Below are 56688 nucleotides of genomic sequence, written 5' to 3'. Positions count from 1 at the left end.
CTGAGCCCGGATCCACCGTTGATCTTGTGTAGTGGGGGCGCCTGAGGCTCGGGACGCGCCGCCGACCTGCGACAACGCTCGCGAGAGGCGCACACCGGACCTGCATCCCGCAGATGCAACCCCGAAAGGGCGCCGGAAAGAGCATCCGCGCAGGTCACCGGCGCGCCAAAGGCCGCTCCCGGAATGCGCTCCTATCGTCAGCGGTGGATCCAGGCTGAGACGTCGCGGGTGGTGAGCACGGTGGTGCCCGCGCCCGGATCGCGCACGGCCACCGGGAAGCGCTGCTCGCGGGCGCCGGGGTCCATGTGCCACGTCGGCACCTCGTGCCACCAGCGCCACGCCTACGTGACCGCGACGACGAGAGCGAACAGCAGCAGGGCGGCGGGCCGCCGGGACGCGCGTCCGGCGTCGTCCCCGCGGGGGTCGGTGTCGAGCAGCTCGGGCGCGGAACCGGTGGAGGTGGAGACCATCCTCAGATCCGGCGGTGGTCGGTCGGGGCGTTGCGGGGGCCGCGCCTGGGCGGGCGGCTCCCGCCGATGCCCAGCAGCCGGACGACGCGCTGGCGCTGCCCCCGCCAGGGTTCGAGCAACTCCATCATCCCGTCGTCGTCGGTCCTCCGGCCGGCCAGCGACCAGCCGACCAGGTTCTTCAGGTGGTAGTCGCCGTAGCTCACCGTGTCCGGGCAGCCGAAGGCCCGCTGCACCACCTCGGCCGCCGTCCAGACGCCGATGCCCGGCACCATCTGCATCCGGCGCTGCAGGTCCAGGCAGTCCACGGCCTCCTCCGGCTCCAGCCGGGCGGCGACGCTGGCCACGGCCCGCAGCGCCCGGCGGCGGGCGCCGTCCAGACCGCAGCGGTGCCACTCCCAGTCGGTCACCGCCAGCACCCGCTGGGGGGTCGGCACCACGCGCATGCCCTCGGGGGCGGGGCCCGGCGCCGGCTCGCCGGCCAGCCGCAGCAGCGCCCGCCACACGCGGTGCGCCTCGACGACGGTCACCTTCTGCTCGAGCACGGCGGGCACCAGCGCGTCCCAGGTCCGCCCTGTGCGCCCCAGCCGCAACCACGGCGAGGCGCGGTGCACGCGGGTGAGCAGCGGGTGCCCGTGGGGCTCGAACTCCTCCGGCCGGTCCTCCGCGCCCAGCCACGCCGGCACCGCCGACCCGGCACGCTCGGCGCCGGGCCCCCATGCCGCGACCCGGACCTCGCCGCCCCAGACGGTCAGGTGCACCGTCGCCGGCCCGTCGGGCGTGCTCACCGTCCGCCAGCAGCCCGCGTCGTCGTGGCGCAGGGCCGGGTCGCCGGTGCTGCGCTGGTGCGGGTAGAGGGTCCGCCGGACGTCGAGCGGCCAGTCCGGCCGCCAGACGTCCTCGAACGGCGGGGCCTCGAGGGTGGTGCTGGTCAGGTCGTGCTCCCTGGGGAAGAGGGCCGCGCGGGCACCACCCGCGCTGGGGGCAGCGTAGGACCGGGGTCTGCCCCTGCCCATGCCGTGGGAGCGCCGGGCGCGGGCACCGGCTGCCCGACCGGGCGGAGGTCCATCGGCGCGGTCAGGTCGTCGGCCGGCAGCCCCGAGGGATCCGCCGGCCCGGAGCCCGCGCTCGCCTCCCTCGTCCGCCGGTCCAGCAGCAGGAGCACGACTGCCACGCTCACGGCGATGGTCGGCCAGTAGACGTACCGGTAGTCGTAGCCGATCACCATCGGCAGGTAGGTCACGACGTAGAGGACCGAGGACGCCGCCAGGGCCAGCACGACGCCGGCGTGCTCCGCCGACGCCCGCCGCCGCCAGCCCAGCGCGAGCACGACGAGCGCCGCCAGCAGCCAGGCCCAGGGCATGTAGACGAAGCCGAAGTTCCGTGCCGTGACACCCACGTAGGTCTCCAGCGCCCGCGACGCCGGGTTGGGCTCGAACACCAGCCCGTACGGGTTGTCGCCGATCGTGAGCCAGGAGACGAAGACCTCCTCGGGCGGCGTGTGGAGGAACTTCCCGAACACGCGGAGCCGGAACCCGGCGTAGTCCTGCGGCTGCTCGGCGATTCCGCGCAGGTAGAGGTCCCGTAGCTCGTCGGCGTGCGTGAGGAAGGCCGACGGGATGGTCCCCGTCGTGTTGGCGCACCGCCACGTGTAGTTCACGTCGCGGGTCTCCGGCGGACAGGTGGTGGCGAGCGTGACCAGGTAGTCGCGCAGCGGCGGGCTGACATCGGCCGACCGCAGCTGGTCCACGGTGTAGAGGTGCAGGACGTCGTCGAGCATGATGCTCGCCGCCGGGTGCGTCTCCTCCACCGGGCGGACGGCGTCGATGACCGGCGTCGCCACCAGCGCGCCGGCGAGGACGGCGGCGGCGAGTGCAACCCGGTACCGCCGGGCCCGCCGCATCCCGGGCCAGGTCAGGAGGAACAGCAGCGGGATGATCGCCGGGAGGGCGTTGTAGCGCACCGCCCCGGCGTAGGCCAGCAGCAGGACGGCGACGGCCACCGCGCACCAGCGCACCCAGGCGCGGTCGACCCCGCGGCGGACGAAGATCAGCAGGACGACCGCGCCGAGCAGCGCGAACGCGAGCTGGCCGTCCTTCCAGATCACCGCCGACATGCTGGCGACGTGGGGCAGCACGCCGAGCAGCAGCGGCAGCAGCGAGAGCAGCCTGCGACCGCTGCGCCGGAAGACGTGGACCGCCAGCAGGGTCAGGCCCGCCCAGAGAAGGCCCAGCTGCGCGACGAGCATGCTGCCGACGCTGCCGCCGGTCAGCGCCATGAGCAGCCACCACAGCGCCGTCATGACCGGTGGGTGCCAGTCGGCCACGGTCGAGAGGTCGAGCGCCTGCCCCAGCTGCATGACCGAGTCGAAGGACATGAAGCCCGGGTAGAAGGCCAGCCCGTTGCCCATCCAGAGCACCGTGCCGAGGACCAGGAGGGTCGCCGTCCAGTGCCGAGAGGGCCAGGAGCGCTCGACCGCACCCCGCAGCCCCGACAGGACCGCGCGGCGCCGGCCGGATGCGTGCCCCGGCGCGGGGTCGGTGGCCGTGGTGGTCGTGTTCGCCATGCGTCTAGAACCGCTCCCTGTGGTGGACGGCTCCGCCGGCCATCACCTCCGGGCGCCGCCCGTCAGCGGCACCGGGCAGCGACTGTAGGTGGATCCGGCGGCGCCGCGCCGGACCCACCTCCGTGTCCGCACCACCCGCCTCACCGGGCTCGTGCGTGCACGGGCGGGCGCTGGGTCAGCGCGGCGCCATCCGCAGTGCGCCGTCCATCCGGATGACCTCGCCGTTGAGGTAGCCGTGCTCCACGATGGCGAGCGCCAGCTGCGCGAAGTCCGCCGGCCGGCCGAGACGCTTGGGGAACGGGATGCCGGCCGCCAGGGCCTGCCGCGCCTCCTGCGGCAGGCTGCCCAGCAGTGGGGTGTCCACCAGGCCGGGGGCGATGGTGCAGACCCGGACGCCGACGCTCGACAGGTCGCGGGCCGCCGGCAGGGTCAGGCCGACGATGCCGCCCTTGGACGCCGCGTAGGCGACCTGCCCGATCTGCCCGTCGTAGGCGGCGATCGAAGCGGTGTTCACCACGACGCCGCGCTCGCCGTCCTCGTCCGGCTCGGTGGCCGCCATCGCGGCGGCGGCCAGCCGGAGCACGTTGAAGGTGCCGACCAGGTTGACCATCACGGTGCGGACGAACGGGTCGAGGTCGTGCGGCACGTTGCCCTTGCCCACCGTGCGCTGGGCCCAGCCGATGCCGGCGCAGTTGACCGCGACGCGCAGCGGCCGCTCCCCGCCCGCCGCCCGCTCGACCGCCGCCTGCACCGAGTCGGCATCGGTCACGTCGGTGCGCACGAAGGCGGTCTGCCCGCCGAGCTCGGCGGCGAGCTGCTGCCCCTTCTCCTCCTGCAGGTCGAGGACGGTCACGGCCGCACCTCGCGCGGCCAGCGCCCGGACGGTGGCCTCCCCGAGGCCGGAGGCCCCACCGGACACGACAGCGGCGACGTCGAAACGCTTCATGGAGGCGGACGGTAGCGATCACCCCGGCGTGACGCGCACCGGGCGGGTGACCGACGCGCGGATCGCGACAACCCGCGCGGTCAGGAGCGCGCGGACGCGGTGCAGGACGGAGCAGCCGCCTCACCGCGGACGCCGGCCAGGCGCAGCAGGCGGTCGACCACCGGAGGCCAGGTGTAGGTCGACTCGACCGTGCGCCGCAGGACCTCCCCGGCCTCCGTGGCCAGCTGGGGCCGAGCGGCGAGTTCACCGAGCCGGGCCGCCGCTGCCTGCACGTCGGCGACGCGCCAGCCACCTCCGTCCCGGAGCACCTCGGCGGTGCCCCCGACGGGGTGCGTGATCACCGCGCAACCCGCAGCACCGGCTTCGAGCAGGACCGTGGGGAACCCCTCGGAGTCGGAGAGCAGCAGGAGCACGTCGGCGTCGACGAGGCGAGCCTGGACCTCCTCGTGTGGTACCGGGCCGGTCGTCACGATGCGCCTCCGCGACGCCCGGGCCTCCCGCGCCACCCGGGCCGCGATCGAGCCACCGCCGCAGACGGTGAGCTCGACCTCCGCGGACGCGGGGAGGCCGTCGACGACCCGCACGGCCTCGAGAGCCCCCTTCGCCGGCTCGAGCCGACCGACGGAGACGACGCGCAACGGCCCCTCGCGCCGGCCTCGGCGCGGCGGGGACACCCGGGCCACCGCGTTGCCCACGCTCGAGCCCGCGTCGACGCGCATGTGCGAGACCCAGGCGGCGGCCTCCGTCGAGACGCCGGCCACGGTGGGGACGACCCGCCTGAGCCTGCCGGCCAGGACGTGCTCGTAAGCGGCGACACACCTGTCCACCACCGGATGGCCGGTGGCCACGTGGGCGGACCCGTGGTTGAGCCAGATCCTGGGAGCGGACCCCACCGCGCGCGCCACCACCAGGTTGGACACGAAGAGATGCGACTGGATCAGCACGAAGTCGTAGGAGGTCTCCCGGATCTCGTCGATGACCGCCGCGTTGCGCTCCGTGCGCCGGGGGAACGGCAACCGGCCGCCGACCAGCCGCGACTCCAGGGCGAGCAACCTCTCCCCGTTCGGGCCCAGCGCCCGGCCGGCGGCCTCCCCCTCCGTCACGCAGTGGACGACGTCGACCTCCCACCCACGGCGGCGCAGCTCGGCCGCGACGCCGGCGCTGTGACGTTCGATGCCCCCGGGATGTGGGGGATAGAACGGAGCGGCGATGAGTGCTCTCATCACAGTCCTTCCCGTAGGCCAGTCGGGCTCTTCCTCCCGGACCCCGCCGCCGAGGAGCCCCGCCGGTCGGATGCGGCCGCGACCGCCGGTCAGGACGCCCCGGACCCGAACCGGGTCGAGGACCCGGGCCGAGCGCTCCCGGCACCCATCGGAGAAACTGTAACCAACGAAGCACCGAACGTTACGAATCCGCAGACGCACTGACCTCACCAGCCCCAGGGGCGAGTCCGCGCGCCAGCCCGCATCCGGGAGGGCAGGTAGCGTCACCACGGCACAGCACCCGCGGTCACGGCTCACATCTCACTTCACGAGATCCCGTCGGCACGCGCCATCCGAAATGAGCTCATGTCCTCTCTCAACTCGTCGCGCGTGCCGCGGCAGCGCGACCGAGAAGCGACTGCTTCGTGCTGAACCCATCCACCAGACCGCCCGAGTGCACGGAGGACGGGTCGGTCCCAGGCGCCAAGAGCCAGCGCGCCGCTACCAGGACAGCGCTCGCAGCCTCATCGATCCTCGGTGGCCTGAGCGCGGCTGTGGTCCCCGTACTCGCCGTGTTCCTGCTCGAGGTGCACGACTACAGCGTGTTCTCGCTCGTCTACCTGGTCTTCGCTCAGGGCTGGTCCATCGCACTGTCCGGGGTGTGCGACACGTGGGCGCGGTTGCGCACGGCAGGGATGACGGCCGGTAGCTGGGCGAACTACACCGGGGCCCTGGCAGCCATCAGCGGCACGTCCGCCGTCGTGACGCTGCTGGTCGGCCTGCTCATGTTCCACTCGGTCGTGGAGGCATCGGCCATGGCCGTCGGGGTCGGGGCCTCGCTGTACCGTCAGGCGGCGCGCTACTACCAGGCCGGCGTCAGAGGGCCGCACGCGGTCCTGCTGTCCGACGGCATCGCGGTGGTCGGGTTCCTCGGGGCCCTGGTCGTGCTGCACGTGGCCGATCAAGCAATGCTGACGGCTCTGCTGCTGGCCTGGGCGCTCTCCGGCCTGGCCTCCGCGGCCTTCTACCTACCTGGCGCATTCCGCGACGGTGGCCCGACTGCCTGGTACCGGAGGAACCGGACGACGGTGCGGTCACTGCTCGGCGAGTCGCTGCTCATGGACGCCGGAGCCGTGGCGACCCCGATGCTCGTGGCCCCCACTCTCGGCCTCCACAATTTCGGCATCTACCGCAGCGTGTCGAGTCTCTCGGTCCCGATCCAGCTGCTCATCGATCCGATCCGACCGAACCTCTCGCAACTGCCGCTGCGACGTGCCGTCAGTACACAGGCGGTCGCGACAGCGGTCACCCTCTCTGCCTCGGTGGGGGCCGCCGCGCATGCCGCGCTGACCTACCTCGTCCCCATCGCGTTGCCGTTCAGCCCCGTGTTGACCGAACTCCGCCACTTCGCGCTGCCCTGCGGCGTGTTCGTGACCTTCCAGGTCATGACGTACATCCTCAACATCCTCGCTCGCATCCACGTGAGTCACCGGCGCCTGATCATCGGGCGCGCCACCCACACGGTCTTCGCCATCCTGCTCCCAGTGGTGGGCGCCCTCCTCGCCGGACTGCCAGGGGCGGTGTGGTGCTTCGTCGCCACGAGCGCGTCCACGGTCGTGATCTGGCTCCTGCTGTTGATCCTCAGCGCCCGACGTGGTGTCCGGCCCGCCCACAGCGGCCCGTCGCTCCCATGAGGACCCCTCCGTGATCCGCCGCGTCCGGACCGCGTCCGACGCGGCCGTGCGCTGCGTCTCGGTCCCGCCCTCGGCATCGCCGGTGCTTGGCTCCTGACGGCGGTTCTCAGGCGGCTTGGCGGGTGGGGTAGCCGGCGTGGGAGAACCAGCCGGCGGCGGCGACGGCGGTAACTGCGGCCAGTGCGACGGCGATGGCGGCGTCCCAGCGCCGCCCGGGTGCGCGCGGCGGCCGGCTTGACCAGCGCCTTGATCAAGCTGTTGGCCTCCTCGACCGGGGACAGGTCCGGCGAGCAGGCCGGCAGGAACACCAGCCGGCAGCCGGCGGCGGCGACCAGCGCGCGGATCCGCTCGGGCTGGTGCGCCCCGACGTTGTCCACCACGATCACCGTTCCCGCAGACAGCGCCGGCAGCAGCACCTTCTCCAGGTAGGTGGCGAACACCGCGGTGTCGGTGCCGCCTCCACCGTCATCGCCGGACGCATGCCGCCCAGGCTCACCCCGGCCAGCAGCGTGGTCACCGGCCCGCGGTTGCGCGGCACCGCTCCCCGCGCACGCACGCCGCGAGGTGCGCGGGCCCGCCGGCGGGTCATCGCGATGTGCATGCCGCACTCGTCGACGGACACCGGCCGCGCCGGATCGATGGTGTCCACCTGCTCCCGCCACTCCGCGCGCGCGTCCTCGTCGCGCTCGGTGGCGTTCGGGCTTCTTGCTTCAACGGCCGCCCCGCCGGCCCGGGGTCAGTTCCATGCCGGGCCCGGGCGGCAGGCCGGCGATCGCCAGCGACATGCTCGCCAGCGACACCGGCTCACGGCCGGCAGCCACGAACCAGGCCACGTGCTCGGCCAGCGTGGCATCCGCTGGAGCGTCCGACCGAGCCGTCAGCCACGCGTGCAGCCGCCGGCGCACCGTCGGCTCCGGCCCGTGCCGCTGCTCGCTCGCCGCCAGGCTGCCGGTCGCCCGCCGACGGGCCAGGTAGCGCTCCACGGTCCGGCGCGACACCTCGAAGCGTGCCGCCACCTGCGACTGGGTCATCCCGCATCGACCGCGCCACCACCCGCGCCCGGAGATCCTTCGAAAACGCCCGCACACCGGGCGGACTACTCCGCCACCCGTCAGCCGTCAGCCGTCAGCCGTCAACCAACCGACACACCGCTGTCAGGTCCCGGCCGGCCCGGTCGTCGCGGCCACGCGCCGGTGTCCGTCCGCGGAGGGCTGGTCGGCGACGTGGTCGACGAGGAGCACGCGGCGCTGGCAGGGAGCGGCGACAGCGGACCAGTAGCCGGCTCCTCGCCCAGACGAGGACCCAGGAGGCGTCGTCTCTCCCGTCGCTCAGTCAGAGCAGTCGAGCGCAGGGCATGTCGCGCAGGAGGCCGGGCAGGGATCCGCGACATCCCTCCGAACGAGGCCGAGGACGGAGGTCAGGGCCGGCCGGGCTGCCGGCCCTGCGCCACCAGCCGCGCCTCCGCCTCGGCCAGAGCCACTTGTCGCGACAACCGCGTCAGCCGCGACTCCTGCTCACGGAAACGAACGCTCGTGCTGCCCACGAGATAGATGATCACGATGGCCAGGACGTAGACCAGGAAGTCCGTCCCGCGGTCCACGCCGACGACGTCGGCGATCGCCTGCAGGATGTCGGGGAAGATCACCGCGAAGACCCCGACCACGACGGTCAGCCCCGCGACCAGCTTGCGACGCGCCTGGCCGCGGAGCGACGCCCGCGAGCGCAGCGAGAGGACGACGGCCAGCGCGACCGCCGGTACGAGCAGGAACTTGATCACGCCCGGCTCCACGTGCCCACTCGGTGGGCCAGGATGTCCCCCAGGATGTTGACGCTGTTCAACAGCGGCTGCCCCTTGGAGCGGGAGTACTCCGTGTACAGGACGTGGACCGGGTACTCGGCCACCCGGTAGATCGACTGTGTGAGCTCTTGTTCGAGCTCGCTGGCGTGGGCCATCCCGGCGAAGACCAGGTTGATCCGTGCAGCGACGTCCCGGGTGACCAGCCTCAACCCGTTGTGTGCATCGGTGAGCTTGTGTGCGCTCCCCCGGTTGAACACCTTCGTCGCGGTCTTGAGGATGAGCCTGCGCAGCCCGCTCATCTCGGTCTTGCCGTCGAGGAACCGCGAGCCCAGGACGACGTCGTAGCCCCCCTCCTCCGCCTTCGAGATCATCCCCACCAGGTCCGCCGACTGGTGCTGTCCGTCGGCATCGAAGGTGGCGACGTACTTGGCGCCGGTGAACCGCAGAGCAGCCTCCACGCCGGTCTGCAGCGCACCCCCCTGCCCCAGGTTGATCGGGTGGGACACCCGGATGGCGCCGGCCGCGTCGATCTCGGCGGCAGAACTGTCGGAACTGCCGTCGTCGACGGCGATGACCGTCAGGCCCAGCCCGACCAGGTCCTCGATGACGCCTCGGACGACGGTCGCCTCGTTGTAGACCGGCATCACCACTGCCGTCTCAGGAAGGTCGCCGCCCAGCGGCTGCGCGCTCACCCCGTGTGTACTCATCGCTGCTGATGGTAGGGGGATGCGGCGTCCCGCCCACGCGCTCGGCCCTGAGTCGCACCTCTCACTCCCCTGCCGTCACATGCGGCCCAGCCGGCGCGTCCGCGGACCGGCGTCCACCCGCACATCACGCCCCGCAGCCGCGCGCTCACGGAGCCTTCCACAGTCCCCCAGGTGGACACACCGAACGACGTCTCGCACCCTCCTGCTCCTGGAGGCCTGCCGCGTCACGGGGTACAGCAGGTCGTCAGGTCGTCGGCGCCTCCTCGAGCGCCGTCTACGGGTCCAACCCGGCCCCGCTCGAGGATGAACGCGAGTGCGTCCGGCCGCTGAGCCCGTACGCCGTCAGCAAGCTGGCGACCGAGCAGTACCTGTTGACCTACCAGACCTGCTACGACGTCCAGACGGTCGCCTTCCGCTTCTTCGACGTCTACGGGCCGGCCAGCCGGCGGACCACGTCTACGCGGCAGTCGTCCCCCTGTTCGTCGACGCCGTGCTCGCGGAACGCCGCCTGCAGGTGTTCGGCGACAGCCAGCAGACGAGGGACTTCGTCTTCGTCGGGACGGTGTGCGAGATCCTCCTGGACGCGACGCTCCGGCGGCTGAGCCACCCCGAGCCGGTGAACGTCGCACTCAACACCGAGACCAGCTTGCTGCAGCTGATCGAGCTCCTGCAGTCGGCCAGCGGCCAGCGGGCGGAGGTCGAGTTCCACGCGCCACGCGCTGGAGACGTCCGTCACTCGCGCGCCGATGACAGCCGGCTGCGCGCGCTCTTCCCCGACCTCGTGCCGGTCCCGCTGACCGACGGCTTGCGAGCGACGGTCGACCGGGCCCGCAGCCGGCGCCGAGCGGACCTCAGGTGAAGCGGCTGCCCGCCTGAGCGACGACCGCGTCCAGCAGTTGCTTGACCCGCTCGGCCTCGCGCACCGGGCACACCATCGTCACGTCGGCGGTGTGCACCACCACGCTGTCGCGCACCCCCACCAGGGCGATCAGGTGCTCCGAGTCGTCGCTGAAGACGATGTTCCCGCTGCTGTCCAGGGTCACCGCGAGCCCCCGCACGGCGTTCTCACCGACCGTCCCCAGTGTGGCGGCCAGCGCGGGCCAGGACCCGACGTCGAGCCAGTCCACGTCGAGGTCGGCGACCAGCACGCGCCCCGGCTCGGTCGCCGCGGGCTCCAGGACGGCGTAGTCGACGCTGATCTTCGGCAGTGCCGGGAAGACCTCGGCCAGGACGGCGTCGCGCCGCGGCCCGACCGGGACGGCGACGACCCGCGCCAGACCCTGCGCGGTGGCGGGCAGGTGATCGGCGAGGGCGTCGAGCACGGTGGACGCCCGCCAGACGAACATGCCCGAGTTCCACAGGTACTGCCCCGAGGCGAGGTAGGCCTCGGCGGTGGCGCGGTCGGGCTTCTCGCGGAAGGACGCCGCCTCGGCGACGCCGGGCACCTCGGTCGGCGCGCCGCGCTGCACGTAGCCGAAGCCGGTGGCCGGCGCGGTGGGCCGGATGCCCAGGGTCACCAGCGAGCGGGGCCGTGCGGCGAGGGCGTCGTAGGCGGTGGTCAGCGCCGCGGCGAACCGCTCGACCGGTCGGATGACGTGGTCGGCGCTGACCACGGCCAGCTCGGCGTCGGGGTCGACGTCGGCGACCAGGGCCGCGGCCAGGCCGACGGCGTTGGCGGTGTCCCGGGCGACCGGCTCGAGCACCAGCCGGTCGGGGTGCAGCCGCGGCAGGGCGGCGCGCACCTGCTCGCCGTAGCGGGCGGCGGTGCAGACCCAGATGCGGTCGGCGGGCAGCACCGCCTCCAGCCGGGCGAAGGCCTCGGCGAGCAGGCTGTGCGCGCCGCCGTCCCCGCCGGCGACGACGTCGAGCAGCTGCTTGGGCCGCCCGCTGCGCGACAGCGGCCACAGCCGTGTCCCCGAGCCGCCGGCCATGATCACCGCGTGTCGCACGTCAGGTCCTCCTCCGGCGGGCCGCCCGGCCCACCCCTTCGGCTCGGCGTTGGAACGGCGCCCCGGCAGCGACCCGGCCGCTGACGTAGGAGATCAGCATCCGGCCGCCCAGCCCGGCGCGCAGGGCCAGCCGGAGCGGGGCGTGGCGGCGCAGCGGGTACTGCCCGGAGAGGTAGCGCAGCGCGCTGGTGTGGTGCACCCGCTGCATGCGGTGCGGTTGGCGCCGGGTGGCGTGCCCACCCTCGTGCTCCACCACCGCCGACGGCGCGTAGACGTGCAGCCAGCCGCGGCGGGTGAGCCGCTCGGCGAGGTCGACGTCCTCGAAGTACATGAAGTAGCCGGGGTCGAAGCCGCCGACCGACCAGAAGGCCGCCACGTCCACCAGCAGGCAGGAGCCCGACAGCCACCCGGCCGGGCGCTCGCGGGGTGCCTCGCGCTCGCGCCGGTAGCGCGCCGTCCACGGGTTGCCCGGCCAGGCCCAGCCGAGCAGCGCGTGCCCGGCGCCGGTGGACAGCCGCGGCAGGTCGCGGGCCGAGGGGTAGAGCTCGCCCTCCGGCGTGCGGATCGCCGGGCCGACGGTGGCCGCGCGCGGCCACCGGGTGGCCACGGCCAGCAGCTCGTCGACCGAGCCCGGGTCGAAGCGGACGTCGGGATTGGCGACGACGGCGTACCCGTCGGTCAGCCCGGCCAGCCCGGCGTTGACCGCGGCGCCGTAGCCGATGTTGCCGCCGGTGCGCAGCAGCCGGACGTGCGGGTGGCGGGCCGCGGCGCGCTCGGGGACGCCGTCGGTCGAGCCGTTGTCGGCGAGGACCACCTCGACCGGCCGCGTGGTGGCCTCGGCCAGCGACTCCACGAAGCCCTCCAGGGCCTCGCCGGGCGAGTACGTCACCGCGACCACGCGGAGGGGGACGGTCGGTGGTGGTCCGCTCACCTGGGGAACCCTACGAGCAGCCCGAGCTGCCGTCGCCGCACGCACCCCGAGGTCCGCACGGGCGCGCCGCGTGGGGCTCCAGGAGACCGGTGTGACGAGGGGGACGGGCCCGTCACAACCATGCCCGTTGCACCCGGGAAGGGCCGTTCTGCGCCGGTACAGTCGCCAAGCGTGACTCAAGCCAGTCCTGATCTCGTCGTCGTCGGCTCCGGGTTCTTCGGCCTCACGGTCGCCGAGCGGGTCGCCACCCAGTTGGACAAGCGCGTGCTGGTCATCGACCGCCGCAGCCACATCGGGGGCAACGCCTACTCCGAGCCCGAGCCCGAGACCGGCATCGAGGTGCACGTCTACGGCGCCCACCTGTTCCACACGTCCAACGAGCGGGTCTGGCAGTACGTCAACCAGTTCACCGAGTTCACGAACTACCAGCACCGCGTCTTCAGCATCTACCAGGACAAGACGTACTCGCTGCCGATCAACCTGGCCACGATCTGCCAGTACTTCGGCAAGAGCTTCTCGCCCGAGCAGGCCCGCGCCCTCGTCGTCGAGCAGTCCGGCGAGATCGACACCGCCGAGGCCGCCAACCTCGAGGAGAAGGCGATCTCGCTGATCGGCCGCCCGCTGTACGAGGCCTTCATCCGCGGCTACACGAAGAAGCAGTGGCAGACCGACCCGACCGACCTGCCCGCCGCGGTCATCGCCCGCCTTCCGGTGCGCTACACGTTCGACAACCGGTACTTCAACGACACCTACGAAGGTCTGCCGAAGGACGGCTACACCGCCTGGCTCCAGCGGATGGCCGACCACCCGAACATCGAGGTGCGGCTGGACACCGACTACTTCGACGTCCGCGACGAACTGCCCTCGGACGTGCCGACGGTCTTCACCGGCCCGATCGACAAGTACTTCGGCTACGAGGCCGGCGAGCTCGGCTGGCGCACGCTGGACTTCGAGACCGAGGTCCTGCCGGTGGGCGACTTCCAGGGCACCTCGGTCATGAACTACGCCGACGAGGACGTGCCCTTCACCCGGATCCACGAGTTCCGGCACTTCCACCCCGAGCGCGACTACCCGACGGACAAGACCGTCGTCGTCCGCGAGTACTCCCGCTTCGCCCAGACCGGCGACGAGCCGTACTACCCGATCAACACCGCCGAGGACCGGGCCAAGCTCGAGCGCTACCGCGAGCTGGCCGCCAAGGAGGCCGCCGAGAAGCGGGTCCTCTTCGGTGGGCGCCTGGGCACCTACAAGTACCTCGACATGCACATGGCGATCGGCTCGGCGCTGACCATGTTCGACAACCGCATCCGCCCGTTCTTCGCCGAGGGTGGCCCCCTCGACGGCCGCCTGGAGGACTGAACCCGATGACGACCACTGCGGTGTCCCCCGACGTGGTGGCCGACCTGGCCGCTGACGACCTGGCCCCCGGCCGGGCCGTGACCCTCCTCCAGCGGGTCCTCATGCCGCGGGGCGCCGACCCGCGCAAGGTCCGCGCCCTCTACCTCGACGAGGTCCGGTCCGAGAAGGTGCACGTCGCCTCCCGGTCGACCGGGCACCTCTCGGCCGGTGACGAGGTCTCCTTCGCCACGTACTTCAACGCCTTCCCGGCGGGCTACTGGCGGCGGTGGACCTCCCTGACCAGCGTCACGCTGCAGCTGCGCATCTCCGGCACCTGCCGCATCGACGTGTACCGCTCCAAGGGCAACGGCGACGTGCTGCACGCCCTGGGCACCACCGTCGAGGGGCAGGGCCGGACGGTCGAGCTCGACCTGGACCTCACCCCCTTCGTCGAGGGCGGCTGGTACTGGTTCGACGTCACCGCCGACGACGGCACGATCATCGAGGACGCCGGCTGGTACGCCGACCGGGAGCCGCTGCGCCCGGGCCGGCTGGCCGTCGGCATCTGCACCTTCAACCGCCCGGTCGACTGCGTCGCCGCGCTGCAGACGGTCGCCGCGGACCCGGTGCTCGACGCCGAGCTGGCCGCGGTGGTCGTCGCCGACCAGGGCAACCTCAAGGTGCGCGACGAGGCCTCGTTCCCCGAGGTGGCCGACCAGCTGGGGGACCGCCTGCACCTGGTGGAGCAGGGCAACCTCGGCGGCAGCGGCGGCTTCGCCCGCGCCATGCACGAGACGCTGACGACCACCGACGCCACGCACCTGGTCTTCCTCGACGACGACGTCCAGCTCGAGGCAGACAGCCTGCACCGGGCGCTGACCTTCGCCCGGTTCACCGACGAGCCCACCCTCGTCGGCGGTCAGATGCTGAGCCTGCAGGACCGCTCGGTGCTGCACACCATGGGCGAGAGCGTCGACCGCCGGCTCATGAAGTACCGCTCGGCGCCCTACGCCGCGGTGGGCCACGACTTCGCGCACCACTCGCTGCGCGACGCCCGGCACCTGCACCGCCGGGTCGACGTGGACTACAACGCCTGGTGGATGTGCCTGATCCCCCGCGAGGTGGCCGAGCACATCGGGCTGCCGCTCCCGCTGTTCATCAAGTGGGACGACGCGGAGTACGGCATGCGGGCCGGCGCCGCCGGGTACCGCACGGTCACCCTCCCCGGCGCGGCGATCTGGCACCTGTCCTGGACCGACAAGGACGACGCGACCGACTGGCAGGCGTACTTCCACGCGCGCAACCAGCTCATCGTGGCCGCCCTGCACAGCCCGCTGAAGCGGGCCGAGGACATCGTCCGCGGGAACGTCCGGGCCGACATCCGGCACCTGTTCCGGCTGGAGTACTCCGCGGTCGCGCTGCACCTGAAGGCCTACCGCGACTTCCTCGCCGGCCCGCAGGACCTCTTCCGGCAGCTGCCCGGCGTGCTGGCCGAGGTGCGTGCCGAGCGGGCGCGGTACTCCGACGGTCAGGTCATCACCGAGCGGGCCCGCATCCCGCTGCCGCAGATGGGCCAGGACGCGACCGAGGGGATGGTGCACCCGCCGGTGGCCAAACGCGCCATCGTCCGCGCCGCGCTGCAGGCGCTGCGCAACAACGTGCGGCCGGTCCAGGACGCCGAGGGCCGGCCCCAGGTGGAGCTGCCGGCCCGTGACGCCCAGTGGTTCGTGCTGGCGCAGCTGGACAGCGCCTCGGTCGCCACGGCCGACGGCCGGGGCGTCACGGTGCGCCGCCGCGACCCGGCGACGTTCTGGCGGCTGGCCCGGGAGTCGGTGCGGCTCAACCTGGAGATCGCCCGGCGCTTCCCCCGCGCCAGGCAGCAGTACCGCGACTCCTACGCCGACCTGACCTCGGCGAAGAACTGGGAGAGCGTCTTCGAGGCGTGACCCACCGGCTCCGCCCGGACGGCCCGGCCCCCTCTCGCGAGGGGTGCCGGGCCGTTCGGCGTCCGGGAGGACCCTCGACCGCGCACGACACGACGACGGCGGGGCACCTCCCCGGGGGGAGGCGCCCCGCCGTCGTCGGTGCGGTGCGGGTGCGCGGGCCGTCAGGCCGCGGGGGTGAACCGCTCGCGGCGGCCGGCCCGCAGCAGGCGGAGCCACTCGCGGTACCCGGCGACGTCGCGCCGGGTCACCAGGAAGAACCAGGAGAAGCGGACCAGCTCCAGCGGGAAGAGCCAGCGCATCCCGGGCTGGCGCATGAGGTACCCGCGGTTGCGGTAGGTGTAGTAGCGCTTCCAGTCGGCATCGGGGTACTGCGCGGACAGCCGCCCCCCGAGGATCGGCTTGAACTCGTCCCGGCCGTTGGGGTGCAGGTAGGTCGCGTGCAGCGCCGTCCCGAAGGGCAGCCCGGCGCGCACCAGCCGGCGGTGGATCTCGGTCTCGTCGCCCCGGGCGAACAGCCGCAGGTCCGGCACGCCGGTCTGGGCGAGGGTCGCGGCGGCGAACAGGGCGCCGTTGAACAGCGAGGCGTAGCCGGGCAGGAAGTCGGCGCCGCCGAGGCGATCGCGCTCACCCTTCCAGCGCAGCCCCGAGCGCATCGGGAAGGCGAAGCTGCCGGGTGCGTCGATGTCGGCGACGGCGGGTGAGACCTCGGCCAGCCCGCGCTCCCGGGCCACCGACAGCAGGGTGGCGAGCACGTGCTCGTCGGCGGGCCGGCCGTCGTCGTCGGCGCACCACACCCAGTCCGCGCCCTCGGCCAGGGCGGTCAGCATCCCCAGGGCGAAGCCCCCGGCACCGCCGAGGTTGGCCTGCGACAGCAGGTAGGTGTGCGGCAGCCCGCTGGCCCGCACGACCTCCTCGGCCGGCTGGTCGGGTCCGTTGTCGACCACGACGACCGAGTCGACCGGCCGGGTCTGCACCGCCAGCGCCTTGAGCGCCTGCGCGAGGGACTCCGGCCGGTGCCGGGTGACGATGACCGCGACGACGCGCTCGTCGTCAGGACGGGTGGGCGTCCGCGGTGCCGCCTCGGACACTCAGCCCCCCGAGGCCGCGTGCTCGCGGCCCTGGTACGCGTCGAGGACCTCCTCGAGCGGCCCCTGCTGCCGGATGGTGCCGTGCTCCATCCAGAGGGCAGAGGTGCACAGCTGCCTGAGCAGGTCGTTGGAGTGCGAGGCGAAGACCAGCAGGCCGGCGCGGTCCACGAGGTCCTTGAGCCGCCCCTTGGCCCGCTCGAGGAACGCGGCGTCGACCGCGCCGATGCCCTCGTCGAGCAGCAGGATCTCCGGGTCGATGCTGGTGACGACGCCCAGCGCCAGCCGCACCCGCATACCGGTCGAGTAGGTGCGCAGCGGCATGTGCAGGAAGTTGCCGAGCTCGGTGAACTCGGCGATGTCGTCGACCCGGGCCTCCATCTGCTTGCGGCTCATCCCGAGGAACAGGCCGCGCACGAGGATGTTCTCCAGGCCGGAGATCTCCGGGTCCATGCCGACGCCGAGGTCGAAGACCGGCGCCACGCGCCCGTGGACCAGGGCCTGGCCGCTGGTGGGCTCGTAGATGCCCGACAGCAGCCGCAGCAGGGTGGACTTGCCGGCGCCGTTGTGGCCGACCAGCGCCAGCCGGTCGCCCTCGGACACGTGCAGGTTGATGTTGTGCAGCGCCTCGATGACGACGACCTTGCGCTCGTTGGCCGCGACGTTGCCGCCGACCACACCGAGCACGGTGTGCTTCAGGGACCGCGACTTGGCATCGAAGATGGGGAAGTCCACGCTCGCGTCGCGGACGTCGATGCTCACCATGGTGCTGCTCTCCTCAGACCCAGTACGCGACGCGGCTGCGGTAGCGCCGCATGACCAGCAGGGTCATCGCCCAGCCGACCACGGCGATCCCGATGACGATGAACCAGGTGCGCCACTCCTGGTCCTGACCCAGCATGGGCCGGCGGATGAGCTCCACGAAGTGGAACAGCGGGTTGAGCTCGACCAACCGTGCCCGCTCGGCGACGGCCGGGTTGTCCAGCAGGACGTCGTACATCCAGACGATCGGGGTCAGGAAGAACAGCAGCTGGACGACGCTCTGGGTCACCGGCGGCAGGTCGCGGAACCGGGTGCTGATGATGCCGATGAGCAGGGCCACCCACATGCCGTTGACGACGAGCAGGCCGAACGCCGGGAAGGCCGACAGGTCGGTCCACCGCAACGGCTGCGGGAAGAAGACGAGCATGACGGCGTAGACGATCAGGTTGTGGGCGAAGAACAGCGTCTGGCGCCACACCAGCCGGTACACGTGGATGCTGATCGGCGCCGGCAGGTGGGTGATCAGCCCGGAGTTGGCGACGAAGACCTCCGAGCCCTCGCTGATGCACCCGGAGATGAACGTCCACACGATCATCCCGACGAGGACGTGCGGCAGCAGCACCGCCAGCTCGAGGCCGAACAGCGCGGAGTAGAGGATCCCGAGCGCGATGGCGGTGACCGCCATGCTGATGGTGATCCACATCGGGCCGAGGACCGAGCGCCGGTAGCGCTGGCGGATGTCCTGCCAGCCCAGCTGCAGCCACAGCTCCCGCTGTCCCCAGCCGCGGCTCAGGTCGCGGAAGGCGGAGCGGAAGTCCCGCCCCGGCGGCCGCACGTGCGGCGGGATGTCCGGCGTGGGGGTCGTGGTGGTGCCGCTCGTCGACATGCCGGCCTACTCGGCGTCGGCGCCGAAGAGGCGCCGCCAGTTCTCGCGGCTGGTCAGCTGGGGCAGCGCGTCGCGGTACTGCTGCGCCGCGGCCGGGCCCTGCCGGGCGAGCCGGTAGCAGGCCGCGGCGCTCTGGCGCAGCAGCGCGACGGCCCGGTCGCGGTCCAGGTCGCGCACCCGCACGCCCTCCTGCGAGGCGTCGGTGACGATCGCCCGGCGGTACCGGGAGACGTGCCACCACTGGGCGTCGTCCGCGGTGACGGCCGCCGAGCCGGCGGTGCGCCCGGTCAGCTGCCACAGCAGGCGCTTGGCCAGCACTGCGCGGAACGCCGACGGGTCGGGCAGGCCCCGCGCGATGGACTCTCCGCGCAGCGGGACGCCGGGGACCTCCGCGGCGTCGTGCTTCACCGTCTCGGGGTGCGCCTTGCGCAGCTCGCGGACCTCACCGAGGACCCGCTGCCCGCCGTCGGCCAGGATCTCGGGGCCGGCGAGGAAATCGTCGATCCCCTTGAGAACGGTGGCGGCCAGGCCGTACTGCAGCCCGGCGACGTAGGCCACCAGGCGACCGAACAGCGTGACGGCGATCGACCGGCTGTCGAACCCGGTGTGCAGCGCCGAGGTGATCAGGCTGTTGCGGATGCTGAAGTACCGCGACCAGTCGTCCTGGTCCTTCCAGGTGAAGTCGGCGTGCCAGACGCCGGCCCCCGGGAGGGTGACGGTGGTGAAGCCGTTCTCGCGGGCGCGGTAGCCGTACTCGATGTCGTCCCACTGGAAGAACACCGGCAGCGGATAGCCGGTCGCCGAGACGATCTCCGAGGGCAGCAGCGCGCTCCACCAGGCGTTGTAGTCGGCGTCGACCCGCACCTCCTGGTTCTTCTCGGTGAGGTCGGCGTTCCACAACGCGCCGGGGACGACCTTGCCCGCCTGCAGCGCGACCAGGTCGGCGAACTCCGCACCGGTGTGCAGCCGCTTGGGGTGCAACGCGTACAGCATCTGCGCGCCCACGATCACCGGCTCGCGCGCCGAGTTGGCGAACGCGGTCATCCGGATGATCGACTCGGGCTCGAGGACGATGTCGTCGTCCATGAACAGGATGTTGGCGTGGTGCTCGGACTCCACCCCGGTGATCTCGTACATGCCGCGGGTGAAGCCGCCGGCGCCGCCGAGGTTGGCCTGGGTGATGTAGCGGAGCCGGCCGGCGAGGGCGGCGGAGACCTGCTCGAAGTCCGGGTGCGCGGAGACCCGCTTGTCCCCCTGATCGACGACGTAGACGGTGTCGAGCGCGTCGAGCGCCGGGAGGTCGGCGGCCATCGTCTGCAGGGTCTTCACGCAGTCCGCGGGGCGGTTGTGCGTGCAGATCACCACGGCGGTCTCCCGCGGTCGCGGCGGGTGCGGGATCGTCCACCGGCCGGAGGACACGCGGAGCTCCGCGTCGCCGGTGGAGAAGTCGGCCCACACGGCACCGCCGTCGACGAACCGGTCGAGCGCGACGGTCAGCGAGACCCGGTCCTCCCCCGACACCGAGGCGCCGGTGAGGAACCGCTCCTCCCCGGTGGGGTCGCTGGCGTACAGCTCGACGCGGCCCTCCCCCGAGGTCTCCGCCTCGAAGGTCATCTCCCGGACGGCGGTCCAGCGCTGCCAGTAGGAGGCGGGTACGCGACCGGAGTAGGTGTTGGTCGACAGCACCGTGTGCGGGGCGAGCCGGAACGAGGTGCGCCCCAGATCCACGTGGCCGCGGAGGCGCTTGGCGTACAGCTCGACCGGCAGACCCGGTGCGGGCGGCAGCGTCAGCAGGCGCTGCGCCAGCCCGGCGACGCCTGGCGTCGACTCGGTCTCGGCGACGGGCGGCTCTGCGGAGGTGGTGGTCATAGGCTTGTGCAGTCCTCAGGACGACGGCATGACGGGTCCGGGTCGCGCGGCGGTCGACCGGGCGTGGACCACCCACCGGTCACGGCGGCGACACGCGTCCCTCGACCGGCTTCGATGACCGCAGCATAGCCGCGCCGCCCCCTGACGGCCGGAGGGCCGGCAGAACGGGACCCCATCCGTCACAAACCTCCCAGGAGGGCCGCTCCACCCCGGCGGAACCAGTCCGTCCCACCCCCGGTTGCTACCGTCGCTGCGATGGCAGTCGCAGACCCCGAGGTCGGAGCGCCGACCCCCGTGACGAACGGGCTGGAGGTCGTCGCCGGACTGGTCGACGCCTACGCCGGCCGCACCCCCGTCGAGACCGTCGCGGTCGTCGGCAACGCCCCGGTGCCCCCCGACCCCGAGCGGGCCGCGGCCATCGACGCGGCCGACCTGGTGTTCCGCGTGAACGGCTTCGCCCTGGACGGGCCGCAGCAGCCCCGGGGGCTGGGCACCCGCGCCGACGTCGTGGTCACGCAGTGGGCCCTGGAGGCCACGCCGTGGGTCTTCGCCGACTACCGCTCCCGGCTGTACCTCTACAACGAGCCCGGGATGATGTACGCCGACGTCGAGCGGTTGCCCGCCTGGTGGCCGCCGGACCTCGGCCTGGTGCCGATCCCCAACCGCGAGGTCCACCAGCCGCTGTCCCGCGCGCTCGGCTTCGACCCGGCCCAGCCGCGGTGGGCGACGACGGGCACCGTCGCGGCCTGGCTGGCGCGCCTGCTCTACCCCGACGCGCGGCTGCTGCTCGCCGGGTTCTCCTTCATCTGGACCCCGGTGCAGTCGACCTGGGACCACGCCTACGGCGGGGCCTCGGTCCTGACCGGGGACCACGAGCTCATCGCGGAGGCCACCATGCTGCGCAGCTGGATCGAGGACGGCACCGCGGAGTACCTCCGGTGAGCGGCCCCCTGCGCCGGCTGGCGGTCGCGGTCCGGGTGAACCCGGTGTGGGCGCGCGTGCAGCGCAAGCTCGACACCGTCGTCGCCGTCCGCACCGATCCGGCCCTGCAGGACGTGCGCGACCACGTCGAGCACGTCGGCACCGACGTCCGGGCGGAGCTGCGGGCGGAGCTGCAGGCCGGCCTCGACGCGCTCCGCCGCACCGTCGACGAGCGCTGCGACGCCCTCGCCGGCGAGGTGCACCGGCTCGAGGACGAGCTGCGCCGCGTGTCCGGCGGGCTGGCCGAGCTGTGGGAGCACCACGGCCGGGTCTCCTTCGACGTCGACCGGCTGGGGCCGCACGTGGCCGCCCTCGAGGTGCGGATCGCCGACCGGGAGCGTGCGGAGACGCCGGTCGAGGTCGGCGGCCCCGAGGACACGACCGAAGCCCGCCGCCTGCTCGACGACGTGGTGCGCGAGCACGAGCGGATCCGGGTCCGCTTCAGCGGCATCGCGCTGTACGAGGAGCGGCTGCGCAAGCTGGAGGCCGCCCGCTGGCCCGGCCCCGCGACGGGCTCCGACGGCGCCGGCACCGCCTGACCCCGGCCCACACGACGGCGGCCGCCGGCCCCCTCCTGGGGACCGGCGGCCGCCGCCGTCGTACCGGTCAGTGCACGCGGGCGCTGGCCACCCGGTTCTCCACGACGATCTCGCCGTGCTCGAACTCGGTGAGCGTGCCCGTGGACGTCTCGACGGTGTCCGCGGTCGGGTAACCGAGCGGGGACGTCGTCTCGCCCACCTCGACGTAGTGGACGGCGGCCTCGCCCGTCACCACGTGGGCGCCGGTCGCCGGGGACCAGTAGATCGCCCCGTCCTGCAGCTCGACCTTGGCACCGCCGCCGGCCGCGCCGACGTCATCCGTGGTCGGGTAGCCCAGCTCCTGCGGGCCGCCCGCGGTCACGTACCGCTCGAGCAGGGCGCCGCGCACCACCTTCGCTCCGGTGGCCGGCGACCAGAACACGGTGCCGCCGCGGAACGTCGTCAGGTACCCGCCGTCGGGCGCGGCCGCGTCGTCCCCGGTCGGGTAGCCCAGCACCCCGGACTCCGCGCCCCACTGCCGCCACTTCGCCAGGATCTCCCCGCGCACGACTCGCGCCCCGGTCGCCGGTGACCAGTAGATCGCCCCGCCCTGCAGCTCGGCCTTGGCGCCGCCGCCGGCCGCGCCGACGTCATCCGTGGTCGGGTAGCCCAGCGCCTGCGGCCCCCCGCCGTCGAGGTAGCGCTGCAGGATGGCCCCGCGCATCACCTTCGCGCCGGCGGCCGGGGACCACCAGACGGTGCCGCCGCGGAAGGTGGTCAGGTACCCGCCGTTCGGGCCGACCGCGTCGTCCCCGGTCGGGTAGCCCAGCACCCCCGACTCCGCGCCCCAGGCCCGCCACCGGGCCAGGATCGCCCCGCGCACGACGTGCGCCCCGGTCGCCGGTGACCAGTAGATCGCGCCGCCCTGCAGCTCGGCCTTGGCGCCGCCGCCGGCCGCGCCGACGTCATCCGTGGTCGGGTAGCCCAGCACGCGCGGGCCACCGTGGGCCACGTAGCGGTCCAGGATCGCGCCGCGCAGCACCTTGGCCCCGGCTCCCGGCGACCACCAGACGGTGCCGCCCCGGAAGGTGGTCAGGTACCCGCCGTTCGGACCGGCCGCGTCGTCCCCGGTCGGGTAGCCCAGCGCCCCCGCCTCGGCACCCCATTCCCGCCACCTCGCGAGGATCGCCCCGCGCACGACGTGCGCCCCGGTCGCCGGCGACCAGTAGATCGCGCCACCCTGCAGCTCGGCCTTGGCGCCGCCGCCGGCCGCGCCGACGTCATCGGTCGTCGGGAAGCCGAGCACGGGTGCGCCGCCATGGGCGAGGTAGCGGTCGAGGAGGGCACCGCGCATGACGTGCGCCCCGGTCGACCCCGACCAGTACACGTGCCCGCCCCGGAAGGTGGTCCGGAAGCCGGAGGCGTACGCCTGGTCGTCGCCGGTCGGGTAGCCCAGCGCCCCGGACTCCGCGCCCCAGGCCCGCCACCGGGCCAGGATCGCGCCGCGCACGACTCGCGCCCCGGTCGCCGACGACCAGTAGATCGCCCCGCCCTGCAGCTCGGCCTTGGCACCGCCGCCGGCCGCGCCGACGTCGTCCGTCGTCGGGAAGCCGATCGCCCGGGGACCGCCCGCGGCCTCGTACCGGGCGAGGATCGCGCCGCGCAGCATGCGCGCCCCGGTGGGTGCCGACCAGTAGAGCGTCCCGCCCTGGAAGCGGGAGCGGAATCCACCGGGGACCGCCTCGTCCCCGCCGACCGGGTAACCGAGCACGCCGGCCTGGGCGCCCTTGGCGCGCCACGTGTCGAGCAGGTTGCCGCGCACCTCGCGCGCCCCGGTGGCCTGCGACCAGTAGATCGCGCCGCCCTGGAAGTCGGTGAACCAGCCGGGGTTCACCGGCGCCGCGGTGTCATCGCCCGTGGGGTAGCCGAGGAAGGGCACCCCGCCGAGGGCGAGGAAGTGCTGGAGGATCGCGCCGCGGACCACGTGAGCGCCGGTGTACTGCGACCAGAAGATCGTGCCGTGCTGCCAGCTGCCCCGGCAGCCGCCGTTGGGCAGGTCGCAGATGACCCCCGTGGTGGGCGCGCCCAGGTCCACGCCGGATGCCTTGAGCAGGGCATGCTTCTCGGTGACCGACGACGGGCCCGACTGGGTGTTGCCGAACCAGTCGACGTAGTAGTGGAAGAAGTTCCGGTTGCCGTAGGTGGAGCAGCGGTCGCCGGTGCCGTAACCGGCGCTCAGCGCGGCTTGGTTCGGCACGTAGGGCGTGTAGTTGTACAGCCCTGCGGTGGCCTGGTTGCGGATGTAGACCGGGACCTTGCCGCAGTCCCGGCTCTGATAGTTGAACTTCTCCGGCGTGGTCCCCTCCGGGAAGTACCGGATCTGGACGGTCATCCCCGGGCGGTGCGCATAGCTCGTCGGGTTCTTCGCGTAGACCTGGTACCGGCGGGCGGCGCTGTAGACCTGATTGGCGAAGCCGTTGTAAGCCGGATCGCAGCCGCCGTTGTCCGGGCAGGCGTACCCCATCGCCTCGCGGTAGCGCTTGACGGACCCGCTCCCGGTGACCAGGGATTGCTCCTTCTGCAGCATCACCAGCAGCACCCGCTGGCTGATCCCGCAGGCCGCGCCGGCCTTGGTGATGATGTCGGCCGCGCTCTCGTCAGGCCGGCCGGCGTACCCACGGCAGTACTGGTCCGCCGGCCGGTCGCCCGTGGTCTGGCGGTAGTGCTTCAGACAAGGGGACCCGTCGGCCGCCGGTTGGCACTTCACACCCTTGGCGTCGAGGAACGCCTGGACCTCGCTCCCGTTCATCGCCGCGCCGTTGAAGAACAGGTCGTCGCTGATGATGCTGCCCGGGTCGAACAGCCTCAGGTCGGCTGACTCGTGCAGGTCCGCGGGCTGCGGCGAGGAGCCGGCGACGAAGGCGAACGCCAGCCCGAGGCCGACCAGAGCGGTGGTGATCAGCCGGAGGCGGGACCTCACGGGACCACCACCTCGCCGGCCGCGGACTCCCCGACCGACGTGTCCGACGTGTAGCTGAGCACCGCCTCCCACGTGCCGGAGGTCAGCGTGGCGCCACCGACCCGCACCTCGCCGCAGTCGGTCGTGGTCACGTTCACCGTGCCGAGCGACTCACCCCGCAGCTCGACGCCGTCCCGGCGGAGGACCAGTGTGCAGGTGGCGTCCTCCTCCAGGACGCCGGCGGCGTACCCGCCGGCGACCACGGCCGCAGCGGCGGCGTCGTAGCCGGTGTAGGACAGCGAGACGGCCACGGTCGCGAGCCCGTCGGCCGCCTCGTCCTCCGGCGCGGCGGTGGGCGTCGGCGACACGTCGGCCGCGTCCTCGCCGGGCTCCTCCTCGACCGCGCCGTCGTCCTCCGTCGGCCTCGTCGCCGCGGGCGGAGTCGCCGTGGACGCGGTCGGCGGCAGCGCACTCGACGACGTCGGGACCGCCGCGGGTGTGCCGGTGGCGGCCGGTGCGGGGTCCTCCGACTGGGTCCAGAACCAGAACGCGCCGGCGGCCAGCAGGGTCACGAGGACCAGGACGGGACCACGACGGCTGCGACGGGTCTTGCGAGACAAGGGCACCCCCAGGTCGACCCACGGCCGGGTCGCTCATCGGCGTCCGGGCGGGGACAGCGGTGCCCCTCGCCCGGTGATCGCGGACGCATGTCAGCATCCGTGTCCGGGACGCTACGAGGCGTGATGACCCGCGGCGGGGAGCGACGCGGGTCCTGCGCCACGTGTGGTCACTGCGACACGGCCACGGCCCCGCTGGTGGCGTTCCACGTCATCCAGCCGCGCTCGAAGTCCGTGCGCAGACCGCCGGGGACGGGATAGCTCGACCGGGTCGGGAAGCCCAGCGTCGAGGAGCTGCCGCTCCGCTCCCAGTAGGTCCGCGCCATCGCGCCGGACACCACCTGGGTGCCGGTGGCCGGCGACCAGTACACGTCGCCGCCCTGGAACCGCACGACGTAGCCGCGGCCGTCGGCAGTCCTGGCGTCGCTGGTGGTCGGGAACCCCAGCGGGCCGGTCGCGCCGCCGGCGGCGAGCCAGGTGGACAGGATCGACCCGCGCACCACCTGCGGCCCCGTCGTGGGCGACCAGTAGACGTCGCCGCCCTGGAACCGCACGACGTAGCCGCGGCCGTCAGCTGTCTTCGCGTCGCTGGTGGTCGGGAACCCCAGCGGGCCGGTCGCGCCGCCGGCGGCGAGCCAGGTGGACAGGATCGAGCCGCGCACCACCTGCGTCCCGGTCGTGGGCGACCAGTAGACGTCGCCGCCCTGGAAGCGCACGAAGGCACCGCGGCCGTCGGCGGTCGGCGCGTCGCTCGTCGTCGGGAAGCCCAGCGGGCCGGTCGCTCCGCCGGTCGCCAACCAGGCGGCCAGGATGCCGCCCCGCACGATGCGGGGGCCGGTCGCTGCCGACCAGTACACGTCGCCGCCCTGGAAGCGCACGAAGTAGCCGCGGCCGTCGGCGGTCGGCGCGTCGCTCGTCGTCGGGAAGCCGAGGTAGCCGGTCGCGCCACCGGCGGCCAGCCAGGAGTTCAGGATCTCGCCCCGGACGATCCGGGTCCCGGTCGTGGGCGACCAGTAGACGTCGCCGCCCTGGAAGCGGACGTAGGCGCCCTTGCCCGGGACGGGAGTGTCGCTGGTCGTGGGGAAGCCGAGGTAGCCCCCGGGACCGCCCGCGGCCAGCCAGGTCTCCTTGATCGAGCCGAGGACGGTGCGCGCACCGGTGGCCGGCGACCAGTAGATGTCGCCGCGCTGGAAGCGCACGAAGTAGCCGCGGCCCTCCGGCGTCGGCGCGTCGCTCGTCGTCGGGAAGCCCAGGCCCCCGGTGGGCCCGCCGGCGGCCCGGTAGGCGTCGAGGATGTCGCCGCGCACGATCCGGGTCCCCGTCGTCGGCGACCACAGCACCTCGCCCCCCTGGAAGCGGACGTAGGCGCCCGGGCCGGCGGGCGTGTCGCTCGTCGTCGGGAAACCGAGGAAGCCCGTCGACCCGCCGGCGGCCAGCCAGGTCTCCCGGATCGAGCCGACGACCACGCGGGCACCGGTCGTCGGCGACCAGTAGATGTCCCCGCCCTGGAACCGCACGAAGTAGCCGCGCCCCTCGGGCGTCCGCGCGTCGCTGGTGGTCGGGAAGCCCAGACCCCCGGTCGCGCCGCCGGTGGCGAGCCAGGCGCCCAGGATGTCGCCCCGCACCAGCTGGGAGCCGGTCGCCGGGGACCAGTAGACGTCGCCGTGCTGGAAGCGGACGAACGCACCGCGGCCCCCGGGGGTCTGCGCGTCGTCGGTGATCGGCGGGCCGAGGACGGCGGGCCCGCCGGCCGCCAGGTACCGCTCGAGGATGCCGCCGAGCACCAGCCGGACGCCGCCCACCGGGGAGGAGTACAGCCGCGCGCCGTTGGCGTAGACCTGCCAGCTGACGCCGGCCGCCGACTGCTCGCCGCCCACCGGCGCGCCCAGCCAGGCCCGCAGACCGGCGTCGGAGTCGTACCGGGTGGCGATCGGCGACTTGCTGTTCGCCATCCGGGCGGCGACCTTGTCGCGGATCTCGCCCAGTCGCGCGTAGCCGTACCTCCCCGGGCACGCGGTGCCCTTGGTGTCGCGGTGCCCGAAGACGGTCGGCAGCGTGACCCGGGCGCCGGCGGCGTACTTGTCGGTGCCGCCCGAGGTGAGCGTCGTCGTCCCCCTGGGGTTGACGCCGTACAGCGAGAACTTCCAGCCGATGATCGCCGCGACCGAGTCGATCATCGCCTGGGGCGTGTCGACGACGTCGTAGTTGCCCATCATCGACACCCCGAAGGTCGAGGTGTTGAAGCCGCCGGCATGCGCGCCGACCACCGTGCTGGCCAGGCCGCCGGAGCGGCCCTCCCAGAGCCGGCCGAACTTGTCGACGAGGACGTTGTAGCCGATGTCGCCCCAGCCCAGGCTCTGCGCGTGGTACGTGTACGTCGAGCGCAGGATCGCCGGCACCTGGTCGGCGGTGTAGTTGTTGGAACCGGCGGTGTGGTGCAGCGTCGCGGCCTTGATGGTGCTGGCGTACTGCGGAGCCCAGCCCATGATCCGCTCGTCGGCGCCCCACTGCGCCCGGGAGAAGACCGGCGGCATCGCCACGGCCGCGTCGGCGGTCTCGGTGATGTCGGGGTCGTCGAGGGAGGCGTCGGCCGCGCTCTCGCCCGGGTCGACGAGGTCCAGCTGCACGTCGGTGGGCTGGGCGCCCGACCGGGTCACCAGCTCGGCCTCCACCGCGTCCGCCGGCCCGGTCCACAGCGGCGCCGTCCCGCCGCGGACGGGGGTGCCGGTGTCGGTCCCGGTCTCCTGCTCGGCCGCCTCCGCGCTGACCTCCGTCCACGGCCCCCAGGTCCCGGCGAGGTCGCGCACCCGCACCTGCACGACGGTGTCGGTCACCGCCGGGTCGAAGGCCCACGTGACGCCGACGAGGGAGAACTCCGCCACGTCGGTGGCGCTCGCCGAGAGCGTCGGAACGGCGTCGGGCGCCCCGGCGACCGGGTCGGTGGTGCCCGCCTGCACTTCGGCCGCAGGCGCGGGGTCGCTGACCGACCCCATCGCCACCTCCTGGACCGACGTCTCGACGGGCACGGCCTCGGGGGTCGGCTCGGAGTAGACGGGCAGCACCAGGACGACGCCGGTCAGGGCGACGAAGGCGGTGGTTCCGGCGAGCAGGCGACGCACGGGTTGGTCCTCCGGTGGAGCGTGGCGGCTGCACCCCTGCAGCCGGGCGCATCTGTCCACGGAGAGCATCGGCGGGCACCCCGTCGGTCTTGAGCCGAAGCGGCCGCGACATGCGGGAGGACCCGTTCGTGCCGACCCGCTGGCCACTCCGGTCCCACCGACCACCGAGGTCAGCGGGCCGGCCACCCCTGCAGCGCGAGGTGCAGCGCGGTCCGCCACGGCCGCGGGGCCGGCAGGCCGGTGGCCAGCCACGCGCTGCCGTCGAGCACCGACCACGCCGGGCGCGGTGCGGGGCGCGGGAACGCCGCGGTCGTCGTCGGTGCCACCAGGGCCGGGTCGGCGCCGACCTCCTCGTAGACGGCGCGCGCCAGCCCGTACCAGCTGACCGCGCCGGCGTCGGTGCGGTGCAGCACCGGCGGCACCGGCCCCGGGCGGGCGCCGAGCGCCACCAGGCCGGTGGCCAGGTCGGCGGCCCACGTCGGCGAGCCGATCTGGTCGTCGACCACCGAGACCGGGGCGCCGTCGAGGGCGCGGCCGGCCATGGTGCGCACGAAGTTGCCGCCGTGCGCGCCGTACACCCACGCGGTGCGGACGACGGTGGCGTCGCCGCCGGCGGCCGCGACCGCGCGCTCCCCCGCCGCCTTGGTCCGGCCGTAGGCCGAGCGCGGCGCCACCGGGGCGTCCACCGGATAGGGCTCGCCCGCCTCCCCGTCGAAGACGTAGTCGGTCGAGACGTGCACCAGCCGCCCGCGTCCGGCGAGCTCCTCGGCCAGCCAGCCGGGGGCGCGGCCGTTGACCAGCAGCGCGGTGTCCTCGTCGGTCTCCGCAGCGTCGACGGCGGTGTAGGCGGCGGCGTTGAGGACGACGGGACGGGCTCCGCGGACGCCGTCCAGCCAGCGGCGGACGACGTCGCGCACCTGCCGCTCGTCGGTCAGGTCGAGCTCGGCACGCCCGAGCGCGGTGACGGAGTCCCCGGGCCGGCCGGCCAGGACGGCGAGCAGGTCGCCGCCGAGCTGCCCACGGGCGCCGGTGACCAGCCAGGCGATCGGGGAGTCGGGCCCGGTCATGCCCGGGCGGGAGCCGCCGTGCCGGCGAGCCCGGCCTTGAGCGGCTCCCACCAGGCCCGGTTGTCCCGGTACCACTGCACGGTGCGGGCGAGCCCGTCCTCGAAGCTCGTCCGGGGCGCGTAGCCGAGCGCGGCGGTCTTGGAGTAGTCGACCGAGTAGCGCAGGTCGTGGCCGCCGCCGCGCGGGTCGACGATGTTCTCCACGTAGCTCCAGTCGCGGCCGGTGGCCTCGAGCAGCTTCTCGGTCAGCTCCCGGTTGGACAGCTCGCGGCCGCCGCCGATGTTGTAGAACTCGCCGGGCCGCCCGTGCTCCAGCACCAGCTGGACGCCCCGGCAGTGGTCGTCGACGAACAGCCAGTCGCGCACGTTGGCGCCCTCGCCGTACAGCGGCACCTTGTGCCCGTCGAGCAGGTTGGTGACGAACAGCGGGATGACCTTCTCGGGGAAGTGGTAGGGCCCGTAGTTGTTGCTGCACCGGGTGATCGAGATGTCCAGCCCGTAGGTCGTCGCGTACGCGCGGGCGATCAGGTCACCGCCGGCCTTGGCCGCCGAGTACGGCGAGTTGGGCTCGAGCAGGTGGTCCTCGGTCCACGAGCCCTCGTCGATGGAGCCGTAGACCTCGTCGGTGGAGACGTGCACGACCCGGCGGACGCCGTGCCGCAGGCAGGCCTCGAAGGCCTGCTGGGCGCCCAGCACGTTGGTCAGCACGAACTCCGAGGCACCGGTGATCGAGCGGTCGACGTGCGACTCGGCGGCGAAGTTGACGACGACGTCATGACCGGGCAGCGCGGCGTCGAGGTCGGCGGCGCTGCAGATGTCGCCGCGCACGAAGCGGTACCGCGGCGAGTCGGCCACCGGGGCCAGGTTGGCGAGGTTGCCGGCGTAGGTGAGCTTGTCGAAGACGGTCACCTCGGCGTCCTCGAACCCGGGGTAGCCGCCGGTGAGGAGAGTCCGGACGTAGTGCGAGCCGATGAAGCCCGCTCCCCCGGTGACGAGGACGCGCATGCGCCGATCCTCCCGCCCGGGTGCCGCCGGAGCATCCTCCGGCGGAGTGAGGCGTGTCGCGGAGCGCTGTTAGCGTCGCCTGCGTGCCGGCTCCGGGGAACGCACCGCGGGTGGTCGCCGTCGTCCCCGCCCGCGCCGGCTCGCAGGGCCTGCCCGGCAAGAACCTCGCCCGGATCGGCGGGCTCTCCCTCGTCGGCCACGCCGTCCGCGCCGCCCGCGACGCCGGCGTGACCGAGGTCGTCGTCACCACCGACGGCGCCGCCATCGCGGCCGAGGCCCGGGATCTCGGGTGCACGGTCGTCGACCGGCCGGCCGAGCTGGCCACCGGTGACAGCCGCACGGTGGACGCCGTCCTGCACGCCGTTCGCACGCTGGCGCTGCCCGCGGACACCCTCGTGCTGCTGCTGCAGCCCACCTCGCCGCTGCGCACCGGTGACGACGTGCGCGCCGTCCTGGACCGGCACGCGGCCGGCGACGTGGGCAGCACGCTGACCGGCTGCGCGGTCGCCCACCACCCGCTCAAGCAGCTGCTCGTCGACGACGCGGGGACGGCGTCCCCGGTGCGCACCTGGGCCGACCTCGAGGCACCGCGCCAGCAGCTGCCCCGCGCGCTGCGCCCGAACGGCGCGGTCTACGTCACCGCCGCCGGGGACATGGCTGCGGCCGGAGCCGTCCTGGTGCCACCGCTCGCGGTGGTCGAGATGCCCGAGGAGCGCAGCCTCGACGTCGACACCGCCGCGGACCTCGCCGCCGCGTGCGCCCTGCTGGAGGGCTAGACGCCCTCGGCCAGCGGCCGGTCGACGAAGCGCTTCTGCAACCCCAGGGCCCACACGTCGTCCCCGCAGACCGCCTCGACGATCCGCCCGGCGGCGCCGACGGAGCCGAAGTGCTCCTCCGGCCGGCTGCGGCCCGCGGCCCGCGCGGCCTCGATCGCGCCGGCCACCTCCTGGGCCACGGCCGGCACGTGCCGCACCGAGGCGGCCGGGGAGCGGTCGGTCTGACGTGACCCGACGTCGACCGACGGCGTGCCGAGCACCGGCGCCTCCCGGACGCCGCTGCTGGAGTTGCCGACGACGACCTCGGCGTGGCGGACCAGCGTCAGGTAGGCGGGGAAGCGCATGGACGGCAGCCGGACGACGCCCGGGCGGTCGTCGAGCCGCTCGAGCGCGGCCCGGACGTCGTGCGTGCCCTCGTCGTTGTTGGGGTCGATGACCACCCAGGAGCCCCCGGCGGCGAGGACGCCGTCGACGACCGCCTCGGCGTGCCGCCGGTTGAGGTCGAGCTCGGTGGTCACCGGGTGCAGGGCCAGCACGCCGTAGGGCGGGGCCGGCGTGCCGTAGTGCTCGCGCACCGGGGCCAGGTCCGAGTCCGCCGCGACCGCGAGCGCGTCGGCCTCGGGGCTGCCGACGACCAGCACGCGGTCGGCCTCCTCCCCCAGCTGCAGCAGCCGGGCCCGGGCGTGGTCGTTGGCGACGAAGTGCACGTGGGCGTGCTTGCTCAGCGAGTGCCGGATGGCGTCGTCGATGGTCCCGGAGACCTCGCCGCCCTCGACGTGCGCGACGCGGGTGTTGGTGAGGCTGCCGGCGAGCGCGCCGGCCAGCGCCTCGACCCGGTCCCCGTGCACCAGCACCATGTCCGCGGACTCGGCGAGCAGCAGCCGGGCGATCGAGTTGATGCTGTTGGCCAGCACCAGGGCCATCGGCTCGTCCTCGACCTGGTTCGGCACGTGGTGCAGGTGTCGCAGCCCCGCCCGCTCGATCTCGCGCAGGGTGTACCCGTAGCGGTGCAGCAGGTGCATGCCGGTGACCACGAGCGAGAACTCGAGGCCCCGGGCCTCCTGCAGCCCCAGGTAGACGTCGCGCATCTTGCCGAAGTCCGCGCGCGTGCCGGTGAGGCCGACGACGCGGCGGGGCCGCCCCGGAGCCGTCACGCGTCCTCCTCGCTGCCCCCCGCGAGCGGGAGGTGCCCCCAGCTCGCCGACCGCGCGGCGAGCCGTGCTGTGCACCTGGGTGACCTCGCCAGCTCCGTCACGCTTCTGCCAGGTCGGCCCACGCCACCTGCACGTCGGCGGACAGGTCCCGGCCGGCCCGCCGGCCGAGGACGTCGTCGTAGTGCTTGGCCACGACCTCGCCGGTGCCCGGGCGCTTCACCCACAGGTTGTCGACGGTGAACTCCTCGCCGGCGGCGACCGGCTTGGTGGTCACGACGCAGGCGTAGGCGAAGTCGATGGTGGGCTGCTCCTCGGGGAGGATCTCCTTGCGGCCGCCGCGGGCCAGGCCGAGCAGGTCGGCGCCCTCGATGAGCCGGGCGAACTCCTCCGGGGTGCTGGAGATCGGGATGTCCGGCCCGCTCCAGGACAGGTCCGAGGTGAAGTGCCGCTCGAGCACGCTGGCGCCGACGGCGACCGCGCCGAGGCAGGCGTAGATCGAGGTGGTGTGGTCGGACAGGCCCAGGACGGCGTCGGGGAAGGCCTCCCCCAGCTCGGTGATCCCCCCGAGGCGGACCTTCTCCGGCGGGGTGGGGTACATGCTCGTGCAGTGCATCAGCGCGAACGGCACCCCGCTGGCGCGCAGCAGCTCCACCGACGGGCGGATGGTGCTGACGTCGTTCATCCCGGTGCTCAGCAGCACCGGCTTGCCGAACGAGGCGATGTGCCGGACCAGCGGGTAGTTGTTGCACTCCCCTGAGCCGATCTTGAACGCCGGGACGTCGAGCCCGGCCAGCCGGTCGGCCGCGGCCCGGCTGAACGGCGTGGACAGCGCCAGCATGCCGCGCTCGTGCGCGTGGGCGAACACCTCGCGCTCCTCGCCCGCCGAGAGCGCGCAGCGCTGCATCATCCCGTAGATCGACTCGTCGGCGTTCCCGGGCACGACGTCGTTGGGGATCATCTCGTCCTCGACCACGTGCGACTGGAACTTGACGCACTCGACCCCGGCGTCGGCAGCGTCGTCGATCATGCGGTGCATCCGCTCGAGGTCGCCGTCGTGGTTGATGCCGAGCTCGGCGATCACGAGCGGACGCTCGCCGGGACCGACCCGGCGGGTGCCGACGGACAGGGTCCCCGGGGTGTTCGTCATGCCGCCACGGTACGAGTCCACCCCCCGCCGTCCGCGACCACGGCGTCGCCCCAGCACCGCTCGTCACACGTGTCCCGTTTCGTCACGGCACGCGAGCCGATGGCGGCCGCGGCGACCTAGCATCGCCTCAGCCTCCGGGTCGACGCCCGCCGCCACGGCGGCTGACCGAGGCCGGCCCCGGTCACGACGGATCGGCGTCGTGTCCGCGCGGACGAGCACGAGGGAAGGACGCCCCCTGTGAGACGAGAGAACCCCGGGTCCCCCGCAGGGGGTGGCGACCGGCAGCTCCCGGCGCGCCTGGACCCGCGGGCGGGCCGCGCCGGCTCGGGGCGGGCCCGCTCCCGGCACCAGGCCGCCGACGCGGTCGACGCGGTCGACGCGGAGGGTCCGGCGCCCCGTCGGCGCACCGGCCGCGCGGCCACCGCGGCGCGCGTCGTCGCCGGGGTCCTCTCGGTCGTCCTGCTCGCCGGGTCCGGCTGGGGCTGGTACCTGGGTCAGGTCGCCGAGGCCACGGTCAACCGCACCGACGCCATCCCCACCGACGGCAACGAGGGCACCGGCGACGCGCCCGAGGCGATGAACCTGCTGCTGGTCGGCAACGACAGCCGCGCCAACCTCACCGAGGACCAGCTGGCCAGCCTCAACGCGGGCAGCGACTCCGGCATCAACACCGACACGATGATCCTGGTGCACGTCCCGGCCGACGGGTCGCGCGCCTCCTTCGTCTCCTTCCCCCGCGACTCCTACGTGCAGATCCCCGGCTACGGGAAGGACAAGCTCAACGCCGCCTACGCCTACGGCTACGCCGAGACCCCGGCGAGCGCGTCCGAGGAGGTCCGGCAGGCCGGCGGCGCCCAGCTGCTGGTGCAGACGATCAGCCGGCTGACCGGCCTGCAGATCGACCACTACGCCGAGGTCGACCTGCTCGGCTTCTTCAACCTCAGCTCCGTCGTCGGCGGGGTCGAGGTCAACCTGTGCGAGGCCGTCGATGACTCCGAGTGGTCCGGCGCGGTGTTCGACGCCGGCATCCAGACGATCAGCGGCGCCGACGCGCTGAAGTTCGTCCGCCAGCGGCACGGCCTGCCCCGCGGCGACTTCGACCGGATCGTCCGCCAGCAGGTCTTCATCGCCGGCGTGCTGCGCAAGATGCTCTCCGAGGACGTCCTGCTCGACCTCGGCAAGCAGCGCGAGCTGACCGAGGCGGCGTCCCAGTCGCTCACCATCGACCAGGGCCTGGACCTGTTCCAGCTGGCCGAGCAGATGCAGTCGGTGACCGCCGGCAGCATCGAGTTCCAGACCATCCCCTACGTCGGCACCGACCGCGACGAGCAGGACCGCTCGATCATCCAGCTCGAGGACGAGGACACCCTCCACGAGTTCTTCGCCGACCTGTCGGCCGAGCCCGCGGCGCCGGCCGAGGCCACGCCCGCCGCGCCGGAGCCGGTCGCGCCCTCCGCGGTGACCGTCGACGTCCTCAACGGCTCGGGCACCTCCGGGCTGGCGGCCAAGGCCGCCGGTGCGCTGGAGACGGCCGGCTTCGTCGTCGGCACGACCGGCAACGCCGGCTCCTCCGGCCACGACACCACGCTGGTCCGGTACGCCGCCGGCGACGAGGCCCTGGCCGCCACGCTGGCCGCGGCCGTGCCGGGCGCGGTCGTCGAGGAGAGCGCGGACGCCGTCTCCGGCACCGTGCAACTGGTGCTCGGCACGGACTTCAACGCGGTCGGCCAGGCCGTCGACCCGGCCGTCCCCTCGGCGCCGGTCGAGGGCGAGGACGCCCGCACCGCGGCGGACACCGGCTGCATCAACTGAAGAAGGACCCTCCTGGGAAGCTGGAGGCATGACCCCCGCCGACCTGCTCGCCGCGACGCTGCGTCGCGCACCGGCGGCGCCGCTGCTGACCTCCTACGACGACCTCGGCGGGGGCCGGGTCGAGCTGTCGGCAGCCACCCTGGCCAACTGGGTCGCCAAGACGGCGAACCTGCTGCAGGACGAGTTCGACGTCACCGGCGGCAGCACGGTCGCCGTGGCGCTGCCGGTGCACTGGCAGACCGCGGCGGTGCTGCTGGGGGTGTGGAGCTGCGGGGCCACGGTGCTCGACACCGCGGCCGAGGACGACGGCCGGCTCGACGACGCCGACGTCGTGCTCGCCGCGCAGGACCGCCTCCCGTCGCTCGAGGAGCAGGAGCTGCCCGAGCTGCTCGGCCTCTCCCTGCACCCGCTGGGGATGGGGATGACCGGGTACGCCGGCCCGGCGCGCGACTTCGCCCTCGAGGTCCGCGGGCACGGCGACGTCTTCACCCCGTGGCAGCGACCCGACCCCGCCGCCCCCGGCCTGCTGCTGGGCGGGCTGGAGCTGACCCTCGGCGGTCTGGTCGACACCGCGCGCGAGCTCGCGGGGCGGCTGGGCCTGGTCGAGGGTGACCGGGTGCTGGTCGACGACCGCACCGCCGCGGAAGCCGGGCCGGTGGCGTGGCTGCTCGCGCCGCTGACCGCCGGCGCGTCGATCGTGCTGGTCCGCTCCCCCGACCCCTCGCTGCTGCCGGGCCGCGCCTCCGCCGAGAGGGTCACCGCTACGCTCGGCCGCACGATCGACGGCATCCGCGAGCTGGGCCGTCCTGCCTGACGCAGCCGCCCAGCCGCCCGGACGGACGGACGGTGTTTCTGCATGGACAAGGTGGTCGGCAGCACCGCTGAGGCGGTCGCGGACATCAGGGACGGCGCCGTGCTCGCCGTCGGCGGATTCGGCTTGTGCGGCGTGCCCATCAAGCTGATCGACGCGCTGCTCGAGCAGGGCGCGTCCGGGTTGACGACGATCAGCAACAACTGCGGCGTCGACGACCAGGCCCTCGGCGTGCTGCTGTATGCCGGGCGCATCACCCGGACGATCAGCTCGTTCGTCGGCGGCAACAAGGAGCTCGCCCGCCTCTACCTGTCCGGCCAGCTGTCGGTGGAGCTGACCCCGCAGGGCACGCTGGCCGAGCGGCTGCGGGCCGGCGGCACCGGCATCCCGGCCTTCTACACCCCCACCGGGGTGGGCACGATGGTCGCCGACGGCGGCATCCCGGTGCACTACGACGCCGAGGGCAACGTCGTGCAGACCTCCCGCCCCAAGGAGATCCGGGAGTTCGACGGCCGGCAGTACGTGCTGGAGACCGCGCTGACCGCCGACTTCGGCCTGGTCCGCGCCGCGGTCGGCGACCGGCACGGCAACCTGGTGTTCCACGAGTCCGCGCGCAACTTCAACCCGCTGGCCGGCATGGCCGGACGGGTCACCATCGCCGAGGTCGAGGAGCTCGTCGAGCCCGGCGAGATCCGGCCCGAGGACGTGCACCTGCCCGGGGTCTTCGTCAACCGGGTGGTCGTCGTCGGCCTGGAGGGCAAGGGGATCGAGTACCGCACCACCCGCCCGCGCACCGACCGCTCCGCCGCGCCGGCCGCCGCCGGCGACGAGGCCACCGAAGGGGATGCCCGATGAGCCTGACCCGTGACCAGCTCGCCGCCCGGGTGGCCCTCGAGCTGGAGGACGGCCAGTACGTCAACCTCGGCATCGGGATGCCGACGCTGGTGCCGAACTTCATCCCCGACGACGTGCACGTCGTGCTGCACTCGGAGAACGGCATCCTCGGCGTGGGCCCCTACCCCTTCGAGGGCGAGGAGGACCCGGACCTGATCAACGCCGGCAAGGAGACCGTCACGATCCTGCCCGGATCCTCGTTCTTCGACTCGTCGCTGTCCTTCGGGATGATCCGCGGCCAGCACCTCGACGTGGCCGTGCTCGGCGCGATGCAGGTCAACCCCCGCGGGGACCTGGCCAACTGGCTGATCCCGGGGAAGATGGTCAACGGCATGGGCGGTGCGATGGACCTCGTCCACGGCGCCCGCAAGGTGATCATCATGATGGATCACGTCGCCCGCGACGGGTCCGCGAAGCTGGTCGAGGAGTGCACCCTGCCGCTGACCGGCAAGTCCTGCGTGAACCGGGTGGTCACCGACCTGGCCGTCGTCGACGTCACCGACGCCGGCTTCGTGCTCCGCGAGACCGCGCCCGGCGTGAGCGTCGAGGAGGTCCAGGCCGCGACCGGCGCCCCGCTCACCGTCGCCGACGACGTCCGCGAGATGCCGCTCCCGGCAGCTGTGTGACGTCCCCGGGGGACACAGCACGTCCCGTTCCGGGGTCGACGAGCCCCGGCGGGGCGATGCCGTGACGTTCAGCGTCATCGCGCGGAACCCGGCGACCGGCGAGCTGGGCATCGCGGTGTCGTCGTGCATCCTCGCCGTCGGCCGGGCGGTGCCCAGTGCCCGGCCCGGCGTCGGGGTGGTCGCCGTCCAGGCGCGCAGCCGGCGCGGGCTGGGCCACTCGCTGCTGGCCGGCCTCGCCGACGGCGCCGACCCGGCCGACCTGGTGCGAGCGGCGGCGCACGCGGCCGAGGACGTCGACCGGCAGATCGCCGTCCTCGACGCCACCGGCCGGGTGGCCGCCGACACCGGGCGCGGCTCGTTACCGGTCAGCGGCCACCTGCTCGGCGAGCAGCTGAGCGTGCAGGGCAACATGCTCGCCTCGCCGGAGGTGTTGCCGGCGATGGTGCAGGCCTTCACCGCCGCCCGCGGCGACCTGCCCGACCGGCTGCTGGCGGCGCTGACCGCCGGTCAGGATGCCGGCGGGGACGTCCGCGGCCGGCAGTCCGCGGCCCTGCTGGTGGTCAGCGGGACGCCGGCCAGCGACGAGGACGACGGCGTGCGGATGGACCTGCGGGTCGACGACTCGGGCGACCCGGTGGCGCAGCTGCGGATGCTGCGCAACCTGCAGCGCGCCTACGACGAGCGCGACTACGAGACCCTCGCGCTGTTCGCCCCCGAGGGCGCCCGTGACCTCTACGCAGCGCTGGCCGCCTCGCAGCGCGGTGACCGGACCGCGGTCCGGGCCGCGCTGGAGGAGATGCGGACCCGGCCCGGCTGGTCGGCGTGGCTGGCCGCGATGGCCGGCGACGCGCGGCTGGCAGGGGTCTCCCGCCTGCTGGAGTGACCCGCGGGGAGCCGCCCGGTCCGGGCGGCTGGCCGCGACGTCTGCTCCCGGTCCAGGCAGAGCTTGCCGGTCAGGCCGAGGAAGACGGTGACGGCGGTCTGCTCGCGCAGCACCGGGTGGCTGCTGCTCACCGTGGGGCCGTCGATGGGTCCCGGGAGCGCGCCGATCCGGCTGGCCAGCACCAGCCGGGAGCGCGGGTAGGCCATGGCCAGGTCGTCGGCGCTGGTGCCGGTGTCGCGGCGGTGGTCGCCGCTGCCGAAGGCCAGCCGGAGGGCGCCGCGGGCCCGGGCGATGGAGACCGCCTCCTCGATGCCGGGCGCCGACTCGACCAGCGCCAGGACCGGGGTCGAGCCGCCGAGCCGGTCGAAGGTCTCGGTGACCTGCTCGGCGGCCTCGGTCTTGGCCAGCATGACGCCGAGCAGGCCGGGCGCCCCGGCGAGCTCGGCGACGTCGTCGTCCCAGAACTACGTCGGGCGGTCGTCGATCCGCACCCAGGCCGAGCAGTCCCCGCGCGACAGCCACTCGATGACGCCCGCGCGGGCCTCGGCCTTGCGCCGGGTCGACGGCGTCCTCGATGTCCAGGATCACCTGGTCGGCCCGCGAGTCGCGAGCGGTGCCGAACAGGTCGGTCCGGGCACCGTTGACCAGCAGCCAGGAGCGCGCGTCCCCGGGACCCACCTCGCGCTGTCCCACCACGTGCCCATCCTCGTGCCGTGTCCCGGGCCACTCGCGACCGGGCAGGGTGGTGGAGGACCCGCGCCGCCGCGACGGGCGTGACCGGCTGCGGCCTCGGGGCTGACGGGCAGCCCGATCGTCGACCGCAGCCGGCCGCGGCGACGGAGCAGCCGTCAGTCGCGGCTACAGGTCTCGGATCCGTCGACGTCCCCCAGCGGCGACAGGTCGATCCGATAGATCGTCGCCCCGTCCCGCTGGTAGACCGGCACGAGGGACTCCACCCCACCGAGGTCGCGGAAGCCGATGATCGGCGTCGGCCAGACGGTGATGGTCTCCTCGGAGGAGTAGACGTAACGCACGCCGAGCTCCTCGACGGCGTCGCGGACGTCGGCGTCGTGGTCGAGACAGTTGAGACCCTCGAGCACGAGGCGGCGTGCAGCGGGCATCGTCGGCGCCAAGGGCAAGGAGGTGGCGGCCCCGAAGACCGGTCGTACGCCGGCCAGCGTCCACATCCACGCGGACCCGTCGTTGGGGTCGTTCAACACCGGCCCGTCACCCGCCAGCCGTCGGAGCTCCCGGAATGCCGGGAGGTCGGCTTCCGAGACGGAGCCACCGACCCCGTACCCGTAGGCCCTGTCCAGGTGCGACTGGTTCTGGGACACGTAGAAGCCGTCGGTGAGGACGCCCAGCACGAGGAGCCCGCCCAGCGCTGCGGCCGCTCCCAGCACGGGTCCCCGGTCCCGGGGTCCCCCGGCGGTGCGGGTCAGCCGTTCGCGGAGCCCCGGCACCGCCCGGAGGACGCCGGTCAGCTGGTCGCCGAGCCACACCACGCCGATCGCTCCGGCCACGGACAGCGACAGGAACACCAGTCCTTCGAACCGGTACCGGTCGTTCCACCAGGGGGCGGTGACCAGCTCCGTCAGCCGGTTGTCGTACGCGGCGGCCATGGCGCACAGCCCGACGAATGCGAGACCGCCGACCAGCCACCACCGCATGGCAGCCCTCCGCAGGCCGACGACCAGGCCGATCAGCGCCGGCACCGCCAACCAGACCTGCGGGAAGCTGTTCTCGTAGTTGTACGACAGCAGCTCACCGATCGCCTCGCCGGGAGTCTGCGCGACCGGCCAGTCGACGGCCGTCCCGCCGCCGGTGTTCAGGACCGCCTGACCGATCAACGGGAGGATCACTGCGGCCGCCAGCACGCCCGCCGGTACCAGGACGACCAGGTCACGAGCCACGCGGCTCCGGTCGGCCCACCAGCGAGCAGCCACGAAGCTGACCGCGAAGATCCCGGCCGACAGCGCCGCGCTGGGGTGGATCAGCGCCAACCCGGCAGCGGACCCACCGAGCAGGAGGGTGAGCAGCGGTCTCCGTCGGTCGACTGCGATCAGGAGGACGGCCAGGAAGGACGGCACGACGGCGATCCCGAACGCGAAGACCCAGATCGGACCGCGCCAGATGAGGTCCGTCGGGTAGCCCGTCGTGGCCGCCAGGATCGCGGGTGCGAAGACCGCCTCCCGGACCAGGCCGACGCAGCGCAGCAACGCCACCAGCCCGAGGCCCGCGATCAGGACGATGCAGGCCACGAGCGCGTTGATGGCGGGCACCGTGCCGCCACCCAGCTGCGCGACCAGTGAGGCCAGGGCGTGGAAGGCGTCCGGGTAGGACGACGTCCCCGCCAGGTAGCCGTTCACCTCTCCCGTGACCGCGGGGTGCACCTCGCCGGTGCTGGTGATGACCTGGACCGCGTTGACGTGGAAGAGGGCGTCGAACCCCTGGTTGGGGTCCTGGAGACCGTCGGTGCCGCCCACGACCGTCCACCAGGCGATCCCCGTGGCGAGGACCAGTCCGGCGGCCGTCGCGAGCGACCACGCGAGGTCCTCGGAGCTCGACCCCCCGCCTTCGACGGGAGGAGGACCCCCACGCCGACGCCGCCCCACGATCAGGACGAGCAGGACGAGGAGGATCACCGGGGCCGTTGCCCACGCCGCGTTCGCCGGCGTCCAGCGGAGTCCGGTCACGCTGCTCACGAGCATCGCCACCAGGAACAGAGCGGAGGTGAACACCGGCGCTGCGCCCAGAGCCGACCACCCGCGGATGCCAGCAGCGACCGCGAGGAGGAGCCCCGGCGTCACCAGCACCAGAGCAGCGGTGACGAGGATGGGTAGTGCTTCCAGTTGGGGCCACCATCTGCTCTCGAGGCCCACTGGTCGTGAGCGCGCTGTCTCTCAGCGTATGTGAACGCCTCGGGACCGCTCCGGGACACGGCGCGCTGTCCGAGGCACCCTGCACCTCGTCGGCCCCATCCGGCACGCAGGCCGACTCCTGTCTCCTGCCTCTCCGCAGCGACGTGGCAGCGATCGCTCGGCACAGCGGACAGCGGACGACCACCAGCTGCTGGACCGGGTGGCGCCCTGGTGACTGCGGGTGGTCCAGCACCCCGTGCGGCGGGTGACGTCCCCGGACAGGCCGATCACCAGCGGTAGCCGGGACTCCGCACCGCCCAGGCCGACGAGACCGCCAAGCAGCCCGACCGCGACGCGAGCCTCCGCATCACCGGCGGACACCGCCGGCGCACCGTAGCCGCCGGCGTGGCCCGTCCCGGACGCGCCGGTGCACTACGGCCGGGACGGCACCAGCTGGGCCAGCAGCGCCGGGAGCCTGGAGTCGAGGTCGTCGACGATGCGCCGCACCGTGTCGAGGTCCTGGCCCTTCGGGTCGTCGACCGGCCAGTCCTCGTACCGCCTGCCGGGCACGTACGGGCAGCTCTCGCCGCAGCTCATCGTGACCACGACGTCAGCGGCCTCGACCAGGTCGTACGGCGGCGGCGGCGGCGACCGAGCGGCCGGCGTTGCGCACGCAGCTGAACAGCACGGACGGCTTGGTGGTCACGGCGTTCCTCCCGGGGGCCGGCGGGTGCCGGGGTCGGTGGCGGCGAGCTCGCCGCCACCGCGGCAGCGTGTCGGGTACAGCAGGCGGACCGCGCCGGAGGGCACGACGGTGCCGATCATCAGCACCGTGCCGAGCGCCTCGGTCGGCCCCGGGCCCACGGCGGTCAGCGGGTCGCCAGGGCGGCGTGCAGCGCCTCGAGGGCGCCCGGGACGACGGCGTACCAGACGTTCCGGCCGCGCTTCTCGCTGGTGGCCAGACCGGTCTGGACCAGGACCCGCAGGTGGTGGCTCACCGTGCCCTGCGTACGGCCGACGGGCTCGGTCAGGTCGCACACGCAGATCGCGCCGCCGTCGGCGGTGGCCAGCAGGGACAGCAGCTGCAGGCGCACGGGGTCACCCAGCGCGGCGAACTGCTTGGCCAGGGTCTTCGCGTCGGGCGCGGAGAGCACCTCGGCGGTCAGCGGCGCACAGCACACGGCCACCTCGGGCTGGTCGAGCACGGGCAGCTCGCGCACGCTCATCGGGTCGGTCTCCTCGTCGTCGCCACTCCTGCAAACCATTGACAACCGTCGATGTTAAGGGAACAGTGGCCCATCGACGATCGTCAATGAGTCCAGCGCCCGCGACAACGACGTAGAGGCCACTCTCATGTCCCGCATCCAGCTCGCCCTCGACGTCGACGACGTCGAGGCGGCGACCGCCTTCTACGCCAAGCTGTTCGGCGTCGCGCCGGCGAAGACCCGGCCCGGGTACGCGAACTCCGCCATCGCGGACCCGCCGCTGAAGCTGGTGCCGCTGGAGAACGCGGGCTCCGGCGGCACCCTGAACCACCTCGGCGTCGAGGTGGCCTCCGTCGACGAGGTCGACGCCGAGCAGACCCGTCTGTCCTCGCTGGGCCTGGCGTCGACCGAGGAACCCGACTCGACCTGCTGCTACGCCAGGCAGACGAAGTTCTGGGTCGAGAACACCCCCGATGACGTGCGCTCCGAGATCTACACCGTGCTCGCCGACAGCCCGACGTTCTCCGGCGACGCCGCCCTCGCGGGCGCCCGGACCGGCGGTGACACCACCGCCGGGTCGGCCTGCTGCACCCCCACCGCTTCGGCGGAGGACACCGAGCCCGCCGCCGGCGGCTCGACCCCGGCAGCCGACACCGGAGGGAGGTGACCGCTGTGAACGACGAGTGCTGCGAGGACTGCACCACCGAGGAGTGCAGCACCGGCTGCTGCTGACGCCGGACGACGGCGGCCCTGACTCCTCCAGGAGTCAGGGCCGCCCTCGCGCGTGGTGCGGGCCGCCTCTACTTCAGGAGACTCCGGGCGATCACCATGCGCTGGACCTGGTTGGTGCCCTCGTAGATCTGGGTGATCTTGGCGTCGCGCATCATCCGCTCGACCGGGAAGTCCTGCGTGTACCCCGCGCCGCCGAAGAGCTGGACGGCGTCGGTGGTGACCTGCATGGCGACGTCGGAGGCGAACGCCTTCGCCGACGCCGAGACCCGGGAGACCTCGGCGCGGCCCTGCTCGCCGGCGGCCGCGGCGACGTAGACCAGGTGGCGGGCCGCCTCGATCCTCATCTCCATGTCGGCGAGCATGAACTGCACGCCCTGGAACTCCGCGACGGCCTTGCCGAACTGCTTCCGCTCCTTGACGTAGGCGACCGCGGCGTCGAGCGCGCCCTGCGCGATGCCCACGGCCTGCGCGCCGATGGTCGGCCGGGTGAAGTCCAGCGTCCGCAGCGCGGTCTTGAAGCCGGTGCCGGGCTCGCCGATGATCCGGTCGGCCGGGATGGTGCAGTCGGTGAGGTAGAGCTCGCAGGTGGGCGAGCCCTTGATGCCCATCTTGCGCTCCTTGGGTCCGACCGCGAAGCCGGGGTCGTCCCGGTGGACGGCGAAGGCGGAGATGCCGTTGGCACCCCTCTCCTGGTCGGTGACCGCCATGACCGTGTACCACTCGGAGATCCCCGAGTTGGTGATCCAGGCCTTGGTGCCGTTGAGCACCCAGCTGTCGCCGTCGAGGCGGGCGCGGGTCCGCATCGCGGCGGCGTCGGAGCCGGCCTCCCGCTCCGAGAGCCCGTAGCTGATCATCGCGTCGCCGGCGGCGATCGGCCGCAGCACCCGCTGCTTGAGGTCCTCGGACGCCGACAGGATGACCGGCATCGAGCCGAGCTTGTTGACGGCGGGGATCAGCGAGGCGCTGGCGTCGACCCGGGCGACCTCCTCGATGACGATGCAGGTCGCGATCGCGTCGGCGCCCTCGCCCCCGTAGGCCTCGGGGATGTGGGTGGCGTGGAAGCCGGCCGCGGTGAGCGCCTTGTGCGCCTCGATCGGATAGCGCGAGTCGGCGTCCACCTCGGCGGCGTACGGGGCGATCTCCCGCTCCGCGATGTCGCGGACCGCCTCGCGGATCGCCTCGTGCTCCTCGGTCAGGGCGTACAGCCCCGCAGCGTTGTTACCCACGAGTATGAATCGTAGGACGTCCTACTGTCAGGAGGAAGCGACGCGCTCCTGCAGCGTGGCGTCCCGGGCGAGGACTGACTCCGCCAGGTCGGCCTGGAACCGCTCGACGGCGGCCCGCAGGTCCGGATCGGAGGCGGCGAGGATGCGCACGGCGAGCAGGCCGGCGTTGCGGCCGCCGCCGATGGAAACCGTGGCGACCGGCACCCCGGCGGGCATCTGCACGATCGAGAGCAGGCTGTCCAGCCCGTCGAGGCGGTCCAGCGGCCGGGGGACGCCGATCACCGGCAGCGGCGTGGCCGCGGCGACCATCCCGGGCAGGTGGGCCGCTCCCCCGGCGCCGGCGATGACCACCCGCAGCCCGCGGCCCGCGGCGGTCTCGGCGTACTCCAGCATCCGGCGCGGCGTGCGGTGCGCGGAGACCACGTGCGCCTCGTACGGGACGCCGAACTCGGCCAGCGCGGCTGCGGCGGGCTCCATCACCGGCCAGTCGGAGTCGCTGCCCATGACGATGCCGACGATCGGGTCCACGCGGGCTCCTCGCTGCTCGGTCGGTGCGCTGGTCGGTCGGTTCAGTGCTCGGTCGGGAAGGCGAACGCCGGGTCGACCTCGCCGTCGGCCAGGTAGCGGGCGGCCGCGGCGGCGCGGGCGCGGACCTCGTCGAGGTCGGCGCCCAGCGCCGTCACGTGACCGAGCTTGCGGCCGGGGCGCTGCCCCTTGCCGTACCAGTGCAGCTTGACGTCGGGCCAGTGCGCCATGAGGTGGTGCACCCGCTCGTCGAGCGACGGGCCGGTCCAGCCCTCCTCGGCCGCGCGCCCGCCCAGCACGTTGGCCATCACCACGACCGGCGCGGTCATCCCGGTGGCGCCCAGCGGGTAGTCCAGGACGGCGCGCAGGTGCTGCTCGAACTGGCTGGTCCGCGAGCCCTCGATGGTCCAGTGCCCGGAGTTGTGCGGCCGCATCGCGAGCTCGTTGACCAGGACGCCGTCGGCCGTCTCGAACAGCTCGACGGCCATGACCCCGACGACGCCGACCCGGTCGGCCACCCGCACCGCGAGCTCCTGGGCGGCGGTCGCGGTGTCCTTGTCCAGCCCGGGCGCCGGCGCGAGCACCTCGGTGTTGATGCCGTCGCGCTGCACGGTCTCGACCACGGGCCAGACGGCGACCTGGCCGAAGGGCGAGCGGGCGACCAGCGCGGACAGCTCCCGGACCATCGGAACCCGCTGCTCGACCAGCAGCACGTCGTACCGGCCGAAGAGCCCCGCGACGTCGTCCACCCCGTCGACGACGAACACCCCGCGCCCGTCGTAGCCGCCGCGCGGCGTCTTGACGACCACCGGCCAGCCGTGCCGGTCGCCGAAGGCGGCGACCTCGGCGACGGAGGCGACCTCGGCCCAGACCGGCTGCGGCTCGCCCGCGGCGGCCAGCGCCCGGCGCAGCACCAGCTTGTCCTGGGCGTGCACCAGCGCGTCGGGCCCGGGGGCGACCCGGTGACCGGCCGCCTCGAGGGCGCACAGGTGCTCGGTGGGGACGTGTTCGTGGTCGAAGGTGACCACGGTGGCGCCCTCGGCGAGCGCGAGGAGGGCGTCGAGGTCGCGGTGGTCGCCGAGCCGGACGTCGGCGGCCACGAGCGCGGCGGACTCGTCCGGGCCGGTGGAGAGGACCCGCAGCGACTGGCCGAGCGCGACGGCGGCCTGGTGCGTCATCCGGGCCAGCTGGCCACCGCCGACCATGGCGACGACGGGCAGTCCGGTGCGCGGGTCGACGGGGGTGGCCACGGGTGCCCAGCCTAGGGCGTGTCCCCGAGACGGCCCGCCGGGCTCAGCCGGACTCAGCCGAGCGCGGCCAGCGAGCGACCGATGCGGTCCCCCGCGTCGGCGGCAACGGCCGGCGCCGGGTGGACGCCGTCCGGCGACGCACCGGGGGGAAAGGCTCCGCCGGCGTCGACCTCGGTCCAGGGGTCGAGGTAGGTCCAGCCGTTGCGGCCGGCCAGCTCGGCGAGCGCGGCGTTGAAGCCGTTGCGGGCCGCGGGACGGAGGTCGTTGGGCGCGATGGCGACGACCAGGGCGGTCGGCGCGCCGGTGGCGGCGACGACCCCCTGGATGGCGGCGGCCGACTCCTGCCACGGCACTCCTCGTACCAGGTCGTTGGTGCCGGCCATGACGACGACCGCGTCGGCGGTCCAGTCGGTGGGCTCGACCCCGGCCAGCATGTCCGCGGTCGTGGCCCCGGGAACCGCCCAGCCGCCCACGAGGTCCACACCGCTCGCCTGCTCCGCGGCCGGGAGCCAGGAGGCGTCGCCCTGGACCCGGTCCTCGACGAGGGGCTGCGACGGGTCCGTGGCGCCCGCGGTGATCGAGTCGCCGACCGCGACGAAGGTGCGCGGGGCTGTCGGGGCGGGGGCCGGGCTGCGGGACGCGGCAGAGGTCGCGGGCGCCACCGTCCCGGCCCGGCCGTCGTCCGCCGTCGGGCCGCAGCCGGCGACGGCGGCCAGCAGGACGGCGGCCACCGCCGTCCGCACGGGAACCCGACGAGGGAGGGGGCACGCCACGGGACCAGTCTGGATCACCGGGCTGGGAGGTCCGGAGAGGTGGCGCGAGGCCGCCGTCAGGCGCTGAGCGGCCGCCGCGCCGGCACGGCGACGACCGGCTCGGCCCGGGGGACGCCGGCGCTGCGCCCGGCGAGCAGGGCCGCCGTGGCGGACGTCACCGGCCGGTCGCCGCGGACGACGGCGGTCCGGGACGCTGCCGGCGCTGCCGCGACCGCGGCCGGACGGCGCACGGGGAGGACCCGGCGCAGGCCCTTGCGGGCCGGCTCCTCGACGAACCGGTGGGCCAGGTGTGCGAGGACGGACGTCGAGAGCAGCACCGGGGCGAGCAGCAAGGCCCACAGCGAGGTGCCGGCGGCGATCTTCGGCCACCAGTCCATCAGCGTCCAGAACACCTCGAACACCGGGATGTGCACCAGGTAGAGGCCGAAGGAGATCCGGCCGCCGTGCACCACGGACTCCCGGGACAGCAGAGCGCTCGGACCGGTGCGGGAGAGGGCGAGGGCGCCCACGAGCACCGGGAAGACCAGGACGACGATGCCGCCGAACGCCGAGTGGTCGTTGTCGATCCCCCGCCAGTCGCCCCACCACAGGCCGACGGCGATGGCGCCGAGGCTGGCCAGGGCCCAGGTGGCGGCGGCGGCCTCCACGCGCGGGGTCCGGCGCACCCGCCGGACCACCAGGCAGGTGAGGGCGCCGGCCAGGAACGCCGCGCCGATGCGCAGCAGCCAGGACCACGCGATCACCGGCCCACCGTGGACATAGGTGGTGTAAGACAGCGGCACCATCAACAGGACGGCGGTGGCGCCGAGCAGCACGAGCGGCGCGTTGCGGATACGCCAGAGCAGCACCGCGACCAGCGGGAAGGCGACGTAGGCCAGCCACTCGGCGCTGATCGACCAGGCCGAGCCCATCCACGACTCGCCGCCCGAGGCGGGGTGCCACCACAGCTGGGCCATCGTGAACTGGAGCAGGAAGTTCCAGACGTCGAGCACCGGCTGCTGCACCTGGTAGGCGACGACGCCATCGGTGACCCGGGTGGCCTTGACCAGCAGCCAGCCGCCGTAGACGACCGTGACCAGGGCGTAGACCGGCCAGATGCGGCAGACCCGGGCCCAGAGGAAGGTCCCGGCCTCGCGCACCGAGGGCTCGTGGCCGACGCGCTCGAGGTAGGTCAGCGTGATCACGAAGCCGCTGAGCACGAAGAACAGGTCCACGCCGGTGGCGCCGGCGCGAATCACCGGCCGGAGCGGCTCCCAGTAGCCGTCGTACCCGAGGCCGGGAGTGAACTGGAAGTGGTAGAGGACCACCCAGACGGCCGCGACCGCCCGCAGGCCGGTCAGCGACCGGATCTCCTGCGAGCCGACCGGCTGCTCACCGCCCGCTGGCCTGGCCTGAGCTGGTGTGGACACGCGGTCTCCTCGCTGCTGTCTTCGCCTACAGGGCGTTCATGGCCCGTGACGAAAACGTAATGAACAGCCGGGGTGTATCGAGTCGATGACACGACAGAGATCCCCCGCCGGCACGGCAACACCTGCCGAATTCACGCCGTCCGGCGCGCCTCACGGACCGGACGGAAGACGAGTCGCCCGGTGTTGCCCGGGAACGGGGGTCGACGTCCTCGGCAGGTCCGCTCGCGCCCCGACGCGTACCCTGGCGCTTCGTGACTGCCGTCTCCGAGCGCGCGCCGCGCCGCAGCCGTTCCCTGTGGTCCGTCGTCCACCACCTCGGGGCCTTCGGCGTCGTCGGTGGGGTCGGCTTCGTCATCGAGATCGGGCTGTTCCAGTTGTTCTACGGGCACCTGGGCAGCGGTGCGGTCGTCGCGAAGGCGGTGGCCACGATCGTGGCGATGACCGTCGCCTTCTTCGGCCACCGGCACTGGTCGTTCGCGCACCGGGCCCGCACCGGGTTCAGGCGCGAGTACCCGATGTTCCTGGCCATCAACGGCCTGACGCTCTTGCTGGGCCTGGGCATCGTCGCCTTCGCCCGCTACGGCCTGGACCTGACCAGCGCGTGGGCCCTGCAGGGCGCCAACCTGGTGTCGATCGCCCTCGGCACCGTCGTGCGCTACCTGATGTACCGGCGCTGGGTCTTCCCGGCCGCCGACACCGCTGGCTGATCCTCGCGTCACCCCGCTGCAGGGGCGCTCGTCAGCCGCGCGCGGCGGTGCTCTCCCGTCCACCCGTGGTCAGCAGCGCGTCCGCCGGACGACCCGCTCGTGGTGCCGTCCGCGGTCTCGGAGCTGCCGCCAGCGGCCACGGACGGCCGGGAGCGGGCGCCCGCGACGCGCTCCGTGGAGCGGGGCCCGGCTCAGGCGCGCCTGCGAGGACGACGGTGGACCGTGTCTGCCGTGCCGTCGACGGCTCGATCGCACGCCGGCCGCTCCAGAGGCGGACCAGGCGGCGACGGGCCGGCTCCTCGACCCACTGGTGCAGCGCGGCGGCACCGAGGAGGGAGACGACGATGAGGACCGGCACGACCAGCACGACCCCGGGAGCGCGCGCTCCGGCGGCCGACGGGTCGTGCCAGATGACGCCGAGGGCGACGTCCTTCACCAGCGTGTGCGCGAGATACAGGCAGTAGGAAATGCGGCCCCCGTACACCACGGGATCCCGCGACAGGAAGGCCGCGAGCCGCCCGTCCGCCGAGGCCAGGCCGGTGACGAGCGACGGCCACGCGACCACGGCCACCGCGCCGTACATGCCCGGGTGGTCACCCGCGAGGACGTCCTGGCCGGTCCGCCAGTGCGCCCACAGCAGCACGACACCCACCGTGGCCAGACCGCCGAGGACGAGGGGCTGCCCCCAGCGCCGGCCGCGCTCGGTGTCCTCCAGGTCGGCGAAGGCACAGGCGGCGAGCATGCCGGCGGTGAAGCTGCAGGCGATGCGCAGCAGCCAGTGCATCTCGACGTCGTCGGTGCCGTGCAGGAAGGACGTCGCGGCCAGCGGGGACATCACCACCGTCGCGAGGACCAGGTTGACCGCCGGGTGCGCGCGCAGGAAGGGCCGCACCACCAGGGCGAGCAGCGGGAAGGCGAGGTAGGCCGCCCACTCGGCGCTGATCGACCACCCCGGCGTGACGTAGCTGGTCCCGAGCAGGGAGTCCGCGCCCCACATCTGCGTCATCGTGAGCTGGCGCAGGAGCGACGCCACGTCGATGGGCGGGTAGAGGTCGGCGACGCGGCCCCGCAGGCCGATCAGGTCGGCCGTGGTGAACCAGGCGCAGGCGAGCAGCGTGACCGTGGCCCAGGCCGGCCACACCCGGGCGAAGCGGTTGGCCACGAAGCGTGCCGCACCCGCCGTCGACCAGTGCCGGCCGCACTGCTCCAGGTAACCGCGGGCGATCACGAAGCCGCTCAGCACGAAGAAGAGCTCCACCCCGATCCAGCCGGCGCTCAGCACGGCGATCGACCCGGGCACCTGGTCCAGGTAGGGGGTCAGCTCGGGCACGAAGTGGTACATGACGACCCACATGGCCGCGACGAGGCGCAGCCCCGTCAGCGCCCGGATCTCCGACCGGGACCGGCACACGGCGCCTGTCGCCTGCGGACTGGGGGCGGCCGTGCGTGCGACGGACATGGGCGTCTCCCGGGGAGGGCGTGGAGGCGTGCTCCGGACCTGTGGACTCCCTGGACGTTAGTGACGCTGCGCGCACGGTTGTTGACTCGAAAAGCACCGAAAATCGGCGGCGCCGGGGCAGGAACTGCCAGGGGTGCGACTCTCCCGTCACACCCTCCCCAGCCGCCCCGCCCGGCCCGGGATCAGCCCGCCAGACGGGACCCGTGCCGGCCCGCGACGACCTCCAGCCGGGTGGGGACGCGGGTGCGCAGCTCCTCGAGGTGGCTGATGACGCCGACCGTCCGGCCGCCGCGGCGCAACTCGTCGAGCACGTTCATCACCGCGTCCAGGGCCAGCGCGTCGAGGGTGCCGAACCCCTCGTCGACGAACAGGGTGTCCATCTGGATGCCGCCGGCCTCGGCGGTGACGACGTCGGCGAGCCCGAGGGCGAGCGCCAGCGAGGCCATGAAGCTCTCGCCGCCGGACAGCGTCTTCGTGGGACGACGGGTGCCGGTGTACTCGTCGAAGACGTCCAGGCCCAGCCCGCCCCGGGCGCCGTTCCGCGCCTGGGCGTCGCTGTGGAGGAACGTGTAGCGGCCGGCGGACATCTCCTGCAGCCGCCGGCTGGCGACCTCGGCGACCTGCTCCAGCCGCGCGGCCAGCACGAAGGACTGCAGCCGCATCCGCAGCGTGTTCGCGCCGCGGCCGTTGACCAGGTCGGCCAGACCGGCGACCCGCCCGGCCCAGGCGCGGCGCTCGGCGAGCTCCACCTCCGCGGAGACCACGTCGCCGGCCAGCGCGTCGAGCGCTCCTGCGCAGCGCCGGGCCTGCTCGAGGGTGGCGACCGCGTCCTCCCGGCGGGCGGTCAGCTCCGCGCAGCGCTGCTGCAGGGCCGCGACGTCCGGCCGGGCGGGCAGGTCGGTCAGCTCCGGGTCGGCGAGGGTGGCCGCGGCGACCGACCGGGCCTCGTCGTGCTGCCGCAGCCGCCGCTCGAGCCCGGCCAGCTCCCCCGCATCGAGCAGTGCGCCCGCTGCGTCGACCAGGTCGGCGAAGCCGGCGGCGGAGGCACGCCGGCCCGCGGTCTCCCGCGCCGTGTCGGCGGTAGCGCGGGCGCGCAGCTCCTCGGCCCCGGCGGACAGCACGGCCTCGCAGCGCTCCGCGGCCGCGGTCAGCCGTCGCTCCCGTGCCGGCAGGTCGGCGTCGTCCCCGCGGGCGGCGTCGAGCCGGGCGGTGAGCTCGGCCAGCGCCTCCTCGCGCGCCACCCGCTCCGCGCTGCGGCTCTCCACCGCCAGGCGGTCGGCGGCGAGCGCGGCCGCGGCCGCGGCCAGCTCGGCCTCGCGATCGGCGAGGTCGCGGCGGGCCTCCTCGACCGTGGCGGCCAGCCCGGCGACCTCGGTGAGGGCCGCGCGGGCCTGATCGGCTCTGGCGGCCAGCTCGGGCAGGGGCAACTCCCCCGCTCGGGCACGGAGGACGGCGAGCTCGCGCTCTCGCTCCTCGACGCCCCGCCGGGTGGCGGCGACCCGCTCCTCGGCCGCGTCGACGGCCGCGCGCGCCCGCTCCTCGTCGTCGGCGGAGACGACCGGACCCGCGTGCACGGCCGGCCGTGGGTGCTCCGTGGCGCCGCACACGGGGCAGTCGGCGCCGGCGGTGAGTCCGGCGGCCAGCTCGGCGGCCATGCCGTCGAGCCGACGGCCGCGCAGGTCGACCAGCCCCTCGCGCGCCTCCAGCCAGGCGGTCCGCGCCGCGTCGGCCGCCGCCCGGGACGCGGCGAGCACCGTCGCCGTCCGGTCGGCCTGCGTCGCGGCCGCCAGCGCTGCCCGAGCCGACTCCTCGGCCGCGGTCAGGCCGGCCAGCCGCGCCACGGCCTCGCCGGCCGCCTCGACCCGGGCCTGCGCCTCGGCGATCCGCGCCGGCCAGGTCCGTGCCGCGGCGGTGCCCCGCTCGCAGCGGTCGGTGAGCGCCTCGATCTCCCGCTCCAGCCGACCGATCTCCCGCGCGAGCCGGACCGCGCGGTCGGCCTCGGGCACCAGCGCCCGGGCCGCGGCGGCCTCGTCGCGCAGCTCCCGGGCGGTGAGCGCGTCGGCGTCACGGCCGGCGGCGACCTCGGCCCAGGCGGCCCGCCCGGACTCCAGGGCGGTGGAGGCGGCCTCGGCGGCCAGCGCGGCGCGGCCGGCGGACTCCAGGACGTCGCGCAGCACCTCCGCCCGGCGTCCGGCGTCCGCGCGGACCCTCAGCGGGCCCAGCTGCTCCTCCTCGGCGGAGAGCCGGGCCAGCTCCTGGCGGGCGCGGTCGCGCCGGGCGTGCCGGTCGGCCAGCGCGCGCGCCTCGGCCAGCTCGCCGTCCAGGCGGGCGCTCGCGGCGGCCGCGGTCTCGGCCGCGGCGGATGCGGCGGTGAGGTCGCCGGCGGCCCGGGTGCGCACGGCGGCGACCCACGCGTTCACCGACGCGCCGGGCCGGGCGCCGACCAGCTCGGGCGCCAGCTCCTCGGGCACCGCGACGTCGGCGGCATGGGCGACCCGGTCGAGCAGCCGTCCCAGCCGCTCGCGATCGGTGCGCAGCATCTCCTCGGCGGCGCGGCGCTCGCCGGCCAGCCAATCCTCCGCCCGGGCGAAGCGGCCCACGTCGAAGAGGGTGCGCAGCAGCTTGGCGCGGTCCTCGGGCTCGGCGCGCAGGAAGCGGGCGAAGTCGCCCTGGGGCAGCAGCACCACCTGGCAGAACTGCTCGGCGGACAGGCCCAGCCGCACCCGCAGGTACTCCGAGCCCTCGTCGATGCGGGTGCTCACCGGCTCCCATGTCGCGCCGTCCCACCGCTGCACGGTGAGCCTGGCCTGCTCGGTGGTCTCGCCGGCGCCGCGCTTCTTCGGCCGCGTCTGCTCGGGCCGGCGGACGACGAGCAGCCGCTCGCCGGCGAGGGTCAGCTCGCAGGCGACCTCGGTGCGGGTGGCGGCCTCGGCGTGGTCGCTGCGCAGCCGCTTCTCCTCGCCGCGCGCCCCCGGCACGGTGCCGTACAGGGCGTAGACGACGGCGTCGAGCAGCGTCGTCTTGCCCGCGCCGGTGGGGCCCCACAGCAGGAAGAGTCCGTCGCGGGCGACCGCGTCGACGTCGACGGTCTCGGTGCCGGCGAACGGCCCGAAGGCGGTGATCGAGAGGGAGTGCAGCCTCACCGGGCCAGCTCCTCGCGGGCCGCCGCGCCCAGCGCCCGGACCAGCAGCTCGCGCTCGGCGTCGCTCATCCCGACGCCGTCGCGGACGTGCGTGACGAACTCCGCGGCCACCTCCAGATCGCTGCGGCCGCGCAGCCGTTCCTGGTAGCTGCGCCGGTCCCCCCCGCCCGCGCCGCCGGTCCAGTCGAGGTGCACGCAGTGCGGGAAGCGGGCCTGCAGCCGGCGCATCGGGTCCGACGGTCGCACGTCGTCGGTCAGCCGGGCCGAGACGAAGTGCTCCTCGACCGGCGCGTGGGCCGGGTCGGCGAGCAGCTCGTCGAGGGTGCCGGTGAGCACGGTGAGCGGGCGGGGGGTGGGCAGCGCCAGCGCACGGACGCCGGCCAGCCCGGTGGCGTCGAGATCGACCAGCCAGACCTGCTTCTGCTGCCCGGCCTCGCCGAAGGAGTACGCCAGCGGGGAGCCGCTGTAGCGCAGCCGCTCGGTGATCGTCTGCGTCCGGTGCAGGTGACCCAGGGCGACGTAGTCGACCCCGTCGAACACCGGCGCGGGCACCAGGTCGACGCCGCCGACGCAGATGTCGCGCTCGCTGTCGCTGGGCACGCCGCCGCCGACGAAGGCGTGCGCCAGCACGACCGAGCGGGCGCCGGGACGCAGGAACAGGTCGCGGCGCACCCGCTCCATCGCCTCGGTGAGCACCGCCTCGTGCGACCGCGCACCCGGTACCCCGAGCTCGTGGCGGGCGAGCTCCGGCTCGAGGTAGGGCAGCCCGTAGACGGCGACCTCACCGTGCTCGTCACGCAGCAGCACCGGCTCGTCGAGAGCGGCTGTCGTGGCGCGCACGTGCAGGCCGGCGGCCGACAGCAGGCCGGAGAAGGTGCCGAGCCGGCGCGCGGAGTCGTGGTTGCCCGGCGTCAGGACGACGGCCGCCCCGGCCCGCAGCAGCCGACCGACCACCCGGTCGAGCACGCCGGTCGCGTCCGCGGAGGGCACCGCGCGGTCGTAGACGTCACCGGCCACGACCACCACGTCGACCGACTCGACGACGACGACGTCGGCCAGCCCGGAGAGCACCGCCTCCTGCTCGCGCAGCAGGTCGGCCCCGTGCAGGGAGCGGCCGATGTGCCAGTCGGAGGTGTGCAGCAGCCGCATGGCCGCAGAAGGTAGGTCGGGGTACCGACAGGTTCGCCACGCCACGCCGTGACGGGCCCGTCACACCCGGCTCAGAAGCGGGTCGTGCGGTGCCCGGCGGTCCAGCCGGCGGGGGTCCAGCCGTCGGGGGTCCAGCCGTCGTCGTCCCACCCGTCGCGCGGCGGCGGCACGCCCGCGCCGCCGCGCCGGTCGGCGTCCTCCTCCACGAGCTGGACGAGCAGCTGCTGCACGCCGTCGCTGTCGGGCACCCGCTCCAGCACGGTGGCCCCGCCGTCGCCCACCGTCTCGATGGTGAGCGTGCCGGAGCTGACCAGCCGCTGACCCAGCGTCTGCCGGTAGGAGACGTCGGCGATCCGGGACAGCGCGATGTCGCGCCCCCGGCGGGCGAGGACCCCCTCGCGCAGCAGCACGCGGTGTGTGGTGACCACGTAGTGCGTGGTGCGCCAGCGCAGCACCGGCCGCAGGACGGCGGCGACGAGGACGAGGAGCGCCAGCCCCGCGAGCACCGTCCGCACCGTGCCCTGTGAGGGGCCGGCAGGCACCAGGGCGGCGCCGAAGGAGGTGCCGCCCACCACGAGCAGCAGGACGAGCACCGGCCGGGCGAGGGTCAGCCAGTGCGGGTGCAGGTGCCGGACGACCTCTTCGTCCTCGGCGAGCAGCCTGTCCGGGTAGGGCACGCGGACAGAATGACGGAGGGTTACTCGCTCATCACGCTTCCCGCGCCGGTGCGCGCACATGTCGCACGTCCCCGCTGGCGAGTTCGACGACGCCCTCGCCCGTCCGGACGACGAGCCGGCCGTCCCAGTCGACCGACTCGGCGACGCCCTCGAGCGTGGAGCCGTCGGGCAGCGCGACGACGACGTCGGCCCCCACCGTCGAGCACCACGCCAGGTAGTCGCGGGCCAGCCCGCTGGAGACCGGGTCGCCGAGCGCGCGGGCCCAGAGGAGGTAGCGGCGCTCGAAGCCGCGGAGGAACTGCAGCAGCACCGCTGCGCGGTCGACCGGCCGCCCCGCCTCGAGGGCGAGGGAGGTACCGGTCTGCGGCAGCTCGTCGGCGCGGGTGGAGACGTTGAGGCCCACGCCCACGACCACCGCCCCGCTGCCGACCTCGGCGAGGATGCCGGCCAGCTTGGCGCCGCCGGCGGCGAGCAGGTCGTTGGGCCACTTCAGCGAGGCGCGCACCCCGGGCACCTCGGCCACGGCCTCGGCGAGGGCGACGCCGGTCAGCAGCGGCAGCCACCCCCGGCGGGCGCTCGGCACGTCGGGGCGCAGCAGGAACGAGACGGTGATGCCCGCGCCCGGCGGGGAGGTCCAGACGCGGTCGAGCCGGCCCCGGCCGGTGGCCTGGTGCTCGGCCACCAGGACCGTCCCCTCGGGCGCCTCCTCGGCCGCGGCCGCGAGGAGGGCGGCGTTCGTGGAGCCGATCTCGGGTACCACCTCCAGCGAGCGCCACAGGGCGCTCCCGGCGGTCAGCGCGGCCGCCAGCGACCGACCGTCGAGCGGGGCCCGGGAGGGGTCGGGAGAGGTGGACGGCAGCGTCTCGGGCACTCTTCTACGCTACGGAACCCGTGAGCGAGGGAGCTCACTCCCGGGCACGGCAGCGCCTGGACGCGGCCGACGAGCCCACAGCGAGGAGAGATGCGTGAGCGAGCCTGCGAGCTCACCAATGGACGCAGCAGCGCGGCGCGAACGCGCCGACGAGCGCAGCGAGGAGAGCACGTGAGCGAGCCTGCGAG

The 56688-nt window shown here is 74.0% G+C and carries 51 protein-coding genes and 2 pseudogenes; 15 read left to right on the top strand and 38 right to left on the bottom strand.

Annotated elements, in window-relative coordinates; genetic code table 11:
* Positions 1–197: 197 nt before the first annotated feature.
* The 6 genes from BUB17_RS28305 to BUB17_RS18580 form a co-directional block, all read right to left on the bottom strand.
* Entirely contained in the window at positions 198–320 is a 123-nt protein-coding gene (locus BUB17_RS28305; RefSeq protein ID WP_280173891.1) for a hypothetical protein, read from the bottom strand.
* A 21-nt stretch (positions 321–341) separates the two neighbouring features.
* A complete protein-coding gene (locus BUB17_RS28300; RefSeq protein WP_280173890.1) occupies positions 342–470 on the bottom strand; it encodes a hypothetical protein in 129 nt (42 codons plus the stop codon).
* A gap of 2 nt (positions 471–472) precedes the next feature.
* On the bottom strand, positions 473–1483 hold the full coding sequence (locus BUB17_RS18595) for a DNA-3-methyladenine glycosylase family protein (protein ID WP_244277368.1): 1011 nt from the start codon (positions 1481–1483) through the stop codon (positions 473–475).
* The gene (locus tag BUB17_RS18590) at positions 1399–3033 is read right to left on the bottom strand and encodes a hypothetical protein (protein WP_072920172.1); all 1635 of its coding nucleotides are present in this window, start codon (positions 3031–3033) and stop codon (positions 1399–1401) included. The genes BUB17_RS18595 and BUB17_RS18590 overlap by 85 nt, the downstream gene beginning before the upstream one ends.
* A gap of 175 nt (positions 3034–3208) precedes the next feature.
* Positions 3209–3979, bottom strand: a complete 771-nt coding sequence (locus tag BUB17_RS18585; RefSeq protein WP_072920171.1) for an SDR family NAD(P)-dependent oxidoreductase — start codon at positions 3977–3979, stop codon at positions 3209–3211.
* Positions 3980–4059: 80 nt separating this feature from the next.
* Complete coding sequence (locus tag BUB17_RS18580; RefSeq protein WP_072920170.1) at positions 4060–5202, bottom strand: glycosyltransferase family 4 protein; 1143 nt, start codon at positions 5200–5202, stop codon at positions 4060–4062.
* 551 nt (positions 5203–5753) lie between these two features.
* Between BUB17_RS18580 and BUB17_RS27945 the strand changes: the two genes are divergently transcribed.
* Positions 5754–6875 carry a hypothetical protein gene (locus BUB17_RS27945; RefSeq protein ID WP_244277366.1) on the top strand — a complete coding sequence of 374 codons (1122 nt, stop codon included), beginning with the start codon at positions 5754–5756 and terminating at the stop codon, positions 6873–6875.
* Between the two features lie 275 nt (positions 6876–7150).
* On the opposite strand, the pseudogene BUB17_RS28600 reads toward BUB17_RS27945, so the two are convergent.
* The 4 genes and pseudogenes from BUB17_RS28600 to BUB17_RS18555 all read right to left on the bottom strand — a co-directional run.
* Positions 7151–7291 (bottom strand): annotated as a pseudogene (locus BUB17_RS28600) (transposase); the annotation flags it as partial.
* A 294-nt stretch (positions 7292–7585) separates the two neighbouring features.
* Positions 7586–7906 carry a hypothetical protein gene (locus tag BUB17_RS18565; RefSeq protein ID WP_072920168.1) on the bottom strand — a complete coding sequence of 107 codons (321 nt, stop codon included), beginning with the start codon at positions 7904–7906 and terminating at the stop codon, positions 7586–7588.
* 386 nt (positions 7907–8292) lie between these two features.
* Entirely contained in the window at positions 8293–8652 is a 360-nt protein-coding gene (locus tag BUB17_RS18560) for a DUF2304 domain-containing protein (protein ID WP_072920179.1), read from the bottom strand.
* Positions 8649–9380 (bottom strand): glycosyltransferase family 2 protein, encoded by a 732-nt coding sequence (locus tag BUB17_RS18555; protein ID WP_072920167.1) that lies wholly within the window; start codon positions 9378–9380, stop codon positions 8649–8651. The genes BUB17_RS18560 and BUB17_RS18555 overlap by 4 nt, the downstream gene beginning before the upstream one ends.
* Before the next feature lie 8 nt (positions 9381–9388).
* Between BUB17_RS18555 and BUB17_RS28595 the strand changes: the two genes are divergently transcribed.
* Together BUB17_RS28595 and BUB17_RS18545 are read left to right on the top strand one after the other, a co-directional pair.
* A complete protein-coding gene (locus tag BUB17_RS28595) occupies positions 9389–9982 on the top strand; it encodes an NAD-dependent epimerase/dehydratase family protein (RefSeq protein WP_072920166.1) in 594 nt (197 codons plus the stop codon).
* Positions 9871–10239 carry a Rossmann-fold NAD(P)-binding domain-containing protein gene (locus BUB17_RS18545; protein WP_141243089.1) on the top strand — a complete coding sequence of 123 codons (369 nt, stop codon included), beginning with the start codon at positions 9871–9873 and terminating at the stop codon, positions 10237–10239. Before BUB17_RS28595 ends, BUB17_RS18545 begins: the two co-directional genes overlap by 112 nt.
* Here BUB17_RS18545 and BUB17_RS18540 read toward each other — a convergent pair.
* Together BUB17_RS18540 and BUB17_RS18535 are read right to left on the bottom strand one after the other, a co-directional pair.
* Positions 10232–11329 (bottom strand): mannose-1-phosphate guanylyltransferase, encoded by a 1098-nt coding sequence (locus tag BUB17_RS18540; RefSeq protein WP_072920164.1) that lies wholly within the window; start codon positions 11327–11329, stop codon positions 10232–10234. The two genes, BUB17_RS18545 and BUB17_RS18540, sit on opposite strands and share 8 nt — an antisense overlap.
* 1 nt (position 11330) lies before the next feature.
* Complete coding sequence (locus tag BUB17_RS18535; RefSeq protein ID WP_072920163.1) at positions 11331–12260, bottom strand: glycosyltransferase family 2 protein; 930 nt, start codon at positions 12258–12260, stop codon at positions 11331–11333.
* Between the two features lie 171 nt (positions 12261–12431).
* Between BUB17_RS18535 and glf the strand changes: the two genes are divergently transcribed.
* On the top strand, positions 12432–13619 hold the full coding sequence (gene glf, locus BUB17_RS18530; protein WP_072920162.1) for a UDP-galactopyranose mutase: 1188 nt from the start codon (positions 12432–12434) through the stop codon (positions 13617–13619).
* A gap of 5 nt (positions 13620–13624) precedes the next feature.
* Positions 13625–15544: a glycosyltransferase gene (locus tag BUB17_RS18525; protein WP_083606426.1), complete on the top strand. Its 1920-nt coding sequence runs from the start codon at positions 13625–13627 to the stop codon at positions 15542–15544.
* A 161-nt stretch (positions 15545–15705) separates the two neighbouring features.
* Here BUB17_RS18525 and glfT1 read toward each other — a convergent pair whose 3' ends face one another.
* The 4 genes from glfT1 to BUB17_RS18505 are packed head-to-tail and all read right to left on the bottom strand — an operon-like array spanning position 15706 to position 20146.
* Complete coding sequence (gene glfT1, locus BUB17_RS18520) at positions 15706–16632, bottom strand: galactofuranosyltransferase GlfT1 (protein WP_072920161.1); 927 nt, start codon at positions 16630–16632, stop codon at positions 15706–15708.
* Positions 16633–17394 (bottom strand): galactan export ABC transporter ATP-binding subunit Wzt/RfbE, encoded by a 762-nt coding sequence (gene wzt / locus BUB17_RS18515; protein ID WP_072920160.1) that lies wholly within the window; start codon positions 17392–17394, stop codon positions 16633–16635.
* Between the two features lie 13 nt (positions 17395–17407).
* Positions 17408–18277, bottom strand: coding sequence for a galactan export ABC transporter permease subunit Wzm/RfbD (gene wzm, locus BUB17_RS18510; protein WP_072920159.1), 870 nt, complete (start codon positions 18275–18277; stop codon positions 17408–17410).
* Positions 18278–18283: 6 nt separating this feature from the next.
* Positions 18284–20146, bottom strand: coding sequence for a glycosyltransferase (locus BUB17_RS18505; protein ID WP_072920158.1), 1863 nt, complete (start codon positions 20144–20146; stop codon positions 18284–18286).
* A 255-nt stretch (positions 20147–20401) separates the two neighbouring features.
* Here BUB17_RS18505 and BUB17_RS18500 point away from each other — a divergent pair, with 255 nt between their 5' ends.
* Positions 20402–21088: a hypothetical protein gene (locus tag BUB17_RS18500; protein WP_141243088.1), complete on the top strand. Its 687-nt coding sequence runs from the start codon at positions 20402–20404 to the stop codon at positions 21086–21088.
* Positions 21085–21666: a hypothetical protein gene (locus BUB17_RS18495; protein ID WP_072920157.1), complete on the top strand. Its 582-nt coding sequence runs from the start codon at positions 21085–21087 to the stop codon at positions 21664–21666. Before BUB17_RS18500 ends, BUB17_RS18495 begins: the two co-directional genes overlap by 4 nt.
* A 67-nt stretch (positions 21667–21733) precedes the next feature.
* Here BUB17_RS18495 and BUB17_RS26255 read toward each other — a convergent pair whose 3' ends face one another.
* The 5 genes from BUB17_RS26255 to rfbB form a co-directional block, all read right to left on the bottom strand.
* Positions 21734–24625, bottom strand: a complete 2892-nt coding sequence (locus tag BUB17_RS26255) for an LGFP repeat-containing protein (protein WP_072920156.1) — start codon at positions 24623–24625, stop codon at positions 21734–21736.
* Positions 24622–25176 carry a hypothetical protein gene (locus tag BUB17_RS18485; protein WP_072920155.1) on the bottom strand — a complete coding sequence of 185 codons (555 nt, stop codon included), beginning with the start codon at positions 25174–25176 and terminating at the stop codon, positions 24622–24624. The genes BUB17_RS26255 and BUB17_RS18485 overlap by 4 nt, the downstream gene beginning before the upstream one ends.
* 215 nt (positions 25177–25391) lie before the next feature.
* Positions 25392–28340 (bottom strand): N-acetylmuramoyl-L-alanine amidase, encoded by a 2949-nt coding sequence (locus BUB17_RS18480; RefSeq protein WP_244277363.1) that lies wholly within the window; start codon positions 28338–28340, stop codon positions 25392–25394.
* 170 nt (positions 28341–28510) lie between these two features.
* Entirely contained in the window at positions 28511–29407 is an 897-nt protein-coding gene (rfbD, locus tag BUB17_RS18475) for a dTDP-4-dehydrorhamnose reductase (protein ID WP_072920176.1), read from the bottom strand.
* The gene (rfbB, locus tag BUB17_RS18470; protein WP_072920154.1) at positions 29404–30411 is read right to left on the bottom strand and encodes a dTDP-glucose 4,6-dehydratase; all 1008 of its coding nucleotides are present in this window, start codon (positions 30409–30411) and stop codon (positions 29404–29406) included. The genes rfbD and rfbB overlap by 4 nt, the downstream gene beginning before the upstream one ends.
* Positions 30412–30494: 83 nt before the next feature.
* Between rfbB and BUB17_RS18465 the strand changes: the two genes are divergently transcribed.
* Positions 30495–31187 carry an acylneuraminate cytidylyltransferase family protein gene (locus tag BUB17_RS18465; RefSeq protein WP_175561414.1) on the top strand — a complete coding sequence of 231 codons (693 nt, stop codon included), beginning with the start codon at positions 30495–30497 and terminating at the stop codon, positions 31185–31187.
* On the opposite strand, the gene neuC is transcribed toward BUB17_RS18465, so the two are convergent.
* Complete coding sequence (gene neuC, locus BUB17_RS18460) at positions 31184–32341, bottom strand: UDP-N-acetylglucosamine 2-epimerase (protein WP_072920153.1); 1158 nt, start codon at positions 32339–32341, stop codon at positions 31184–31186. The genes BUB17_RS18465 and neuC overlap by 4 nt on opposite strands.
* A 97-nt stretch (positions 32342–32438) precedes the next feature.
* The gene (locus BUB17_RS18455) at positions 32439–33488 is read right to left on the bottom strand and encodes an N-acetylneuraminate synthase family protein (protein WP_072920174.1); all 1050 of its coding nucleotides are present in this window, start codon (positions 33486–33488) and stop codon (positions 32439–32441) included.
* A gap of 237 nt (positions 33489–33725) precedes the next feature.
* Between BUB17_RS18455 and BUB17_RS18450 the strand changes: the two genes are divergently transcribed.
* The 5 genes from BUB17_RS18450 to BUB17_RS18430 all read left to right on the top strand — a co-directional run bounded on the left by BUB17_RS18450 (position 33726) and on the right by BUB17_RS18430 (position 38514).
* Complete coding sequence (locus tag BUB17_RS18450) at positions 33726–35300, top strand: LCP family protein (RefSeq protein ID WP_072920152.1); 1575 nt, start codon at positions 33726–33728, stop codon at positions 35298–35300.
* A 28-nt stretch (positions 35301–35328) separates the two neighbouring features.
* Positions 35329–36114, top strand: coding sequence for a TIGR03089 family protein (locus tag BUB17_RS18445; RefSeq protein ID WP_072920151.1), 786 nt, complete (start codon positions 35329–35331; stop codon positions 36112–36114).
* 42 nt (positions 36115–36156) lie between these two features.
* Entirely contained in the window at positions 36157–36966 is an 810-nt protein-coding gene (locus BUB17_RS18440) for a CoA transferase subunit A (protein ID WP_072920150.1), read from the top strand.
* Positions 36963–37631, top strand: coding sequence for a 3-oxoacid CoA-transferase subunit B (locus tag BUB17_RS18435; protein ID WP_072920149.1), 669 nt, complete (start codon positions 36963–36965; stop codon positions 37629–37631). The genes BUB17_RS18440 and BUB17_RS18435 overlap by 4 nt, the downstream gene beginning before the upstream one ends.
* A gap of 61 nt (positions 37632–37692) precedes the next feature.
* On the top strand, positions 37693–38514 hold the full coding sequence (locus BUB17_RS18430; RefSeq protein ID WP_072920148.1) for a DUF1028 domain-containing protein: 822 nt from the start codon (positions 37693–37695) through the stop codon (positions 38512–38514).
* Positions 38515–38741: 227 nt separating this feature from the next.
* Here BUB17_RS18430 and BUB17_RS27935 read toward each other — a convergent pair.
* From BUB17_RS27935 to BUB17_RS18415, 5 genes and pseudogenes are all read right to left on the bottom strand, one after another.
* Positions 38742–38924: pseudogene (locus BUB17_RS27935) on the bottom strand (aldolase/citrate lyase family protein); the annotation flags it as partial.
* A gap of 438 nt (positions 38925–39362) precedes the next feature.
* Positions 39363–41324: a DUF6541 family protein gene (locus BUB17_RS18420; RefSeq protein ID WP_348537050.1), complete on the bottom strand. Its 1962-nt coding sequence runs from the start codon at positions 41322–41324 to the stop codon at positions 39363–39365.
* A gap of 483 nt (positions 41325–41807) precedes the next feature.
* A complete protein-coding gene (locus BUB17_RS27930) occupies positions 41808–41981 on the bottom strand; it encodes a low molecular weight phosphatase family protein (RefSeq protein ID WP_244277361.1) in 174 nt (57 codons plus the stop codon).
* Between the two features lie 96 nt (positions 41982–42077).
* On the bottom strand, positions 42078–42239 hold the full coding sequence (locus BUB17_RS26955; RefSeq protein ID WP_175561413.1) for a hypothetical protein: 162 nt from the start codon (positions 42237–42239) through the stop codon (positions 42078–42080).
* 5 nt (positions 42240–42244) lie between these two features.
* Positions 42245–42601 (bottom strand): ArsR/SmtB family transcription factor, encoded by a 357-nt coding sequence (locus BUB17_RS18415; RefSeq protein ID WP_072920146.1) that lies wholly within the window; start codon positions 42599–42601, stop codon positions 42245–42247.
* A 127-nt stretch (positions 42602–42728) separates the two neighbouring features.
* Between BUB17_RS18415 and BUB17_RS27925 the strand changes: the two genes are divergently transcribed.
* Complete coding sequence (locus tag BUB17_RS27925; RefSeq protein WP_072920145.1) at positions 42729–43247, top strand: ArsI/CadI family heavy metal resistance metalloenzyme; 519 nt, start codon at positions 42729–42731, stop codon at positions 43245–43247.
* A gap of 133 nt (positions 43248–43380) precedes the next feature.
* Here BUB17_RS27925 and BUB17_RS18405 read toward each other — a convergent pair whose 3' ends face one another.
* From BUB17_RS18405 to BUB17_RS18385, 5 genes are read right to left on the bottom strand one after another with little or no spacing between them, the layout of a single operon-like run.
* Positions 43381–44538 carry an acyl-CoA dehydrogenase family protein gene (locus BUB17_RS18405; RefSeq protein WP_072920144.1) on the bottom strand — a complete coding sequence of 386 codons (1158 nt, stop codon included), beginning with the start codon at positions 44536–44538 and terminating at the stop codon, positions 43381–43383.
* Between the two features lie 27 nt (positions 44539–44565).
* Positions 44566–45066: a 5-(carboxyamino)imidazole ribonucleotide mutase gene (purE, locus tag BUB17_RS18400; protein ID WP_208983469.1), complete on the bottom strand. Its 501-nt coding sequence runs from the start codon at positions 45064–45066 to the stop codon at positions 44566–44568.
* A 41-nt stretch (positions 45067–45107) separates the two neighbouring features.
* Positions 45108–46313: a 5-(carboxyamino)imidazole ribonucleotide synthase gene (locus BUB17_RS18395; protein WP_072920143.1), complete on the bottom strand. Its 1206-nt coding sequence runs from the start codon at positions 46311–46313 to the stop codon at positions 45108–45110.
* A gap of 53 nt (positions 46314–46366) precedes the next feature.
* Positions 46367–47086, bottom strand: a complete 720-nt coding sequence (locus BUB17_RS25595) for an SGNH/GDSL hydrolase family protein (protein WP_175561412.1) — start codon at positions 47084–47086, stop codon at positions 46367–46369.
* 56 nt (positions 47087–47142) lie between these two features.
* Complete coding sequence (locus tag BUB17_RS18385; RefSeq protein WP_072920141.1) at positions 47143–48495, bottom strand: acyltransferase family protein; 1353 nt, start codon at positions 48493–48495, stop codon at positions 47143–47145.
* 251 nt (positions 48496–48746) lie between these two features.
* Between BUB17_RS18385 and BUB17_RS18380 the strand changes: the two genes are divergently transcribed.
* Positions 48747–49202: a GtrA family protein gene (locus BUB17_RS18380; protein ID WP_072920140.1), complete on the top strand. Its 456-nt coding sequence runs from the start codon at positions 48747–48749 to the stop codon at positions 49200–49202.
* 31 nt (positions 49203–49233) lie between these two features.
* Here BUB17_RS18380 and BUB17_RS18375 read toward each other — a convergent pair whose 3' ends face one another.
* From BUB17_RS18375 to BUB17_RS18355, 5 genes are all read right to left on the bottom strand, one after another.
* A complete protein-coding gene (locus tag BUB17_RS18375; protein WP_072920139.1) occupies positions 49234–50661 on the bottom strand; it encodes an acyltransferase family protein in 1428 nt (475 codons plus the stop codon).
* A gap of 182 nt (positions 50662–50843) precedes the next feature.
* On the bottom strand, positions 50844–53804 hold the full coding sequence (locus tag BUB17_RS18370) for an AAA family ATPase (RefSeq protein ID WP_072920138.1): 2961 nt from the start codon (positions 53802–53804) through the stop codon (positions 50844–50846).
* Positions 53801–54952 (bottom strand): exonuclease SbcCD subunit D, encoded by a 1152-nt coding sequence (locus BUB17_RS18365; RefSeq protein WP_072920137.1) that lies wholly within the window; start codon positions 54950–54952, stop codon positions 53801–53803. Before BUB17_RS18365 ends, BUB17_RS18370 begins: the two co-directional genes overlap by 4 nt.
* 71 nt (positions 54953–55023) lie before the next feature.
* Positions 55024–55629, bottom strand: coding sequence for a PH domain-containing protein (locus tag BUB17_RS18360; RefSeq protein ID WP_072920136.1), 606 nt, complete (start codon positions 55627–55629; stop codon positions 55024–55026).
* Positions 55630–55660: 31 nt separating this feature from the next.
* A complete protein-coding gene (locus tag BUB17_RS18355) occupies positions 55661–56500 on the bottom strand; it encodes a biotin--[acetyl-CoA-carboxylase] ligase (protein WP_072920135.1) in 840 nt (279 codons plus the stop codon).
* Between the last annotated feature and the right edge of the window lie 188 nt (positions 56501–56688).

Source organism: Geodermatophilus obscurus (assembly GCF_900143215.1).
In the GTDB taxonomy this organism is placed as follows: Bacteria; Actinomycetota; Actinomycetes; order Mycobacteriales; family Geodermatophilaceae; genus Geodermatophilus; species Geodermatophilus obscurus_A.
This window is presented reverse-complemented; position numbering and strand designations above follow the sequence as displayed.

What these genes read in the sequence shown, in the direction of transcription:
- BUB17_RS18565 (WP_072920168.1), bottom strand. Translation starts at nt 7,906, where the DNA reads ATGACCCAGTCGCAGGTGGCGGCACGCTTCGAGGTGTCGCGCCGGACC.
- BUB17_RS18505 (WP_072920158.1), bottom strand. Translation starts at nt 20,146, where the DNA reads ATGACCACCACCTCCGCAGAGCCGCCCGTCGCCGAGACCGAGTCGACG.
- BUB17_RS18365 (WP_072920137.1), bottom strand. Translation starts at nt 54,952, where the DNA reads ATGCGGCTGCTGCACACCTCCGACTGGCACATCGGCCGCTCCCTGCAC.
- BUB17_RS28300 (WP_280173890.1), bottom strand. Translation starts at nt 470, where the DNA reads ATGGTCTCCACCTCCACCGGTTCCGCGCCCGAGCTGCTCGACACCGAC.
- BUB17_RS18595 (WP_244277368.1), bottom strand. Translation starts at nt 1,483, where the DNA reads ATGGGCAGGGGCAGACCCCGGTCCTACGCTGCCCCCAGCGCGGGTGGT.
- rfbD (WP_072920176.1), bottom strand. Translation starts at nt 29,407, where the DNA reads ATGACCGGGCCCGACTCCCCGATCGCCTGGCTGGTCACCGGCGCCCGT.
- rfbB (WP_072920154.1), bottom strand. Translation starts at nt 30,411, where the DNA reads ATGCGCGTCCTCGTCACCGGGGGAGCGGGCTTCATCGGCTCGCACTAC.
- BUB17_RS18455 (WP_072920174.1), bottom strand. Translation starts at nt 33,488, where the DNA reads ATGACGAACACCCCGGGGACCCTGTCCGTCGGCACCCGCCGGGTCGGT.
- BUB17_RS27925 (WP_072920145.1), top strand. Translation starts at nt 42,729, where the DNA reads ATGTCCCGCATCCAGCTCGCCCTCGACGTCGACGACGTCGAGGCGGCG.
- BUB17_RS18585 (WP_072920171.1), bottom strand. Translation starts at nt 3,979, where the DNA reads ATGAAGCGTTTCGACGTCGCCGCTGTCGTGTCCGGTGGGGCCTCCGGC.
- BUB17_RS18435 (WP_072920149.1), top strand. Translation starts at nt 36,963, where the DNA reads ATGAGCCTGACCCGTGACCAGCTCGCCGCCCGGGTGGCCCTCGAGCTG.
- wzt (WP_072920160.1), bottom strand. Translation starts at nt 17,394, where the DNA reads ATGGTGAGCATCGACGTCCGCGACGCGAGCGTGGACTTCCCCATCTTC.
- BUB17_RS18580 (WP_072920170.1), bottom strand. Translation starts at nt 5,202, where the DNA reads ATGAGAGCACTCATCGCCGCTCCGTTCTATCCCCCACATCCCGGGGGC.
- BUB17_RS18500 (WP_141243088.1), top strand. Translation starts at nt 20,402, where the DNA reads ATGGCAGTCGCAGACCCCGAGGTCGGAGCGCCGACCCCCGTGACGAAC.
- BUB17_RS18590 (WP_072920172.1), bottom strand. Translation starts at nt 3,033, where the DNA reads ATGGCGAACACGACCACCACGGCCACCGACCCCGCGCCGGGGCACGCA.
- BUB17_RS18445 (WP_072920151.1), top strand. Translation starts at nt 35,329, where the DNA reads ATGACCCCCGCCGACCTGCTCGCCGCGACGCTGCGTCGCGCACCGGCG.
- wzm (WP_072920159.1), bottom strand. Translation starts at nt 18,277, where the DNA reads ATGTCGACGAGCGGCACCACCACGACCCCCACGCCGGACATCCCGCCG.
- BUB17_RS18375 (WP_072920139.1), bottom strand. Translation starts at nt 50,661, where the DNA reads ATGTCCGTCGCACGCACGGCCGCCCCCAGTCCGCAGGCGACAGGCGCC.
- BUB17_RS18415 (WP_072920146.1), bottom strand. Translation starts at nt 42,601, where the DNA reads ATGAGCGTGCGCGAGCTGCCCGTGCTCGACCAGCCCGAGGTGGCCGTG.
- BUB17_RS18555 (WP_072920167.1), bottom strand. Translation starts at nt 9,380, where the DNA reads ATGAGTACACACGGGGTGAGCGCGCAGCCGCTGGGCGGCGACCTTCCT.
- BUB17_RS18440 (WP_072920150.1), top strand. Translation starts at nt 36,157, where the DNA reads ATGGACAAGGTGGTCGGCAGCACCGCTGAGGCGGTCGCGGACATCAGG.
- BUB17_RS18525 (WP_083606426.1), top strand. Translation starts at nt 13,625, where the DNA reads ATGACGACCACTGCGGTGTCCCCCGACGTGGTGGCCGACCTGGCCGCT.
- BUB17_RS28595 (WP_072920166.1), top strand. Translation starts at nt 9,389, where the DNA reads ATGGTAGGGGGATGCGGCGTCCCGCCCACGCGCTCGGCCCTGAGTCGC.